The following is a 55276-nucleotide window of genomic DNA, read 5'->3' on the forward strand; positions in this document are numbered from 1 at the left end:
GGGAATCACGATCGCCCTGTCGGTGCAGGTCGTCGGGGCCCTCCTGGTCCTCAGTCTGGTCGTCACCCCTGCCGCTGCGGCCGGCCGGGTCACCGCCTCCCCCGTGCTCCTGCCGTTGCTGAGCGTGCTCTTCGCCGTCCTCGCCGTCGAGAGCGGCATCCTCCTCGCCCTCGGCAGCAGCATCCCCATCAGCCCCTACGTCACGACCATCTCGTTCCTCGTCTACGCCACGTGCCGGACCGTCGGAACACGACGCGCTCGACACGGGCGGACGACCCGCACGGTGAGGGCGGTTGCCGGCGGACCCGTACGCAGCTGAAATCCACCCGGTGACGGCAAGCTTCCTGCTGTCGAGTCAGGTCGACCGGCGATCGGACGATCCGCGGGCACCGGCCTGGCCCTACGGCCGGACGTGACGGTCGGCGTCCTCGGCCGCGGGCACGTTCCAGCTGGCCAGGATGCGCAGCTTCTCCTCCGACGGCGAGCCCCGGTCGGCCCTGAAGACGATGACGCTCTGGCCCTTGCCGCCGGGCAGGGCCATCGTCTCGTAGTGCAGGCTCATCTCGCCCACGGTCTCGTTGAAGAACCGCTTCACGCCGTACGAGTGCTCGTACAGCCGGTACTCCGCCCAGTACCGCGCGAACTCCGGCGAGGCCACCGCGATCTCCCCCACGAGCTGCTCCAGCACAGGGTCCGCAGCCCGGTCCGCGGCGACCTGGCGCAGCGCCGCCGCGACCTGGGGCGCGATCCTGTTCCACTCGGGGTAGACGGTCCTGGCCCGGGGGTTGAGGAACGTCCAGCGGGCGAGGTTGCGCTCCTTGACGGGCATGGCGTCGAAGTCGTCGATGAGGAGCCTGGCGGTGTGGTTGACCGCCAGCACCTCCAGTCGCGGCCCGTGCACCATGGCGGGCAGGTCGAGCGCGTGCACCAGGGCGACGACGCCCGGCCTGGCCTTCGCCGGGGGCGGCGTCGAGGGGGTGGGCCGGCTTCCCGCGTTCCGCACCAGCGTGCGGAAGTGCGCGCACTCCAGCTGGTCGAGCTGGAGCGCCTTCTCCACCGCTGCGAGGACCTCCTCGGAGATGCGGCCGATCCGCCCCTGTTCCAGCTTCGTGTAGTAGGCCACGCTCACGCCGGCGAGGGCCGCGACCTCCTCGCGCCGGAGTCCCGGCACCCGTCGGCTGCCGTAGCCGACCGGCAGTCCCGTCCGCCCGGGGTCGATCGCCGCCCGCCGGGAGACGAGGAAGTCCCGCAAGGCCCTCTCAGCGTCCATACCCCAGGTATAGCCGAGCCCCGCCTCCGTGGGGCCCCGAAGGTGGCTCTGCGAGTAGCACCCTCAGCACGGTCACGCTCCCTCTTCGCCGGGGGCCCCGCACCTGGTGCAGTCGAAGACGGAAGTTCTCCCCGTCCGACGTCGCCCCACCAGGAGACAGGCATGCCTTTCATCGTTCCCGCCCTCGCCGCAGCCGGCCCCGACGCGCCGGTCGAGCTCACGACCATCGAGCGCCGTGACCCGGGCCCTCACGACGTCGTCATCGACATCGCGTACACCGGCATCTGCCACACCGACATCGCCCTCCTGCGCAACCACTGGATGGAGGGCCTGTTCCCCATGGTCCCAGGCCACGAGATCACCGGGACCGTCGTCGCGACCGGCCCGGACGTCACCCGGTACGCCGTCGGGGACCCGGTGGGCGTCGGCTGCTACGTCGACTCCTGCCGCACGTGCGTGAACTGCCTCGCGGGCGAGGAGCAGCACTGCCTCAAGGGTGAGGTCCTCACCTACGGCGCGCTCGGCTACGACGAGCGGCCCACCTTCGGCGGTTACAGCAGGAGGATCGTCGTGGACGAGCACTACGTCCTCCGCATCCCCGACGGACTCGCCCTGGACGTCGCCGCCCCGCTGCTCTGCGCGGGGGTCACGATGTACGCGCCGCTGCGCCGCTGGGGCGCGGCGGCGGGCAGGAAGGTCGCCGTCGTCGGCATGGGCGGCCTCGGGCACATCGGGGTGAAGATGGCGCACGCGATGGGCGCGGAGGTCACCGTGCTCAGCCGGAGCCTGTCCAAGCGCGAGGACGGTCTGCGGTTCGGAGCGGACGACTACGTGTCCACCGAGGACGGCTCCTACGTCCGGGATCACGGGCAGGGCTTCGACCTGATCGTCAACACGGTGTCGGGCGGCATCGACACCAACGCCTACCTCGCACTGCTGCGCCTGGACGGCGTGCTGGTCAACGCGGGCGTCACCGCCGAGGCCGCCACCTTCCAGGGCATGCTGCTCGGCAGCCCGCGCCGGATCATCACCTCGACGAAGAACGGCAGCATCCGCGAGAACCAGGAGATGCTCGACTTCTGCGCGAGCCACGGCATCGCCGCGGACATCGAGACCGTGCCCGCGGACCAGGTCAACACCGCTCTGGAGCGTCTGGACCGCGGCGACGTGCGCTACCGCTTCGTCATCGACGTCTCCACCCTCGGGGCGTCGGAGTAGGTGACGGGCGAGTGGGGGGGGACGGGATCACTCGGCGGGGCCCGGGTGCGGCGTGATCCGGGTGTTGGTGATGTGCTCGTAGACGATCGAGGAACGCACGTCCGCGATCTCGGGGCGTTGGGTGAGCCGGTCGATGACGAACGCGTAGAGCGCGTTGTTGTCGGGGACGGCGACGTGGATGAGGAAGTCCTCCGTGCCCGAGGTCACGTAGACGCCGAGCGTGTCGGGCAGCGCGCTGACCCAGGTGCGGAAGCTCTCGATGACCGTGCGGGACGGGGGCCGGACCCGCACCGCGATGAGGGCCTGGACCGGGCGGCCGATCGCCGCGAGGTCGACGTCGAGGATCGCGCCCCGGATGATGCCGCGCCGGCGCAGTGCCCGGGTGCGGTCGAGGGCGGTGGTGGGAGAGACCCCGACCGCCGCGGCCACCTCCCTGTTGGTCTTCCGTGCATCCGACTGCAGTTCCCGCAGGATCGCCGTATCAATCTCGTCCAGCGCCACCGAAATCCGCCCTTCTCCGATACATGTACGGATGCTTTGCATCAGCTTCGTACGAGTGCCTAGCATTTCAGCAGTCCACCCGTACTTGATACCCCGAGGAGTCCGCAGATGGGTGAGTTGCACGAGGCCCGCCAGGACATGCCCGGCCCGGCGGTCGGCTTCGCACCGGAGGAGGTGGACCTGGACCTGTCGACCCGCGACGCGCGACTGAAGTGGGTGGTGGTGGTCGACGAGGCACTGCCGGCGGGCAGGGCGTCGAACGCCGCAGTCTGCGTGGCGGCCCCGACGGCGGCCCGGGTTCCCGGACTGCTCGGCGTGGACGTCACCGACGCCGAGGGCAACGTCCATCCGGCCCTGCCCTGGGTGGGCTGCACGGTGCTGACCGCCGACGCTGCCGCACTGCGCGCGATCCGCGCCAAGGCCGGCGCCTCCGCGGACGTGTTCGTCGCCGACATGCCGGCCGCCGCCCAGCGCACGCTGGTCTACACCGACTACCGCGACGCCGTGGGCAGGACGTCGGCCGAGGCGATGGAGTACTGCGCGGTGAGCATCGTCGGCCCGCGCAACCGCGTCAACAAGATCGTCGGCAGGCTCCCGTTGATGTCCTGACGTCACGCGCGCGGAAGCGACCCCTTGGGCCCGGGGGCACTGGGCGCCGGCGGCATGCGGCGCGCCCGGGTGAGGGGGCGCCGCCGCGCGCCCTTCGCGGTTGCTGTTGCAGGCTGGGGTTATGCGCACCGAGGGGCCGCCGGTGATCGTGGAACCGCCGGTCGACGGACGAAGGGTCGCGATCCGGGGCGAGTACTTCGGGACCGCGCACTCCCTGGCGGACCTGTTGCGGTTCCTGTGGCTCGCCGGGTACGACGCGGGGACGGTCAGCTTGACCGACCCCGGTCAGGTGGAGTGGCGTGGGGGTGGCCCGGAGGCATGGTGATGCCGCCCGGCGCATCCGTGGGGTGGGAGCGGGGTCAGCGCGGCGAGGTGTAGCGGGAGCCCGGCCGTAGCCGTACCGCCCTGACGCGCTGCTGTTCGGTGAGCCTGTCGTCCTGGCAGTCCCCGCAGAGTTCGTGCCGGCCTTGGTCGGTGATGACGGTTCCCCAGCCGAAGCAGGCTCCGCATTCGCGGGCCAGGTCGACGTTCGCGCGGGGAGTGGGGTAGGGCAACCCCTCTGCTCCTCGGGTCATGAGACACCCCTCTGCACTGCTCCCGGAGATTTTGCGTGGTTATTACCCATTCGCCAGGACATACACCCATTCCGGGGCATTTCTGAGTCAGCGGCCCCTCCTCCCCCGCTACCGGGCTCGGCGCAAACGGCGTGCACTCCACTGCGCGAGGGGCTGCAGGGCCGCGATGAGCGCCTGGCCGTCGGGGGCGAGGGCGTAGCGGACCTGCACCGGGGTGCTCGGGATGACGGAGCGCTCGATGAGGCCCTCGGCCTCGAGTTCCTTCAGGCGCTGGGCGAGCAGTCGGTCGGAGATCCCGGCGATGACGGCGCGGTACTCGCCGAAGCGGCGCGCGCCCTGGGCCGCCGCGGCCAGGATCGCGCCCGTCCAGCGGCGTCCGACGAGCTCGACGGCGCCTTGGAAGCTCGGGCACGCCTCATCGTGGACCGAGCCGCGCTCCAGGCGCAGCGGCTGGGGGCTGATCATCTCGTGGGATCCCGTGGTCATCCTTCGGAGCGTAGCCCCGCTCTGCCGACCGGGCGGGCCTCGTGCCTGGTAAGGCCGGTACCAGGAAGGGCCTTCCCTGGCGGGCGGCCTCCGAGGACCAGGCGTGCGGACGCCCCCCGAGCACGACGCGCACGCCGGTTCCGGGAGCTGTCGCAGGCACCGCGGCGAGCAGTGGTCACGGACGCATGATGAGTGCTGTCGCCGGCTTCCGAGGTGGCAGCATGCGGTGTCATGGCGGATGACAGCAGCGGTGGATTTCAGGCAGGCCGGACAGGACTCATCGTCAGGATCCCGGACGCCGAGCCGGCCGTCCGCGCATGGCGTGAACGGTTCGATCCGTCAGCCCAAGCAGGAGTACCAGCACATGTCACGGTGCTCTTCCCGTTCCTCGACGAGAACCGAATAGATGCGCGTGTCCACTCGGCTCTCACTGATGTTCTCGGCAGCCGTCACGCCTTTGACCTGCGGTTTGACAGCTGTGGGCGGTTTCCGGGAGTGCTGTATCTCGCTCCTGAGCCCGACGCGCAGTTGCGGCTGCTCACTGAGGTGATCGCCGAGCGGTGGCCCGAAGCCCCTCCCTACGGAGGCCAGTTCAGCGAGATCGTGCCGCACCTGACCGTCGCTGACGGTCAGGACGATGAAGTTCTGGATCAGATTGAGGCCGAACTGCTCAGCAAGCTCCCCTTCACGTCCCGGGTCTCATCAGTCGACCTCATCGTGCATGACGGTGCGAATTGGCAAGAACGGGCGTCGTTCGCGCTCCTTGAATGAACGGGCCGTAAGCTGGCCGGCCCGCAACGAGCGGCGGACCAGAGACTCGTGCGGCCGCCGACCTGGAGTCACGTCCGCGCGTCGAGGCGGTGCTGCAAGCGACCGTTCGGGCCGAAGACGTCCATCAGGTACCCCTTGTTCAAGGAGACCCCTTCCTCACGCCGCAGGAAATCGGTGATCGATCCCTTGAGCTCCTCGAAGGGCTCGGGATCATCGTCCGAGTTGTGCGTCCACACCGTCACCAGGGGAACCCCGCCAGGGCCGGAACCGCACAGAAGCCCGTACACGTCCGTCACTCCGCCGGAATGGCGGTAGTGCTCGGCCAACTGGACCGCGGGATCAGGCGCGACCGTGGAGGTGACCGTCGGGCCAGGGGTGTAGCCATCGGTGGCGGAAGCACTGTGCTCGGTACAGCCGGCAGCAGGGTGACAGATCCAGCACAGGCCAGGGCCACGCGGGCGATTCTCTTCATCGCATGATATTCACCCGGTCACGAGGGGGCGCACCGGCATTCCGCGGGTCTCGAACGCGGGATTGGCTGGGAGTGATCGACACCAAGCGGACGTTGGCGCGATCTTTGGCCGCCGCCCGGCGGGGGAAGGTGGAGGTTCAGCCGGTGCAGCCGGGGACGGGAACGGGCCCGCCGCAGTTGTCCGGGCGGTTGTTGCGCACCGTGGAGCCGGTCAGCGTCACCGTGCCGTCCTTGTTGTAGACGCCACCGCCTTCGGTTCCGGCGGTGTTGTCGCCCACCGTGGAACCGATCAGCGTCACCGTGCTGTTGATGTCGTTCCAGATGCCGCCGCCGACGGTTCCCGTGGTGTTGTCGCCCACCGTGGAACTGGTCAGCGTCACCCTGCTGTTGAAGATGTTGTAGATGCCGCCCCCGGCCCTTGCCGCCGTGTTGTCGCGCACCGTGGAGCCGGTCAGCGCCGCCGTGCCGTTGAAGTTGTTGTAGATGCCGCCGCCGTCGATGGTCGACGTGTTGTGCTCCACGGTGGAGCCGGTCAGCCGCACGGTGCCGAAGTTGATGATGCCGCCACCGGAGTGCGAGGTGTTGTCGCGCACCGTGGAGCCGGTCAGCGTCACCGTGCTGTTGACGTCGTTGTAGATGCCGCCACCCGGGCCTGCCGTGTTGTGCTCCACCGTGGAGCCGGTCAGGTCCAGCGTGCCCCCGTTGTTGCGGATGCCGCTGCCGGTGCCGTTGGTGATGGTCAACGTGTCCAGTCGCACCCGGACGGCTCCGGTCACGGTCACGGTGGAGCCGGCTTTGTTGCCGTCGAGGACGGCGGGTTTGAGGCCGATCAGGGTCAGGTCCTTGGTGATGGTGAAGGGGCCGGTGCAGGTCCCGCTCACCAGGAGCGCCGCGCCCGGGGCGGCGCTGTCGATGGCCGGCTGCAGGGCTATGGGGTTGCCGCGGCAGTCCACCACGGTGAGTTGGCCGGCCGCGGCCGGGATCGCCCCGACCAGGCCGCCCGCGCCCGACGCCGCCGCCAGCACCGTCGACGACAGCGCAGCACGAACTGATCCCTTGAGCATGCAGCTTCTCCTGTCTCCGCGCGGGGCACGCCCGGGCTCCTGCACGGCCATCGCACCCACACCCGAAGACCACCGGTGCCCCGGTGGTGTGGGAGGCACGCCGACGTCAGGCCTCACACCCCCCGAACGGCCCGGGACAATGACCCGTGCGGCCGAAGGGCGGCCCCAGGCGACTTCGGTCCGGCGCCGGCGCTGGTTTCGAGCACCTCAGAAGCCGTCGTGGTGGGCCGTCGGCTGGACGCGGGGGCGTAGGCGCTCGCCTTGGGGCCCGTACATGATCAGGTATTCGACCGGCGCGCCGAGACCCGCGTTGGCGAATCCATGAGGGGTGCGGGTGTCGAACTCGGCGACCTCCCCTGAGGTCAGGACGAGGTCATGGTCGCCGAGTGCCAGCCACAGCCGCCCGGACAGCACGCAGAGCCATTCGTATCCTTCGTGCGACGACTGGCGCGGCCGTAGGGGCTGTTCGCCGGTGGCCGGCAGGACGTGCTTGTGCGCGTGCAGGCCTCCGACATAGCGGGTCAGCGGCAGTACGGCCTTGTCGTCCACCGCGCGCTGCACCGGGCGGGACGGCCGCTGCGCGGGGGCCTCGGCCGTGCCGGCCAGAGCGTCCAGGGAGACGCCATACGCCTTCGCCAGGCGCAGCAACAGTTCCAGATTCGGTCTGCGCAGGCCGTTCTCGACCCGTGACAGCGTGCTGGAGGCGATCCCGGTTGCCCGGCTGACCTCGGAGAGCGTGTCCCCGCGCTTCTCGCGCGCGTCCCGCAGCCGCGGCCCCATGGCGGCCAGGACCGCGGCGACGTCGTCCGCCATTCCACTTCGCCTCCCTCGTGTGTCCGTCCTGACCTGCCATTTTGCCAGTTTGTCAACGCGGCTCGCATCCCCGCCCGTCGACAGCGCATGATCGACGCGTACCGCGGCCACCGGGGAACCCGAGGAGAAGCCATGCACCAGCCCACGCCGTCCGGCGACCTGCGCCACCACACCGTCGACGCACCTGCCGGACGGCTGCACCTGGTCGAGCAAGGCAGCGGGCCGCTGGTCCTGCTCGTCCACGGCTTCCCCGAGTCCTGGTACTCCTGGCGCCACCAGCTCCCGGCCCTGGCGGCGGCGGGATACCGGGCGGTGGCAATGGACGTGCGCGGCTACGGTCGCTCCTCCAGGCCGACCGAGACGAGCGAGTACCGCATGCGCGCCCTGGTGGACGACAACGTCGCCCTGGTGCACGCGCTGGGCGAGGAGACAGCGGTGGTCATCGGCCACGACTGGGGCGCGAACATCGCCGCCGCTTCCGCCCTGCTGCACCCCGACGTCTTCCGCGCCGTGGGCCTGCTCAGCGTCCCCTACACCCCGCCCGGCGGTCCGCGCCCCAGCGACGTCTTCGCGCGGATGGGTGGAGACCAGGAGTTCTACGTCTCCTACTTCCAGCAGCCGGGCCGGGCCGAGGCCGAGATCGAGCCCGACGTCCGGGGCTGGCTCGCGGGCTTCTACGCCGCCCTGTCCGCCGGCACCATGCCGGCCCCGGGACAGCCCGACCCGCACTTCGTCAGCGCAGGCGGAACCCTGCGCGACCGCTTCCCCGCCGACCGGCTCCCCTCGTGGCTCACCGAGGCCGACCTCGACCACTACGCCGGGGAATTCGAGCGCACCGGCCTCACGGGAGCACTCAACCGCTACCGCAACATGGACCGCGACTGGGAGGACCTCGTCCAGTTCAACGGCGTCCCCCTGACCCAGCCGTCCCTGTTCATCGGCGGCACCCTGGACGCCTCCACCACCTGGTTGTCCGACGCGATCGACGCCTACCCGACCACTTTGCCCGGCCTGGTCTCCTCCCACCTCCTGGACGACTGCGGCCACTGGCTCCAGCAGGAACGGCCCCAGGAGGTCAACCACCTGCTGACCAACTGGCTCGCGGCACTGCCTCAGCCGGCACTCCTGCGATAGCGGATCAGCGCGCCGGCGAGGCCGAAGCGGGCGAGGAAATGCTGCACCCAGCTTGGCTGCCGCTACTCGCCGACGGGATACGAAGCCCCGTTCAGTGGCCGCCGCTGGACCCGACGTGGAACCTGGTCAGGGTGAACACGATGATGAGGTCGAGAACCATCACAGGAATCGCCCATGCGGGGTAATACGGAACGAACATGAACTGGGTGATCAAACTGATCCCCGCCACCGCTGCGCCGGCCCCGCGACCCCAGCTCTTGTTCATCAGGACACCGAAACCGGCGACGACGAGCGCCACTCCGATGACGAGGTGGATGACTCCCCAGGCGGTCAGGTCGAACTGGTAGGCGTAGTGGGACGACGTGACGAACAGCGTGTCCTTCGCAATGGCGGTCGCACCCATGAGGATGCTGAGCGGCCCGCTCAGCATCAGCAGGGACGCGGCGGCCACGGACACGCCACTGAGCATTTCGCCGCCGCCGGGGCCCCCGTTTCCTTGCCGCGCTGTGGGCATCGCTGTCATGACCGCCGCCTTTCCTGTACGGCGCGGTCACCGGCGCACACTGCTTGTACGAGAGCGGCCACGCTGTCTCTGACAGCATCACCACAAACGTTCGCCACCGCGACCGGATGGGTCGGGCGAAGCCGACCGGATTCGAACCGATGTCCTCACGATTTTGGAGACCGCGCGCGACTACCTCTGCGCTACGGCTTCGCCCGGCTGGGATCCTAGTCCCTCCGGCCATGCGCGCAGCGTACGGGCACTTCCCCGTCAGAACCCCGTACGTTCCGGGCCCGTTGGTGCGTGTCAGCGGCTTGTCCGTAGCCATCTGCGTCCGCGTCTGAGAACCGCGACGGACGGGGTCGTCGTCATCGACATGGAACGAGGTGTTCGAGCCCGCCGAATGAGCCTCAGGGAACCAGGTCAAGACGCCGGCATCAGGGCACGTAGGTAACGGCGCCGGAAGAACCGCTGTGCCAAGAGCAACGCCGGGAACAGCAGCCGCCATGGTCCGTGGGGAGCGGCACGGGTCAGGGAGCGAATCGTCAGTGCGACCGTACCGTCGGGTGAGCGGTGGACGACGAAGGACTCCTCGCCACGGACAGGATGCCCGGGCAGAGTGCCATAGGCGAAGCCGCAACGGTCCGGCATGTCGACCACCGCCACGACCCGCACGGGCTCCCGCACCACGAACGGGCCGAAGCCTGCGGTGATCCGGTACTCGGCTCCCTCGGCGACCTTCTCCCCGGCGTTGTCACGGCCCGTGACGGTGAAGCCGCTTCGCCGCTTCACACCCCAGCGCAGAACGGCGTCCGCCGCGGCGCGCCAGTCCGCGTCCCCACGTCCGATGACGACGGTGCGCGAGAAGGGCCGCAGACCCGTGCCCTCCCCCGACCACTGCTGCTCCGCGGGACGCGTCGCTCCGACAGCGCCGTAGTTGAGCGCACCACTCGAAGGGCGGCTCGTACTGCGCTCAGGCATGAGACTCCAACCGAACAGTGAACGGTGATGGGTCCAAGACGTGGCCCGCCCGCAAAATGACCTGTCCCGGGCCATGGGAGCACGGTACAGCTCGGTTTAGAGCTGCTCCCACGTGCTGTCCCCGACCGCGTGGCATCAGTCCTCGTCACCGAGTCCCATACGCCGCCTGAGGCGGCTGCGAAGGAGCCGGAGCCGTACCGAGCCGGGTTGCCCCGTCCTGCGGCAGCATCCGGAAGCGCGTCTCCTCTCGGAAGTGCACGGCTCGCCGCCCGGTTCGAGCTCGTCGCGCAGCCGCCGCAGGCTACGCCGCCGCCGATGTCACGGGGTGACGACGGCCAGCGACGGCAGGGCGTCGAGAGGACCGTCGGCGTCGGGACGGCTCATCGCCGCCACGGCTCCGACGACACCGAACAGGAGCGCTCCGGCCGCTGCCGCGCGCCCGTGACGGATGCCCGGCGGTCCGAGCGCGACGGCCAGTGCGCCCAGCACGAGGAGGGTGCCGAGCTGCAGCACGAGCTTGTCGTCGGTGACGAACGAGCGGATCGCCCAGTCCTTCACCGCGGCGGGAGTGCGGTCGATCGCCGCTCCTCCCACCGCCACCACCGGCCCGGCCTGCTGCCGCACCACCCCGGCGACGGCGGCCAGCAGACCGGAAAGCGCGGCCGGGCCGCCACGTGCCAGGTGCTGCTTGCTGTGGATCCTCACGCAAGTGATGCGCCACCCAGGCGGCCCCGCGATTGGTGCACCACCCAATCGAGTGAAGCGACGCGTCCCCGGAAGTGCGGAACAGGTGGGCCGCGCAGGCAGGTGCGGCCTCGACCGAGGCCGTGCCACGACGGGTTCGTCGCCGGGTCGCGCACCGGTCGAGGGCCGCAGGCGTGGGCGCCGGCACGTCGTCGTGTCGGCCGCGGTCGGGTTCCCCCAGGCGGGAGCATGGTGGCACGGTCGTCGTCCGCGGTGCCCCTGTCCGGGCAGACGCTCGTGGCGAGCCGCGGAGGCGATCAGGGAGGGTGCGGTGTCGGACGATGCTGACGAGGGACGGCGTTGGGCGTCGCAGCCGGGCTTCTGGCGGCAGGTCGTCGATCATCTGGGGGCATCGCTGGCCGTGGTCGACCCTGCGGGCCGGGTCGTCGCGGTCAACCCGGCCGCCGAACGGCTGCTGGCACGCGCCTCCGACGCGATGGTCGGCGAGGACTTCCACGACCTCGTGCACCGGCACACGGATCGTGAGCGCACCGGGGCCCGGTGCAGGCTGCTCGAAGCGCTGACCCTCAAGGGTGCGGGGCGTGCGGACGGCGACAGGTACCTGTGCGATGACGGCAAGTTGGTCGAGGTCTCCTGGTCCGCCGCTCCGGTGACGGACGGTACCTCGTTCAAGGGCACCGTGATGCTGTTCGCCGGCCTCACCAACCACGGCAGTGAACGTGCCGAGCAGATGCACGCCTTGGAGGACCTGACCGGCCGCCTGACGCTGGTCGCGCAGATCACCGCGGTGCTCGGCCAGACCCTCGAGACCGACGAGGCGCTCGCCCGCCTGGGGCGCCTGCTGGTCCCCGGACTCGCCGACTGGGTGGCGGTCGACCTGCTCGTCGACGACAGCGAGACGCACCGGGTGGCGGTCACCGGACCGGAGGGCCGGGACCGTGGGCAGGAAGGCTGGAGCGCCCGCCTCCCCTCGGCGGGCGAGTCCCGTTCCCCGCTGGTCCAGGCCGTGCGCGGGGCGGTGCCCGTCCTGCAGGACCCGGCCGGTGCGGCCGCACGGCCGGACTCGCCGCTGGCCGCCCTGCACAACGGCTTCCTCCAGTCGGTGGGCGCCGCATCGGCACTCACCGTGCCGCTGGGCTCGGGGAGGAATTCCACCGGTGCCCTGACCCTGGTCCGCACCGACCCCGCCGCCCCCTTCGGCAACGACGACCTGCAGCTCGTCGTGGACATCGGCCGCCGGGTCGGCCAGATCCTGGAGAACACGCGCCGGTTCGGCCGTCAACGAGACGTCGCCGAAGCCATGCAACGCAACCTGCTCACGCCCCTGCCCCAGCCCGGACGCCTGCTCATGTCCGCGCGCTACGAGCCCGCACCCGCCGCGTCCCAGGTCGGCGGCGACTGGTACGACGCGTTCCAGCTCAAAGACGGCGCGACCGCATTGGTCATCGGCGACGTCGTCGGCCACGACCTGACCGCCGCCGCCGGGATGGCTCAACTGCGGGGCATGCTGCGGTCCTTGGCGTGGGATCGCACCGAACCCCCCGGTGCCGTCGTCGACCGCCTCGACGACGCCATGCCCGTGATCACGACCGTCCCCATGGCCACGCTCGTCCTCGCCCGCGTCGAGGGCCCCCAGAACGGCCCCTGGACCCTGCGCTGGACCAACGCCGGACATCCCCCGCCACTGCTGCTCACCCCGGACGGCCCGGGCCGCTACCTCGATGACGCGCGAAGTCCGCTGCTGGGCGCGCACATCGGCGTCCGCGAGCCCCGGCCCGACGCCACCACACCCCTGCCGCCGGGGTCCACGCTCCTGCTCTACACCGACGGCCTCATCGAACTCCCCGGCGCCGACCTCGACACCGGCCTCAGCCGGCTCCGCCGCAACGCCCTCGCACTGGCCGACGAGCCGCTGGACGACTTCTGCGACCAGCTCCTGAGCCGCATGCCCCCCGGCAACGTCGACGACATCGCCCTCCTCGCCCTACGGCTGCCCCCGTCATGAGAGACGACCGCGTCACGCCACCCCTTCGGCTACACGACGTGCGCAAGTGAGTATGAACAGTGATCCTTGCTGTGGGTTCGACGTCCTGCGTGACGGTCCCCGCTGCGTGCGCAGCCGCATCTAGCAGGAGGACGCCATGACGAACCGCAGACTTCTGGTGATCGGAGCCACCGGCCAGACCGGCAGGTACACCACCGAAACGCTGCTGCAGCGCGGCCACCGCGTCCGTGCCCTGGTCCGCCGCGTCGACGGACGTTCCGAGGCACTCGCCACGCTGGGCGCGGAGGTCGTGGTCGGCGACGTCCACGACCTCGACTCCCTGGCCCACGCGACCGAGGGCATCGACGCCGCCTACTTCACGTACCCCATCCTCCCCGGCCTGATGGACGCCACGGCGAACCTCGCCCAGGCGGCCGAGGAGAACGAGGTGGGAGCGATGGTGAACATGTCGCAGATCTCCGCCCGCCGGGAGGCCGCCAGCAACGCGGCGCGCCAGCACTGGGTCGCCGAACGCCTGTTGGACCGTTCCCCTGTCGCGGTCACCCACCTGCGTCCCACCTTCTTCGCCGAATGGCTGACCAACATGTGGACCGGGACCGGCGAACTGCGCTTCCCCTTCGCCGACGGGCGGCACGCCCCGATCGCCGCCGTCGACCAGGCGAAGGTGATCGCGGCCATCCTCGAGGACCCCGCCCCGCACGTCGGCAAGATCTACCCGCTCTACGGAGCCGTCGAACTCGACCACTACGAGATCGCCGAGGCCATGTCACGCGCCCTGGGCCGTCACGTCACCTACGTGCCGATTGACCTCGACGAATTCGCCGCCATCCTGGAGAAGCGCGGCGCCTCCCCCCACCTCATCCAGCACCTCCTCGCCGTCGCCGTCGACTACCGTCACGGCGTCTTCTCCGGCATGAACGACCTGGTGAAGCGGATCGGCGGCGACGACCCCCTGGACGTCGAGAGCTTCGTCCTCCGGCACCGGGCCCGCTTCGACGACCACTCCGCCTGAGCCGGTCGAGCCGTCCGCCGCTCCGGGGACGCGCGGCAGCGCGCGGCCGTACGGCATCCGGCCCGACCCGCACCGCCGGGCCCGGCGCGGCGCATCAGCTGCGCACGATGCCGTGGAGCAGCAGGTCGATGAGCCGGGTGGCCAGGTCGCGGTGTTCCTCGCTGGCGGCCATGAGGCTGATCCCGCCGAGGGCCATGAGGACGTCCTGGGGGTCGACGTCCGGGCGGGCCATCCGCTGCCCGTCCCCCCCGTCCCTGGGAGCGAGCAGGTGGGTGATGGCCTCGGCGAGCAGGGCCCGGGTGTGCATCTTCTCGCTGTCGTCGGTCAGCACCACGCGCAGCGCGTCGGCCATGCCGTGCTTGGCGGCCATGAAGTCGATGAAGGACTCCATCCAGGTGCGCAGGGCCTCCTCGGGCGGGCGCGTGGCCGCCAGGTGGGGCGCCGCCTCGCACAGGCGCTGCACTTCGTGCCGGTAGGCCGCCTCGACCAGCAGTTCCTTGGAGGGGAACCGGCGGTACAGCGTTCCTACGCCGACGCCGGCGTCGCGGGCGATGTCCTTGACGGAGGCGCCGATGCCGTCCCGCGCGAAAGCCGCGGCCGCCGCCTCCAGCACCCGGTCCTCGTTGCGCCGCGCGTCGGCACGCAGGGGTCTGCCGCGCCGCGCCGGGGCCTCGTCGTCGCCGGTCAATCCCGTCTCCCTTCCCGCCGCCACTTGCAAGCGGAACCAGTTCCGCTTACAGTCCTGAAGCGAACCGGAACCAGTTCCGGATACGAGACTACGGCCGCACCGTGCCCGTGCGCCACCGGCCGCACGCCCGTGCCCCGCATCACCGCCTTCCTGGAGAACGTCATGACCGACCAGCTCATCACCACGCCCTTCGGAGCGCAGACCACCGCCGCCGACGTGCTCGCCGGCGTCGACCTCGCGGGCCGGCGCGCCATCGTCACCGGGGCGGCCTCCGGCATCGGCCGCGAGACCGCGCGCGCCCTCGCGGCCGCCGGTGCCGAGGTCACCATCGGCGTCCGCGATCTGGCCGCGGGCACCCAGGTCGCCCGGGAGATCACCCCCGCGAGCGGCCCGGGAAGCGTGCGCGCCGCCCTGCTCGACCTCGCCGACCAGGGATCCGTGCGAGCCTTCGTGGCCTCCTGGTCGGGACCGCTGCACGTCCTGGTCCTCAACGCCGGGGTGATGGCCTCGCCACTGGAGCGCACCGAGGAAGGCTGGGAGCTGCAGTTCGCCACCAACCACCTCGGCCACTTCACCCTCGCCACCGGCCTGCACGACGCCCTCGCCGCGGCGCGCGGGGCACGCGTGGTCGCGGTCAGCTCGGTCGGCCACGTCAACGGCGACGTGCTGTTCGACGACGTCCACTTCGAGCGCCACCCGTACGACCCCTGGGCGGCCTACAGCCAGTCCAAGACCGCCAACGTCCTGTTCACCGTCGAGGCGGCCCGCCGGTGGGCAGCGGACCTGATCGCCGTCAACGCCCTCAACCCCGGCCGCATCACCACCACCCGCCTCGGCCGCCACATCGGTGACATCTCCAACAGCCCCACCACCTTCGACGCCACCAGCACCGACGTGTCCTGGAAGGACATCGAGCAGGGAGCCGCCACCTCCGTGCTGCTCGCCACATCACCGCTGGTCGAAGGCGTCTCCGGCCGCTACTTCGAGGACTGCAACGAGGCCGCCCCGCACACCCCCGGGATACGCCGCGGCGTCGCCGCCCACGCCATGGACCCCGACCGGGCGGCGCTGCTGTGGCAGGTCTCCCTCGACATGATCGCGTCCTCCGTGACCAGCGCCTGACACCACCCCCGCACGCGAGCGGCGGGCCGCCCGCCTACCTCGCGGACGCGACGGGCCGGCACCGCCCGATGGCGTTGTCGAGCCCGAGCAGGGTCGCGCGTCCGTCGTCGGTCCGGCCTCGCGCTCGCCGTCGGCCCTGACCGATGAGCGGCCTCGCCGGCCAGGGCGGAAGGCGGCGAGGCCGCACGTCCAGGATGCGGCGCCATCGGCGCTCGGGCACGCTGGAGAGGCGAGCCGGGGCATAGGCTCGCACCGGTCGGCGCGTCGACGGCGACCCCTTGGAGCCCTTCGAGGTCCCGGCGGCGCGCCGACCTCGCCTGTCAACCTCGCGCTACCGGCGCCGGTTGAGCACACCGATGAGCGTGGCCAGGTCGGCGGCGCCCACCGGGTCGTCCGCGTACCGGGTCGTCTGGAGCGGGCCGACCTCCGGGAGGACGATGTCCTCGCGGGCCAGGACGTGGACCAGGGTCAGCAGGGCCGCGCGGGCATTGCCGTCGGTGAAGGGGTGGAAGAACGCCACGTCGAGGTACGCGCGGGCCGCACGTGCCGCCGGCGGGATCGGGTGCGGCCCGTGCGCGACGGGTTCCGCGCGTGGTGCGAAGGGCCGGTACGCCGGCGCGACCCCGTCCGGCGACCCAGCTCTGGAACCGGCCGCCGATCGCGGCCTCGACCGCCCGTCCGGCGTCTGCCTGGCTCATGCCACTGGTGGTCAGGTACCAGCGCAGGAGCAGACCTGCCTGCCTGTGCCAGCCGCCCTCCGCGTCGGAGTCGAGCGCGTACGTCACGAGCCGGACGCAGGCGCGCTCGAGATGCCAGCTGAGATCCTCCGGAGCGGCGTCCGGCGGCGGTGCCAACTCGACGAATCGCCGAGCCGTCGTCTCCAACCACTCCCGCCACTCAAGCAGCGCGGCGACGACGCGGGCGGCGGTCTCGTCGGGGGTCGTCACCGAGCCGGCTCCGGTCACCCAACTGCCGACGACCCCGCCGTACCGGTAGCACCAGTTCCATCCCTGCGCCCAGGTCCCGTACCGCTCCCGGATGATCGCGTCCACCTGGCGTTCGCACCACTCCTCGCCCTGCCACCAACCCGCCATGCCGGAGAGCACGGGTGGCACCCATTCACGCACCAGCGCGCGAAGACGGGCCTCCTCGTCCTCGTCCCAGGCGAACGGGTGGCGACCCGGGTCGAGATCGGCCCAGTCGTGCATGCCCGTGAAGGAGGCGGGAGGCACGCGGTTCTCGGGGAAGGGAAGTGTGTCCCGGTTGTACGTCAGTTCCGGCCCCGCTCTGTCCGTCCGGTGTGATGAGCCCCTCAGTCTCGGCCCTCGGTCACCAGGTTGACCAGCGGTTTTCGCCGGGCTCAGGCGAAGTCTTCCCTGTCGACCGCCGCTTCCTCCATCGCCTTGCGGAGGGCGTCCCCGACGGTGCCCTGCTCACGGTGCGAGGAGTCGCGGCCCCCTTCGTCCTGGGATTCCTGGCGGGGTCGCCGGGTGATGTCGTCGGTCCCGGCGCTCTTCCGGCGGTCTTGTTCTGACGTGGCCATGAGTCCTCCTCGATGCGTGGCCGGTGGCGGCCATGACCTGCCCCTTTCCGGCCCTTCGGGTTCCATGCGGAAAACGGCGGGCCCGTTCGCACGCCATCCGGTGCCCTGTGGTTCACGCATGGCGATCGCGCCTCGGGGCAGACGCGTGGTCAGGAGGTTGACGACATGGTTCCTTTGCTTCTTGTCCTGCTGCTCGCCCTGATCCTCTTCGGGGCCGGGTTCGCCCTCAAGGCCCTGTGGTGGATCGCGATCATCGTGCTGGTGGTGTGGCTGCTCGGCTTCGTGTTCCGGGCCGCCGAGGGCGGTGGGCGCCGCCGTTGGTACCGATGGTGACCTGACGCCTCTCCCCCGTGCCAGGGTGGGGTTCGCGCTGCCGGAAGGGCCGCGAACCTCACCCTTTGCACTGCCCGGACGCATCACGGTGGGCGCACCAGGGATGGCTCGCCGGCGCCGCGTTCGCCATCAGCGCGGAACCTCCCCGGCGGCCACACCGCCGTTGGAGTGACAACCGCTCAACGCCCCGCCACGCCGCCCGGTTTCGCACCTTCTCATCAGGTTGACTCGGAATGCCGCATCGGTGGTGATGACCACCGATGCACACGGCCCTGTGAGCGGTGGGTTGCAACTGCCGGCCACCCACCGCCGCAGGCGGCCATCCGAAGGGCCCCTTGCCCGGCGCGCGTTGGGCGCGCGGCTGCCGAGCCAGGCCCTCCCGTTCCAACGGCCGTGGCCCCCCCTCCTTCGGGAAACGCGTGCGACCCGTTCCGGGACCCGTCGCTCACCGCCGGGCCCGGCCTGCGCCCTGACCAGCGGTAACACACGCTCACCTCTATGCATCCTTGATCAAGTGTGATTTTCTCGTCGCTCGTGACCAAGGACTCGGTCGGGCGTTCGACCTGAGGGGCAACTCGCCCCCAGCACAGGCCTGCCCAGGCCGTCTCCCGGGTGGCCGGCGACCGCCGGGCACTCTCTGTCCGCCGCCCGCGTCCCAGGTCTCCCCGGGCGGCCAAAAGGTACTCATACATGCGTATACGAGCCGGATGGGCCCTGGCGTTGGCCGGGCTGGTCGCCGGCGCCGTACCAGGCGCCGCGCAGGCATCCCCGAACTCCGCACCGCCCGTACCCGCCCTGGGCTCCGCCTCGCCCGGCGCGAAGGCGGTCCGCACCCTGACCCTGATCACCGGTGACAAGGTCACCGTCACCCGAGGTGCCGGCGGCGTCCCCGCGGTCAGCGTCACACGCGGCCCGGGCCGCGACCGCATCGGCTTCGACATGTCCCACCAGTGGAAGGGCACGGACCACCACATCCTCGTGGTCCCGTCCGACGCACAGCCGCTGTTGACCGATGGGAAGCTCGACCCGCGTCTCTTCGACGTCACCGAGCAGCTCGACGCCGGCTACGACGACGCCTCGAGCGACTCGCTGCGGCTCATCTACTCCAGCCGCAGCGCCTCTTCCTCCGCCGCTCGCGGAGCGATCCAGCGGCACGGCGCCAGGATCACCCGGACCCTGGACGTCCTCCACGGAGGCAGCCTCGCCCCGGCCAAGCGCGACGCCACCGCGTTCTGGGCGTTCGTCAGCGGGACGCAGGGCCTCCGCGGCCCGCTGGACAAGCTGTGGCTCAACGGCCGCAGCCGCGTTGCCCTCGCCGAGAGCACCGCCATCATCGGCGCCCCGAAGGTCTGGGACAGCGTCGACTCCACCGGTGCGCACATCACCGGGCAGGGCGTCACCGTCGCCGACCTCGACACCGGCTACGACCCCACCCACACCGACCTCTCGGACAAGGCCTCCACCGGCGGGACCAGGGACTTCACGGGCACCGGTACGGTGGTGGACGGCAACGGCCACGGCACGCACACCGCTTCCACCATCGCGGGCACCGGCGCGGCCTCCGCCGGCAAGTACAAGGGCGTCGCGCCCGACGCCAAGCTGCTGATCGGCAAGGTCTGCACCGACGACGGCTTCTGCCCCGACGACGCCGTCATCAACGGCATGACGTGGGCGGCCGAGGCGGGCGCCAAGGCCGTCAACCTCAGCCTGGGGCAGGCCCCGTACGCGAAGACCGACCCGCTCACCGAGGCGGTCGACACGCTGACCGCCGAGCACGGCACCCTGTTCGTGATCGCGGCCGGCAACGAAGGCGCCCCAGCGGCCGACTACTTCGGCGGCACCGTGGGCTCCCCCGGCATCGCCGACTCCGCGCTCACCGTGGGCAGCACCACCAAGCAGGACACGCTCAGCACCTTCTCCAGCCGCGGCCCGCGGATCGAGGACTTCGCCGTCAAGCCGGACATCGTCGCGCCCGGCCAGGACATCACCGCGGCCCGCGCGGCGGGCACCACCATGGGCGACCCGGTCGGCTCCTCCTACGTCACCGCCTCCGGCACCTCGATGGCGACCCCGCATGTCACGGGAGCGGTGGCGCTGCTCGCCCAGCAGCACCCGTCCTGGAAGGCCGCCGACTTCAAGGCCGCCCTCACCAGTGCCGCCAAGGGCCTGCCCGGCCTGACCGCGTACGACCAGGGCACCGGCCGGCTGGACGTCGCCCGCGCCAGCGCGCAGAACGTACGCGCCACCTCGGGCAGCATCAGCCTGGGCAAGGCCGACTACCCGCACCAGGACGTCACCCGGACCGGCACCGTCACCTACACCAACGACGGCGCGGCCGACGTCACGCTCCACCTCTCCGTCGACGCGTACGGGCCCAGAGGCACAGCCGCCCCCGCGGGGGCCTTCGCCCTGTCGGCCGACACGGTGACCGTCCCGGCCGGCGGCACCGCCTCCGCCACCCTCACCGCCTCCGTCGACGACACGATGGCGGGCGCCTACGGCGGTTCCATCGTCGCCACCACGGAGGACGGCACCACCACGGTCCGCGACGCCTTCGGTGTCTACGCCGAGCCGCTCACCCGCGCCCTGTCGCTGACCGTCCTCGGCCTCGACGGCAAGCCCGGGGGCCCGGACATCAACGTCGCCGCCTTCGACAGCCGGACCGGTCTGCAGTACAACGCCTCCACCGACGCCGACGGCAAGGTCGCGATGCAGCTGCCCGAGAGCGAGTACGACGTCTCGGCGAGCAAGTTCGACCCCGTCGCGCAGACCTCGGTCCTCTTCTCCCGGCCCGGCGTCGACCTCACCGCCGACACCACGCTCGTCCTCGACGGCCGCACCGCGAAGCCGGTCGACCTCACCGTCGACAAGGGCACGGCGCAGAACGACGGCATCTTCGCCAGTACGACGTCGATCAGCGCGGACGGCCGTTACGGCACCCAGAAGTTCGTGCTGGGCTTCCCGGGCAGCCGCGTCTACGCCACCCCGACCACGACGAAGGTCACCAGCCACCCGTTCTGGTTCCTCGCCACCCAGCGGTGGAGCGGCACGGTCCCCAGGACCGCCACCAAGCCGGCCTGGAGCTACGCCTACAACCTGGCCGTCAACACCAAGGGCGGCATCCCGGCCACCCTCACCCGCCCGATGCACGACAGGTCCCTCGCCCGGGTCGAGGAGACCTACGCCGACCAGGGCGGCAAGCCGCTCGGGGTCCGGATCGACACCCCGGTCCCGACCTACGGTGCCATCACGTTCGTGGACGGCAACCAGGTCCCGGTCCCCGGCAGGCAGACCCGCTACTACACCGACGACTCCGCGATCGTCTGGGACCGCACCCTCGGCATGCGCGCCCAGGGCACCGCGGGCTACGACGAGATCCAGTTCGCGGGCACCACACGGTTCACCCCGGGCAAGGCCTACACCCGAGGGTGGAACCAGGGACCGCTGCGCGCACGGTCGGTGGAGGCCCTGCGGCTCGAGGACGGGCTGTACCTCACCCCCGGCCTGTTCTCCACGGCCGCCGAGAACACCGCGACGCACTCGGGCGAGGCCAGGGACACCACGGGCTCGTCGACCCTGTACCGCGACGGCGTGAAGATCGCGTCCCTGGACTCCCTGGGCCGGCTGCAGGCGGCGGTTCCCTACGAGAAGGCGACCTACACCCTGACGTCGTCCGGCACCCGCAAGGTCGGCTGGTCGAGTCTGGGCAGCAAGGCCTCCGCCACCTGGACCTTCGCCTCCGGACGCCCGACGGACCCGGAACCGGCCGAGCTGCCGCTGATGAACGTCCGGCTGGGCGGCCCGCTGAACGCCTCCGGCACCGTCACGGGCGGCCGCACGTACCTCTTCACCGTCGCCGCCGAACGCGGCAGCAAGGCCGTCACCACCTCGCTGGGCCTGCGGGTCTCCTTCGACGACGGCAGGAGCTGGAAGGCCCTCAAGGTCTGGCGCGCAGGCGACCGCGGCTTCGTGAAGCTGACCGCCCCCTCGGCCGGCGGTTACGCCTCGATCCGCCTCACCGCCAAGGACACGGCGGGCGACGCCGTCGACCAGACGGTCATCCGTTCCTTCCGGATAGCCCCCCGACGGTAGGGGGACTCCCGCACGAGGCGGCCTCGCCGACGGCCGGAAACCGTGGGCGAGGCCGCTTCGTGTCCGTGCTGCTTCGGCAGCACCAAGGTCAGCCGCGGACGATGTTCTCCGCCTGCGGGCCCTTCTGCCCCTGCGTCACGTCGAACGTGACACGCTCACCCTCCACGAGCTCGCGGTATCCGGTGCTCTGGATGTTGGAGTAATGGGCGAACACGTCCGGCCCACCGTCCTGTGCGATGAAGCCGAAGCCCTTCTCCGAGTTGAACCACTTCACAACGCCAGATGCCACTGAGTTCGTCCTTTTCATGCTGCTGAGGCGCGCCCTTGGTGCGCCGGCGGACCCCCGTAGTCGGGCCACCAGGGCACTAATTACCGCATGTCCCTGCCACAGCGCTACCGAATACGCCGATGCAGGACCAAGTGGTCGCTCGAGTGGCCTGCCACCGTGCACCAGGAACGTACCGTCCCGGGAGGGGCGCAATCGGGATGATCGGGGCACGGGTCAAAGAGCCGCTTCGGCCAGTTCCATCAGCGAGGCGTCGACGGATTCGGCGCTGCGGCGCGCGGCGGTGACCCCGGGCAGGATGTCGGCCGCGAAGAACTCCGCGGCCGCGATCTTGCCGGTGTAGAACGCCTTGTCCTTGGCGGACGCGTGCGCCAGCTTCGCCTGCGCCACGGCCGCGCCGCGGAGCAGCAGGTAGCCGACGAGCACGTCACCGGACGCCATCAGCAGGCGGGTGGTGTTCAGGCCCACCTTGTAGATGGACTTCACGTCCTGCTCGGTGGCGGCGAGGTCGGTCGGCATGACGCCGACGATGGCCTCCAGATCGGCCGCGGCCTGGGCGAGCTGCTCGCGGGCGGCGGCCAGCTCGTCACCGCCGGTCCCGGCCGCCAGGAACCGCTTGATCTCCTCGGTGAGGGTGGTCAGCGCGGCGCCCTGGTTGCGGACGATCTTCCGGAAGAAGTAGTCCTGGCCCTGGATCGCCGTGGTGCCCTCACAGAGGGTGTCGATCTTGGCGGCTGCTCGTAGCCCTTCTCGGAGCCGTAGCCCTTGACGATCGGCAGCAGCAGGTCGTTGACGCTGTGCAGGGCCGAGGCGTCCTCGCCGGCCGCTTCCTCGACCTCGATCCCGTCCTGCACGGTGGCGGTGTGGAGGACCAGCGCGCGCATACCCCTGACGTAGGGGGCTCAAGAGACAGGCCCCCGGCGCTTCACAGCGGCGGGGGCCCGGCTCTCGGCCGAGGGGACGTCTGGGGGAGGTCGACGGACCCTCATGCACGAGACGATCCTTGTCCCTGCCGGCCACGGCTGCCAGGCGGGAGGCCCAGTCGGGTGAGGGGCCGGGAGGTGCGAGCCTCCCGCTTCGGCGCCGTGCCGAACCACCCGCTCCCTCCACGACGGTGCCGATCAGCGAGAGCGACCACTGGTGGTGCGGTCGGGGCGGCGGGATGTACGGCGGGCCTCTTTCATCTGGGCCTCGTAGAGATGGTCGCACCCCTCGGCGAGGTCGTCGACCAGGCGGCGTTCCAGATCTGCGAAGGGTCGGTAGTAGGTGCGGTTGTAGGCCTCGATGATCTCGAAGGTCCAATGCCCGGGGAGGACGTCGCGTCCCAGGAGCTCGCGCTCGACGGCGTCGGCTTGCGCCTCATGACCGGCCTCTCGCAGCAAACGGACAGCACGGTCCAGTTCAAGGTCCGCAGTGCCCGTCAATTGATGGAAGCCGTAAAGGTGACCGCGGGCGCGCTCGGTGGTCTCCAACGCCTTCGACAAGGACCCGAGGGCCTCGACCGTGAGGTCGCTCATCCCCGTCGGACGCCGGTGCGCCGCGTCCTGCGGCTCCCGCTCCACCTCTGGTTGTTTGCTCACCCCTGCCGTATGCCACGCGAGAGGGCAGATGTATCCCTCGCCTCACCCGCAGGGCGGTGTCGCCATGCCCTCCCCCATGCAGTTCGCGTGACAGCGGCGCGCAGAAGCCTGGCGGGGCCGCTCGGCCGTGTGGCAACCGCCAGACGCATCGGTCCACCGCCACCTCATAGACTCGGAGCCGGTCAAAACCGCGCCGGCACCTGGCGGTCGCCGACTGCGGCGGGACCGCAACCGGCACGGGAAACGGCTGTCCGGCCGTGCCCCGGATCGTGGGCACGCCTGCGGACACTCCACAGCCGGCGCAAGAGGTCCGACACCATTTTCGGAGGAGTTGCGATGCAGGTGGCCGTGGTCACGTTCGACGGGTTCAACGAGCTCGACAGCTTCATCGCCGCCTCGTTGATCAACAGGTGCCGCAAGGACGGCCTGGAGGCCTTCATCACGACACCGACGCCGGTGGTCACCTCGATGAACGGCGTCGAGGTGACCGGGCAGCGCCCGATGGAATTCGTGCGCGAGGCCGACGTCGTACTCATCGGAAGCGGCGTGAGGACGCGCGACGTGGTCGCCGACGACCGGTTGCCCTCGATGCTGCCGCTCGACCCTTCGCGACAGCTGATCGGTTCGCAGTGCTCCGGCGCGCTGGTGCTGGCACGCCTGGGGTTGCTGGGTGACATGCCGGCGTGCACCGACAACAAGAGCCGGCCTTTCGTCGAGGCCTGCGGCGTCACCGTGCTGGACGCGCCGTTCCACGCCGAGGGGAACATCGCCACGGCAGGCGGCTGCCTGGCGTCCCAGTACCTCGCCGCATGGGTGATCACCCGGGCGCTCGGGGAGGACGCGGCGCGCGGCGTCATCGACTACGTGGCTCCGGTCGGTGAGAACCAGGAGACCATCGAACGCGCCATGCGGGCCGTCCGCGCGGGCGAGGTCGCACTGCACTGACACCCCACGGGTCCGCGGGCTTCGCGCCTGAGGGCCCGAGGGCGCGCGGCCGCTCAGGCCATGCCCGCCGCGTCCAGCATGGCCGCGGCGGTGGCGACGGCCAGCCCGCCCAGACCTTGGGCCTGCGCTACGGCGCGGGAGCTTGATCCGTCGAAGGCGATGGTGAGCTGGCGGGCCAGCACATCCGGATCGTGCGCGTCACCGCGGCTCGCCTCCTCACGGAAGAAGTCGGTGAGCGCGTCCTTGTAGCGTCGCGCGACCACCCTGGCGGGGTGGACGGGGTCCTTGAGTTCGAACGCGGTCGCCAGGAAGGGGCAGCCCAGGTACTCCGGGGACGCGGACAGCGACTCGAGCCGTTCGAAGACGTGCATGATGCGGTCGCGCGGTGGCAGTTCGGCCCCGGGAGCGGGCAGCAGCTGGGCCAGGTAGCCGGACCCCGCACGCTCCAGGCTGGCCGCGAGGACGTCGTCCTTGCTCGTGAAGAGCTGGTACATCGACCGCTTGGAGACTCCGGCCGCCCGGCACAGCGCCTCGACGCCGATGTTCACGCCCTCCCGGTAGAAGAGCGCGGCTGCGGCGTCGAGGAGCCGCTCACGGCTCGGGCTCGTCGCAGTCGCAGTCGTACCTGCGGTCGCAGCCGCCGTCGCGGACCCGGACGAGGCCGATGCGGTCGAAGTCATACGCCACAGGCTACGCCCGCCGCTTGCCAGGAAGAAACCGATCGGTTTACGGTACGGAAAACCGATCGGTTTCCGCCGTCGGCCGCAACGCAACTGGGAGCAGCTCATGACCGCAATCGCAGGTTCGACCGTCCTCGTCACCGGGGGCAGCCGGGGCATCGGCAAGGCCCTGGTCGAGTCCCTGTACGCCCGGGGCGCCAAGAAGGTCTACGCCACCGCCCGCGACCCCCGCAGCGTCACCCATCCCGGCGCGGTCGCGCTGCCCCTGGAGGTCACCGATCCCGCGTCGGTCGCCGCCGTGGCGGCACAGGCACAGGACGTCACCATCCTGGTCAACAACGCCGCGGCGGCCGTCGCGGCGTCCTTCCTGACCTCCCCGGTGGACGACGTCCGCCGCGAGTTCGAGACGAACTTCTACGGCCCCCTGGAGATGACCCGGGCCTTCGTCCCGATCATCGAGGCCAACGGTGGCGGCCATCTGCTCAACGTGCACTCCGTCCTGTCGTGGGTCGCTCTCGCCGGTTCCTACAGCGCCTCCAAGGCAGCGCTGTGGTCCCAGACCGACTCGCTGCGTCTGGAGCTGAAGCCACGCGGCGTCAACGTGACCGGGCTGCACGTCGGTTACGTCGACACCGACCTGGCGGCGCACATCGACGCCCCGAAGTCGTCGCCGGAGAGCGTCGCCGAGCAGGCGCTGGACGGCATCGAATCCGACGCCTACGAAGTGCTGGCCGACGAGCTGTCCCACCAGGTCAGGGCGGGCCTGGCGGCCGGCCCCGCCGCCCTGTACCCGCAACTGGCTTCCTGAGCGAACGCCCCGGCGGCGTCGTATCGTCAACGTGTAGGAGCTTCCTCACCGAACGAGGTCGGTGAGATGGACACCTTGGATGGGGCGTTCCCCGCCCGCACCCCGGCCCTCGACGGAGGCCCGGCGGCCTTCGTGGTGGACGCGGCGGGCCTGGTGTGCGGATGGAGTCCGGCGGCCGAGCGTCTTCTGGGGTACGAGACTCCCGAGGTGGTGGGCAGACCGGTCGGCGAGCTGTGCCCGGTGCTTCCGTGGGGCTCCCTCCGCCGGCTGGTGCCGGCCGCGGAGGCCAGCAGTACCCCCTGGCTCCCGGTCGTCCTCATGCACCGGCTCGGCCGTGCTGTGCCCGTCGCGCTCATGGCCTGTTCCGTGACCTCCGCCCTTCCGGGCAGCGAGCGAACGGTGATCCTGGCGACCGCCGGTCCGCTGCCCCAGATCTCGGAGGACGATGCGGCGCGCAGCCTGCTCGACCACCACGAGCACCTTGCGGCGGTCGGCCTGAGATGGCGCATGGAGGCCGCTCACGCGCCGGACCACAGCGCGGCCGAGATCACCCGCTCGTACGTGCCCGCCCGCAGTGGCACGGGGGTCAGCGGCTCGTGGAGCGACGCCGTCCCGTTGTCCGGTATGCGGGTCGCCTTCAGCGTCGGTGACGTCCTGGTCTCCGGGGTACAGGCCACCGTCTGCATCGGGTTGATCGGCGCCGCGGTCCGGGCCCTGTCGGAACTCGATCTCGCACCCGAGGAAGTCCTCGCCCGGCTGGACGACATCGTGTCGCGCTATGCCACGGGCGAGCCCGACCGGTGGTCCACGTGGTTCGTGGAACGACTGGTCGGCGCGACGTTCCTCTACGCGGTGTGGGACCCGGTCGGGCGCCGCTGCGTCCTGGCCAGCGCGGGCCATCCCCCGCCCGCCGTGGCCGGTCCGGACGCATCCGTCCACGTCCTCGAACTGCCGGGCAACCGGCCCTTGGGCATGGGCGAGCCGGTCTTCGAACCCCTGGACCTGGAGCTCGCCGAAGGCAGCACCCTGCTCTTCCACACGGGCAGCCTGGTGCGCGCGTGCGGCAGCGACCACGCTGTCCCCCGGCTGCTGCGGACCGCCATGCGGCGCAGCGGCCGGTCGGTCGAGGACGTCTGCCGGGCCACCGCAGACATCGCGGCGCCGCTCCTGGCGGCCGAGGACGACCTGTCGCTCCTCGTGGTCCGCACGCACGGACTCAGCGTCGACCACGTCGTCACCTGGGAGCTGCCGCGCGACCCTGCCGGTGTCGCGGGCGCCCGCTCCCTGGTGGTGCGGCAACTCGACCAGTGGGACATCGGTGACCTCGGCTTCACCACGCAGCTGATCGCGAGCGAGTTGGTCACCAACGCCATCCGCTACGGCCGTGAGCCGATCCGGCTGCGGCTGATCCACGACCGGACCCTGATCTGCGAGGTGTCCGACGGCAGCAGCACCTCCCCGCACATCCGCCGGGCGAACACCGACGACGAGGGAGGGCGCGGCCTGTTCCTCGTGGCCGAATGCTCGCGGTGCTGGGGGGTGCGGTACACCGGCCAGGGCAAGACCATCTGGGCCGAACAGGCGCTCCCCGGCCGCGCGGCCTGGACGTGAAGCGGTTCGGCGAAGAGCTCCCGGGCGGCCTCGTCGAGTTCGCCGAGATCGCCGGCGTCAGCACGGTCGCGCCGACATTGCGACGGGCCGGATGAGGCAGCGTCCTCTTGCAGGGTCAGGGCAGTTCGATCAGGACCTTGCCGACGGCGCCCCGTTCGACGGCCGTGTGGGCCTCGGCGACCCGCTCCACCGGGAAGCGGTGCAGCGGCAGACCCGACTGCTCGCCGACGCGCAGCGCACCGTCCGCGACCGCGGCGGAGACGGCCGCCACCGCGTGGTCCTTGGCCGCCGCCGGGACGGTGTAGATCATCACGGCCTGCCAGCGCAGGTTGCCGAACATCATCGGCAGGACCGGGACCGCGAGCTCGTTCCCGCCGTCGTTGGCGTAGAGGGCCACCGTGCCGCCTGCGGCGAGCACGGCGACGTCCAGGTCGGCGTTGGGGGCCGGGGCGACCTCGACGACCGTGTCGACGCCGTCCGGGGCCACCGCGCGGATGGCGGCCGCGGCGTCGCCGGTGCGGTAGTTCACGACGTGCTGCGCGCCGGCGGCCCGGGCCAGGGCCTCCTTCTCGGGACTGCTGACGGTGGTGACCACGGTGGCCCCGGCCCAGCGCGCCAGCTGGATCGCCGCGTTGCCCACCGCTCCGGCGCCGCCGGCCACCAGCACGGTGCGGCCGGCCAGGGCGCCGGGGCCGAGGCGGTCCGGGCCTCCCTCGGCGACGGTGAGGCAGCGGTGCGCGGTCAGCGCCGGGATGCCGAGGCTGGCTCCAAGCTCGAACGAGGCGTCGTCGGGCAGCGGCACCGCCTGCCGCAGGGGCAGGACCACGTACTCCTGCGCGGTGCCGTCGGCGCGCTGCCAGGCGGCCTCCCAGATCCAGACCCGCCGCCCGGCCCAGGCCGGATCGACGCCCTCGCCCACGGCGTCCACCACGCCGGCACCGTCCTGGTTGGGCACCTGCTCGACACCGTCGGTGTGCCCCCGCGAACCGCGTCGTGCCTTCCAGTCGGTGGGGTTGACCCCTGACATCCGCACCCTGACGCGAACCTCTCCCGGCCCCGGCTCGGGCATCGGACGCTCGACCAGCTGCATCACTTCGGGGCCGCCGGTGCTCCGGTACACGATCGCCTTCATTTCCAGCCTCCTTTGTCGCGGGTGTCCCGACCAGCCCGGATGCGGTCCCGGACGGCTTCCAATCTGGATGATGTCCATCATACACATATCGGACACATCGTCGGTGAGCTGGACGTTTACCGCGCCAGGCGCGGCAGTTGATGATCGGCTCAGCGCGTTCGGCGCTGCGATCCCCGCCATCTCGCGGCGAGCCGCGAGGGGCGAGGGGCGCATGATCATCCGTGCAACCGGCGCAGAGCGGGTTCATCGGCGCCGTTTTAGACTGTGATCTCGGGCATCACGGCGTTTCCCACGTCGCGTATTCGGGTCGCAAGCCGGGTGCGCCGTGCCACCACGCTCGCGCTGTGCCCACTCCATCGCGACGCACCAAGCGAAGAGCCCCGTCCCCAGGCAAGGGAGTGCACTTCAACCTCATCGGTCACATTGGTGCGCAGGTGCCGGCATCTGCGACGAGACAGGAGCGAGGAAACGATGGACGTCCAAGCGAACACCTACGCGCCGGACGAGACAGCCCTGCTGATCATCGACCCGTACAACGACTTCCTGTCCGAGGGCGGGAAGCTGTGGCCGGCCGCCAAAGAGGTGGCGGAAGGCATCGGCCTGCTCGACAACATGCGCGCCATGCTCGGTGCGGCACGTGACCTGGGCTTCCACGTCTTCATCGTGCCTCACCACCAGACGACGCCCGACGACTACCGCACGTGGGACCACCTCTCCCCCACCCAGCAGCGCGTCGTGCAGGGGCAGACCTTCGCCGCCGGCAGCTGGGGAGCGGAGTGGCACCCCGACTTCGTGCCGCGCGAGGACGAGCTGGTCATGCGCCAGCACTGGGCCTCGAGCGGCTTCGCCAACACCGACTTGGACATGCTGCTCAAGCAACACCGCATCCAGAAGGTCATCTTCATCGGCATGAAGGCCAACACCTGCGTCGACACCACCGCGCGCTTCGGCCAGGAACTCGGCTACCACGTCACGCTCATCCGCGACGCCATAGGAGCCTTCAACTGGGACGAGATGAAGGCGACGTTCGACATCAACGGTCCCGCGTACGCGCACGCCATCCTCACGACCGACGAATTCCTGACGATCGTGGGCAAGCAGCCCCAGGCGATGGCCATGTGACCTCGCTGGGGAGACAGACCGGGCGACCGCCACGCGCCCGCCTGCGCACAACGGCGGTCAACTGCCGTTCGGAGCAGGACGGCTGCGCAGACGGAAGGTGCGGCGGTAGGTGTCGGGAGGTACGCCGACCGTGCGGTGGAAGTGCCGGCGCAGCGTCGTGGCGGTCCCCATGCCGGTGGCCGCCGCGATGGAGTCGACGCTGTCGTCGGTGGTCTCCAGCAGCACCTGGGCGTGGCGGATCCGCTGGGTGAGCAGCCACTTCAGTGGCGTGGTGCCGGTCACCGACCGGAAATGGCGTCCCAGGTTCCGTGAGCTCATCCGTGCCCGGCGGGCCAGGTCCTCCACGGTCAGGGGCTGGTCGAGCCGTTCGATCACCCAGGGGAACAGTTCGGCGAGCGGGTGGTTGTCGGGGGCGGGCGCCGGGGCCGTGACGAACTGGGCCTGTCCGCCGTCCCGGTGCGGTGGCACGACCAGGCGGCGGGCGACGGCGTTGGTGACCGACGAACCGTGGTCCAGGCGGACGATGTGCAGGCACAGGTCCATGGCGGCGGCCTTGCCCGCGGAGGTGAGCACGCTGCCGTTGTCCACGTAGAGGACGTCCGGGTCCACCGTCACTTTCGGGTAGCGGGCGGCCATGACCTCGGTGTGCGCCCAGTGCGTGGTCGCGCGTCTCCCGTCGAGCAGGCCCGCGGCCGCCAGTACGAACGCGCCGGTGCACAGGGAGGCCACACGCGCGCCGGCCTCGTGGGCCGCGCGCACCGCGTCGACCAGGTCGGCGGGCGGGTCCTCGTCGACGTCGGCCCAACCCGGGACGATCACGGTGTCGGCGCCCGGGAGCCGGTCGAGGCCGTGATCCGGCTCCAGCGCGAACCGGCCGGCCCGCACGGCGCCCGGCCCGCAGACGACCAGGTCGTACCAAGGACCTGCCAGGCAGTCCGGGGCGGAGCCGAAGACCTCGTACGCGAGGGAGAGTTCGAAGTGCAGCATCCCGTCGGTAACGGCCAGCGCCACAGTGCCCATGTCCGGAATTGTACGGGGCATGGCGTTCCGGACACTCCCGTTCCGGTGCCCGCCCCGGACAGGATGTTCCTCGGCCGATCGCAACGGATCATCCAATACGGGGGAGGAACCCATGAGTTCAGGGCTCGAGGTGGCGGTGTTCGGCGCGTACGGACACACCGGGCGCTTCGTGGTGGCGCATCTGCGGGATCGCGGGTTCGTCCCGGTGCTTTCCGGGCGCGACGCCGACAAGTTGAAGGAGCTCGCGACATCCGGACCCGGGCTGGAGGCCCACCAGGCGTCGGTCGACGACCCGGCCTCCCTCGACCGCGCACTTGCCGGTACGGCTGCCGTGGTCAACTGCGCCGGGCCCTTCGCGACGACCGCCGCCCCCGTGATCGAGGCGGCACTGCGGGCCGGAATCCCGTACGTGGACGTGGCCGCCGAGATCGAGGCCAACGCTGATACGTTCGCGCACTTCAACGACCGCGCCCGCGCGGCGGGGACTGTGATCGTCCCCGCCATGGCCTTCTACGGCGGCCTCGGCGACCTGCTGACGACCGCCGCCATGGGCGACTGGACGACGGCGGACGAGGCACACGTCGCCTACGGACTGGACAGCTGGCACCCCACCGCCGGCACGCGTGCCGCGGGCGCGGTCTCCCGGCAGCGGCGGGGCGGGCGACGCGTCCGCTTCACGAACGGGCAGCTGGAGTACCGCGACGACGCCCCGCCGACCCTGATGTGGCCCTTCCCCGAGCCGATGGGCCCCCGTACCGTCATCGGGGAGTTCACCATGGCTGACGTCGTCACCGTTCCCAGCCACCTGTCCATCCCCGAAGTGCGCACCTACATGACGACCGAGGCGGCCACGGACCTGGCATCCCCGGACACACCGTCGCCGGCCCCCGTCGACGAGCGCGGGCGGTCCGCGCAGACCTTCCTCGTCGACGTCGTCGTACGCTCCAAGGACGGCGAACGGCGCGCCACGGCCAAGGGCCAGGACATCTACGCCGTCACCGCGCCGCTGGTCGTGGAAGCGGTCGACCGCATCCTCTCGGGACGGACCACGACGGTCGGTGTCGTCTCCGCCGGAGCGATCTTCGACGCACCCGACTTCCTCCGCGCGCTGTCCCGGTACATGTCCGTGGACCTGGACGCGTAGCAGTCTGAACCGGTGGCTCCCTGCGCTGCGCCCCCGTTCGGGGGCGTGACGTGCACCCCTAAGCTCGACCCCATGACCGCGTTCGACGACCTCACCCGCCTCGTCCCTCCGCCGTCGCAACCGCTGTGGGCGAACGGAGACTGGAATGAGGTGGAGGCAGCACTCGGCAGGGAACTCCCCTCGGACTTCAAGCAGTTGGTCGAAGCCTACGGGGCCTACCACTTCGCCGAGTTCTTGACGCCGCTGACGCCCTTCGGCGGGCGGGACCTGCTCGTCGGCCCGGCGAAGCGGCTGCTGGACCAGGAACGCAACTTCCGGGACAGCCACCCCGAAGACTGCCCCTACCCCTTCTACCCCGAGCCGGGCGGACTCCTGCCGTGGGCAGGAACCGACAACGGGGACCGCGTGTGCTGGCTCACCGACGGGAAGCCGGACGAGTGGACGGTCGTCTGCTGGAATCCGCGAGGCTGGTATTACGACGCCCACCCCGTGGGTGCGGTCGAGTTCCTGGTCGGCTGGCTGTCGGGACGCATCAGCACCCACGTCTTTCCTGACGCCGCCAAGTTCGGCGAGGAGGACTGATGCGCTGCCGCGTTGGCCGTGAGCGCCACCGCGTCGGACGAGCCGGCCGTTGAAGCGGCCTCCAGCAGTTGGGACGTCCATGCCTGGATACGCGCCCTAGGGGGCGTGGCCTGCCGTGGGGCGCTGAACCTCCAGTACGACCGCTGTCCCGGCCACTGTTCGGTCCTCGTGCATGGTGAGCACTTGCCCGGGCTGAACGCGTTGCCACTGCGACGGGTCGAGAGGGGCGAGCCGGATCGTGGCGCGCCCCCCAGGCGCCAGCAAGGGGGCGAATTCCACCCATATGGCCGCGATATTGAGGGCTGGTTGGCCGGAGGGGCTTCGATTGCCGACGTCCCACATCGGTTTCAGGACCCCGGCTCCGGAGAAGGACGTCTGCCGGCGTGCCTCACTGGCCGGTCGGAGGGTGAGGTCAGCGCGGATGATCCCGTTGCTCGTTTCATAGCAGCGCCAATGGCACCAGGCAGTGCTCCTCTCCAGGTGCATCTGTTCGGCAGCACTCGCCAAGGTCTCCCAGAAGCTGAGCGGAAGGGGGCCCACGTCGCCAAGCTGTTCCAGTAGGTGAAGGGCCATTTCCCACTCATCGTGGATGAGGTAGTCCCAGACGTCATCCACCGTGATGTCGTTTTCGGTGGCGCTTTAGGTACCAGCAGTGAAGCGGCTTCCAGCAGCTCGGGGACGTCCATGCCTAGATTCTGGCCGCCCGGTCGTAGCCCGGGCTACGCACCTCCGCCTCAAGTGGTCCCGGCCGGTGGCGGCCTCCTGGACGTGATGGCGGAGCCGACGCAACTGCCGGGCCGGCTCACCGAAGCCGACGTTGCGGTCACATCCACAGCACGCCGTCGTCCTCGTGCTCGCGGACGCGGTGAGCGATCATGCGGCGGAGGAGGTCGGTCGGCACCGGGCTCCCGTACGGGAGCCTGACAGTGCCCTTGCCGGTTCCGAAATCCGTGAGTTCGGCGTCGAAGGCTTCGCGGGTACTGGGGGTGAACGCGAAGTTCGCGTGCTTCGCGTGGCCGCTGATCACGAACAGGATCGTTCCCGACGGGTGCACCCACGCGGGGTGGCCCCATTTGATCGCCTCGTTCGCCTCCGGCACGGTCTCACGCGCCAGCACATGCAGCTGCTCCAGCAGCTCACGGGCCTGGCCGCCGAAGCCCTCGATGTACTCGTCGATCGTCTGGGGCCTGCTCATGACATCAGTCTGGCAGGCGGCGCGCCCGGCTGGTCCCCGCCATTGCGGGTGGACGGACGAGGGGCGCCGCACCGCTCCTTCTCTCTCCGGCAGGGTCCGGATCCCGTCGCCGGAAGGCTTTCGAGGCTACCGGCCGCGGCGCGGCTGCTGAGCGGCCCTCGCGCAAAATCGCTGTCACAGGCGGGAAAGCGGTCTTGTCGTCTTTGTGGACAGTCCCCGCTCGGAGGAACGCATGAGCCCAAACCGCCCACACCTGCCCCCGGGCGTCGAAGGGTCCTCGCGCGAGGACACCGTGATCATCCGCTCGTCGCCATGAAAGGCCTTCTGTGAACCGTCCCTCTCAGTACCGGAACGTCAGGACCCCCCTCTCCCCCATGGCCGCGGTGTCCGCTACCGGCGGTCTCCTCTCGGTGGCCGTGGATCCCGCGGAAGCCGTGAAGGAAAAGGAGGGTGGTTCGCTGCAGGACGGCAAGCCGACGGTCGTCCTCGTCCACGGCGCGTTCGCCGACTCCTCGAGCTGGAACGACGTGATCAAACAGCTCAAGCGGCACGGCTACCCGGTGGTGGCCGCGGCCAATCCGCTGCGCGGACTGGCCGGTGACGCCGCCCACATCAGGAGCCTCTTGGCGAGCATCGCCGGTCCCGTGGTCCTCGTCGGCCATTCCTACGGCGGTGCCGTCATCACCAATGCCGCCCGCGGCTCCGACCAGGTCAAGGCGCTGGTGTACATCGCCGCCTTCATCCCGGACGAGGACGAGAGCACCGACGACCTGGCGAGGAGGTTCCCGGGCAGCTCGCTCGCCGACGCGCTGCGTCCCGTCCCGTGCACCCTGCCCGACGGCTCCCCGGGTGTCGACCTCTACATCGACCAGGACAAGTTCCACCATCAATTCGCCGCGGACGTCCACCCGTACACCACGAACCTCATGGCGTCCACCCAGCGCCCCGTGACCGTCGCCGCGCTCGAGGAGCCTTCGGGCGAACCCGCGTGGAAGACGATCCCCTCCTGGACGCTGGTGGCCGGCGAGGACCTCAACATCCCGCGTGAGGCCCAGATGTTCATGGCCAGGCGCGCCGAGTCCCACATGGTCGTGATCCACTCGTCCCACGCCCCGAGCGTGTCCCACCCGGGTGACGTCGCCGACATCATCGAGCGGGCGGCGCGCTCGGTCCGCTGAGCGAGCGGCTCCACGGGCGGGGCGCTGACGTGACTCCCCTCTCGTCGCCGCACGAGCCATCGCCATCGCCAACCGCACGTCCATCCTGGCCCCACCCGTCATCGACGAAGAGGAAGAACTCCCGTGCCGTACACCCCCAACGCCGGCCCCTACGACAGTCTCACCCCGGACAACGCGATCGTCCTGCTGATCGACCACCAGATCGGCCTGATGCAGCTCATCGACGACATGCCCCCGGAGACGGCGAAGAACAACGTCGTCGGGCTCGCCCGGGCAGCGAAGACCCTGGGCCTGCCCGTCATCCTCACCACCAGCCGCGACTGGGGTCCGAACGGGGCCTTGCTGCCCGAGCTGGCCTCGCTCTTCCCCGACGAGGAGGTCATCCGCCGACCCGGCGTGATCAATGCCTACCGGTGGCCCGCCTTCCGCGAAGCACTGGAGGCCACCGGCCGGAAGAAGGTCATCATCGCGGGGGTCACCGACGCCACCTGCCTGTCGTTCCCCGCTTTGGACATGGTCCTGGACGGCTACGAGGTGCATGCCGTCATCGACGCCTCCGGCGCCGAGGCTCCCGGCGAGATCGTCCGCGACGCGGTCGTGGCGAACCTCTCGCGGGCCGGAGTGCACATCAAGTCGTGGTTCGGCGTGGTCGCCGAACTCATCGCCGACTGGCGCCGCGACGAGGCGAAGGGCTGGCCGCTCGCCGTGGGTGCGGTCCACGACCACCTGCCCAGCTGGGGATACCTCCTGGACACCGACATGGCCTACGGGACCGGCCGGATGACGCCTCCGGAGTGGTTCGTGACGGGCCGGTCCGAGCCGACCGGCCGCACTCCGGCGGTCGGCACCGCGGAGCGTGGCGACTGACCGGGTCCGCCGGCCACGGGTCGGAGCGGCCGCCCTTGGCCGTCTCCTTACTGCTGCGCCGGACGCACCGGCGCGCGCACATCGTGGACGAGCCGGGTGCGCAGAGGACGGGCCGTGCGCAGGCCCATCCCTGGTGACCGTCGGCGGGCCGTGGAGGTCACGCCGCAAGGAGCCGGGGCTGCCGACGCGGTGCATGCGGCCGTCGAGCAACCGGCCGGGCGCATGGTCACCGAACTGAGCCCGGGCGAGCGCGCGCCGTTCGTCGATCTGCCCATGCGCGTCGCCCGGCCCACGAGCGGCACGACGTAAGCACGCCGGATCGCCTTGCAGGTGTGCGCACATCCCTCACCCCAGTAAAAAAACGAATGTTCGGCCTGACGGGAGACCGCTTGTGCCACAGGATGGGCACCGCAAAACGGAATGGTTGTTCTCGGAAAGGGTGGAGGTGCCGTGGAAACCGTGCACACCTTGGAATCGGCACTGACCGCATGCCGGGTTGCGCGGGATGGCGGGGCTCCCGCCTCACCTTTGCCAACCGGACCCACCCCGCCCGGCACCGTGGCCTTCGTGCTCCAGGGCGGTGGCAGCCTCTGTGCTTCGCAGGTCGGTGCCTTGCGGGCGCTCACACAGGCGGGCATCACGCCCGACGGTGAGCGTGCCGCACAGGGAGCGACGAGGACGGGACCGAGGCCGACGACCCGGCGACCGGGCCGGGCGACCGGCCGGGCCACGCCCACCACCTGTGCGGCACGCTCACCGCGCTACCCCGCCTGCGGCGACGTGCCGCGCTGATCGTGGGCGCCATCGCGGTGTTGCTGGGCGCGGACGGGGACCTGGTCCTCACCCTTCACGACGGCGGGGTGCCCGCCGGAGACACCACGACGGTCCGGAAGACGTAGCCGAGCAGGTCCCGCCCGGTGCGGCACCTTCTTGACAAAAAGAAAACGAATGTTCGGCTTGACGTTTTCCCGCGGCAACCCCACACTGGAGCAGTAAATAAAATGATCATTCGTCTTTGTGGAGGCATGGCGTGAAAAAGCCATCGACGGGGCTGCAGTCATGGCACCGGACCGTCATCGCGACCGTGGCGTTGCCCTTGGTGATCTCTCTGGCCGTGATGGCGTTCGCGTGGCCCGCGTCGCGGATCGCGCCCCGCGATCTACCCGTAGGGGTCGTCGGCACCAGCGCGGCCAGCCAGAAGGCGGTCGAGGGACTGACGCACGGCAAGCCGGACGGATTCGACTTCCACCTCTACACGGACCAGGCATCGGCGCGCTCAGCGATCAAGCACCGGGAGATCTACGGTGCCTTCGTCATCACTCCGGGCCACGTCACCGTGCTGGAGGCCACCGCCGCGAGCATGCCCGTCGCCCAGCTGTTGACCACGTCCGGCCAGCACCTGGCGGACCAGGCGGCGAAGGCGGCGAAGGCGGCGGCGAAGGACCCGACGCCGCCGAGCGACGCGTCCGTCCGGTCCACCGTCTCGAAGAAGGCCGCCGCGAAGAAGGCTGCCGCGAAGAAGATCACCAAGGTGAAGGTGAAGACGGTCGACATCGTCCCGATCTCCGCGAGCGACCCGCGCGGCGTCGTCTTCGTTTCGGCCCTTCTCCCGCTCACCGTGTGCAGCATCATCATCGCAGCGCTCATCGCGCTGACACCCGGTCGCGTCTCGGTACGCCGCAGGCTGGTCGACCTGGTCGCCGCGTGCGCCGTGACGGGATTCGCCGCCTACCTCATCGCCCAAGGCCTTCTCGGTGCCCTGCCGCACCAGCACGTGGCCACCTGGGCGGCCCTGTCCTTCACCCTGCTCGCCATCAGCGCGACCAGCTTCGGCCTGGTCACCCTCATCGGTCCCCCCGGGCTCGGACTCAGCGTCGCACTCATGGTCTTCGTGGGGAACCCCTTCTCCGGCAGCACGTCCGCACCGGAACTGCTGCCCAAGGCCGTGGACGAAATCGGCCAGTGGCTCCCGCCGGGTGCCAGCGCGGGCCTTCTGCGCAGCACGGCGTACTTCGACGGGAACGCATCCGCGGGACACATCGTCGTCCTCGCCCTGTGGAGCGCCCTGGGCCTGGCCGCAGCCCTCCTCGGGGGCCGACGACGCTCCGCGGTTGCGAACGGCACCTCGGGGGACGACCGTCTCGGCGCCGACGACACGAGTGCGGCCGCCCCGGACACGGCCGGAACCACGACGACCGTGACGCCCGCACCGGTGTTCCGCACGCACTCGCACGCCCGGCACGCCGCCCACGGATGAGGAAGGCGGCTCGTCCTCGCCTCCGCGCGGGAGACGGCGACAGCCGGCCAACGCACCGAACGCAAGGAAAAGAACCATGTCGTCGAAGTCCGCGGAGCGCGCCGAGGACCTGATGGACGCACAAACGGCGTTCCACGACGTCCGCAACATCACGTTCGGGATCGCCTACCGGATGCTCGGCAACATCGGCGACGCCGAAGACGTCCTCCAGGAAGCCTGGATCCGCTGGCAGACCTACGACCGCTCCAAGGTGCAGAACCCCGATGCCTTCCTCACCACGATGGTGACCAGGCTGACGATCAACGTGCTGCAATCCGCGAGGGTCCGCCGGGAGAACTACGTCGGCCACCGGCCGCCGGAGTCGATCGACCCCATGAGCGATCCCGCACTGGACACCGAGAAGGCGGAAGCGCTGAAGGTCGCGGTGCTGATGCTCATGGAGAGGCTCACGCCCGCGGAACGGGCGGCGTACGTGCTCCGCGAGGCGTTCGAGTACCCCTACGGGCAGATCGCAGAGGTCATCGGGCAGTCCCAGGTCAACGTGCGCCAACTGGTGAGCCGCGCCCGCAAGCGACTGGCCGCGCAGAAACGGGCCAGCGTCTCGGCCGCCGACCACCAACGGTTCCTCGTCACCTTCCTGGTGGCGGCCCGGGCGGGGAACGTCGCCCCACTCGAAAGGCTGTTCGCGGAGGACGTCGCCTGCCCAGGCGGAGGGGTGGTGCGGGCCGAGGGGCAACCTCGCCTGCGAATAGGTCTTTTGACGAGGCGTCACGCATCCGCGTGACCGTAGGGGGTGGGCAGTCCCCTGGCTCCGATGACCGGCCGGTCGTCGGAGCCAGGGGACTGCCCACTCGCCGCCGGGGCGTGCCGGCACAGCCGGATGCGGACGGGGGGCGTGGCCCCGTCGGGCCACCGATGCCGGGCAGCAGATGACACGGGGCCATGGGCGAGGGGGATGTGCGGTGGCGCGTCCGGATCGTGGTCCGGACGCGGAGCGGCCGCGAGGCCTGCGGCGGGCCCGTGCGTCAGGACGTCGCCGGAGCCGGCCAGAGCGCTCGCAGGGCGCCCGGCACTCCGTCCAGCGCGGAGTCGTCCATCGCCAACTGGAGGATGTAGCCGGGAAGCATGCACATGAACGCGGCGGCCATCGCCTCGGGCGCGACCTCGCGCGGAAGGGTGCCGCTCTGCTGGTGCTCACGGATGACGTCGGCCAGCGCCGTGCGCATCTGGGCCATCAGATCGTCGAGTTGCCTGGCCAGCGAAGGGTTCCGCAGCGCCTCGGACCAGGCCAGCACGGAGAGCCCGGCGATGCTCTGCTCGGCGGTCTTGACCTTCACGACTTCCAGGACGTCGGCCATGAGGTCCCCGAAGGAACCGCCGGGCCGATTCCTCGCGACGCTCTGGACCATGGCGAGGACGTCGCGCACGCTCTCCTCGACGATCGCCGTGATCATCTCGTTCTTGCTGGCGAAGTGCCGGTACACGGCGCCGGCCGACAGGCCCGACTCGGCGAACAGGTCTTGCATGGACGTCGAATGGAACCCATCGCGCAGGAAGCAGCGGCGCGCCGCGTCCAGGATCTGCTGACGGCGGGCTTCCATGTACTCCGGCGTGACCTTGGGCATGGAACCATCCTCCGAACAAAAACGAACCTTCGTATTAACCTATCACACCGGGCTTGACCCGGGCCGGTACCGCGGAGGGCAGCCGCCGCGGTACCGGGCTCCGCGCACGACGAGGACGCCACCCATGTGTCACATTTCGCCTGCTTTAACTGTCAATCATGCGGTTAAAGCTCTTGGAGGTGGTTGGTCATGGATGTCTACGAGGCGGTCACGAGCCGACGGGCAGTCCGCGCTTTTGCCGACCGGCAGGTCCCAGGCGAGGTGCTGGAGCGCGTGCTGGCTGCCGCCGCCTGGTCCCCCTCCGCGTCGAACCTGCAGCCGTGGCACGTCTACGTGGTGACCGGCGGGCCGCTGGCCGAGCTCAAGAAGCGCGCCGGCGAACGGGTGATCGCGGGCGACGCTTGGGACGATCCGGAGTACGAGCAGTACCCGCCGGCACTGCAGTCCCCGTATCGCGAACGCCGGGCCGCCTTCGGGGAGCAGCGCTACAGCGCCCTCGGGATCCAGCGCCAGGACCTGGAGGCGCGCCAGAGGGCCGCCGCCGCCAATTGGGACTGCTTCGGCGCACCCGCCGCCCTGTTCTGCTACGTCGACCGCGACATGGGCAAGCCCCAGTGGTCCGACGTCGGCATGTACCTGCAATCCGTCATGCTGCTGCTCCGCACCGAAGGACTGCACAGCTGCGCGCAGATGGCATGGGCGAAGTACCACAAGACCGTCGCAGAGGTCCTCGCTCCCCCGGGGGAGCTCATCCTCTTCTGCGGCATGTCCATAGGGTTCGAGGACGTCACCGCACGTCACCCCCGCCCGGCACGGGCGTCACTCACCGAGACGGTGGAGTTCGTCGGCGATTAGACCGCGGCGCACCCCCACGCGGCCTTCCGCCGGTCATGTCGAACCGCCGGCCGCGGGCGGTCCGTGTCACAAGACGACGCGCTACCCGGTCTCTACGTGTGCAGGCCGGCCCGGGGGCAGGGAGTCCGTGGGGCCTTCAGGCCGGCCTGCACCTCGCGTCCGCGGGCACGCGGAAGGACGGGGAAGGCACGCGATCGAGGGTCGGCGCCATCCCGCTCGTGGGCTTCACGAGGTCCGGCCGTGCCGCGACGCCCGGGCGGCCACGAACCGGCCGGCCCTTCGGACGAACCGCACGACGGCTCGCCGCCGTGCGGGAACTCGTACAAGGAGTCGGGGACAGCACGCCCAGATCAACGTCCAGCAGAACGCCGACATGCGGCGCATCAGCGCCTGGGCGGCCCTCGTCGCCCTCCCCACCTTGGTCGTCGGCATCTACGGCATGAACTTCGACTACATGCCCGAGCTGAGATCCCCCTACGGCTATCCGGCGGTTCTCGCCGTCATCGCCCTCATCTGCACCTTCATCTACCGGGCCCTGCGCCGCAACAGATGGCTCTGACCGTGCCGCGCAGCCGTCGCTGCTGATCAAGCGGGCGGGGCGAGCTGTTCGCGCACCCAATCAGGGTCAGGGTTCGTATGCGGCCGGCCGGCCACGACGACGGTCGGCACGGTCTCGTTGCCGTCGTTGGCCGCCCTGACCGCCGCGGCACCAGCCGGGTCGCGCCAGATGTCGACCCAGTGCAGCTCACGGGCCCTCCGCCCCAGGCGAACGCGCAAGCGCAGGCAGTACTTGCAGCCGGGCCGCCAGAAGACCACCGGGCGGCCGTCGACCGCGCTCCGGCGTTGCGCCTCCGACGCACCGATCCCCCTGGGGAAGACCAGCGGCGAGTTCACGCCCGCGAGCAGTACGAACCCCACGAAGAATGCCCCGGCCTCACCGGGGCTACCCCCGCGAACCAGCCCCGTGGCGACAACCGAGCCGCAGACCAGGAGCAGCATTGGCAAGAGCCACGCACGCGTCATGTTGACGCAGCCTATCCGTGAGCCGAAAGCGCGCCCGACCGGGCTGCCGCGCCTGGGTCTTCGCCGTACCCACGGCAGCTCACGGCCGTAGTGTCAGCCCGCGCTGCCGGCCTTCCAGGCGCTCCAGTTCATGTGCCGGCCGTTGGTTCAGAGGCCGTTGCCGCAGTGGTGTCGGCCGTGGCACCTCGGGGGACAGCATCATGTACGACTGCGGGACGGCGGCGACGCCAGGTCGCCGACGGCGGCCGCCCCGTCGATGCCGGGCACCGCCCCATCGGCGTTCTCCCGGTCGGCGGTGAAGTAGCGGGGCGCGCAGCCGGCGGAACCCGACTGGGCGGGGACGTAGAAAAGCCCAGCCGGGTCGGTTTCGGCGGGTTCGGGGTCTTCCCCGTACACGTACAGGCACACGGTGTTCCTCCTGGAGCGAGGGAGATACGCGACTCGGGCACGGGCCCGCGTCCGGCAATGAGGCTATGCCCGCAGGTCAGGCCGCCATCGCGCTCAGCGGCAAACCCTGACGCCGCCCTGACGGTGGGGAGCGGCGCCCGGGCCTCCGGGGGTCCCTGCCGAAGGCCAGGCACGGCGGAAGGGTCGGCGGCCTGCGGCAGGGTGCGCGGCAGATCGTGTGCACGGGGGACCGAGGGAGTGTGGAAACCGGTCCGGGGAGATCGGGAACCCGGCGGACGGGGCCGACAGGTAACAGGGGACCGCGACCAGTGCCCGGCCCGTATGGGGAGGAACCGATGAGAGCAGATCACCCCCGGCAGAGCCCGGCCGCATGGGCAGGCTGACTCCCGCGGTCTTCGCCCTTTTCACATGACACCGGCCGCTTCGCCGTGCCCGGTAAGAAAGGCATGCCTTGACACACAAGAGACGAGCACCGGTTGCGGCGTTCGCCCCCTTCACCGCCATCACCATCGCCGCGGCCCTGCTGGGCGGAACGGTCGGAGTGGTCCAGGCCGCGCCGCCCGATGGCGCGTCCCGTACCGGATCGCGTCCCGGGGCCGCGTTCGGCACGGGTTCCGACGCCACACGGCGGACGGTCACCCTCGTCACCGGCGACAAGGTGACGCTGGACGCCACCGGCAAGGTCGTCGGCGTCACGGCCGCCGAGGGCCGGGAGGGCATGGCGTTCCGCATATCCCGCGCGGCCGGCGGTGACACCTACGCCGTACCGCGCGACGCCGAACGGCTGATCGCGGACGGCACGGCCGACCGGCAACTGTTCGACGTGACGCGGCTGGTGGGTTTCGGGTACGACGACTCCTCACGGCCCGACCTGCCGCTCATCGTCACCTACGCCAAGGGCGGTCCCGTCGCGGCGCGTACGCTGTCGGACTCCGGCGCCCGCGTCACCCGCGACCTGCCCAGTATCAACGGCGACGCCCTGCGGGCACGCAAGTCCGAGGCCGCGGCGCTCTGGCGGACCCTCACCGGCAGTGGCGCGAGCGCCCGTTCGTCGGCCACCGCCACCTCGGCCAGGGTCGAGAAGATCTGGCTTGACGGCAAGGTCACGGCGAGCCTGGACCGCAGCACGGCGCAGATCGGCGCCCCCGCTGCCTGGGCGGCCGGTTACGACGGCGCCGGCGTCACCGTCGCCGTGCTGGACACCGGTGTGGACGCAACGCACCCGGACCTGAGGGACCGCGTCGACGCGCAGGTGAACTTCTCCGAGTCCCCGGACACCGTCGACCGCGTGGGCCACGGCACGCATGTGGCCTCGACCGTCGCGGGCTCCGGGGCCCGGTCGGACGGGAAGTACAAGGGCGTCGCGCCCGGCGCCCGCATCATCAGCGGCAAGGTCCTCGGCGACGACGGATCGGGCAGCGCCTCCGGCATCATCGCCGGCATGCAGTGGGCCGTCGCCCAGGGCGCGAAGGTGGTCAACCTCAGCCTCGGCAGCGACGACACCCCGGAGACCGACCCGGTCGAGCAGGCGGTGAACGAGCTGTCGGCGGACTCCGGCACCCTCTTCGTCATCGCCGCGGGCAACGCCGGCCCCGCCGCGGGCACGATCGGTTCCCCGGGCAGCGCCGCCGCCGCGCTCACCGTGGGCGCGGTGGACCGGGCGGACGCCATCGCGGAATTCTCCAGCCGGGGCCCGACCGCCGACGGCTCCCTCAAGCCCGACCTCACCGCCCCCGGCGTGGACATCGTCGCCGCGAAGGCCGCGGAGGGCGTGGAGGGCGACCCGGCAGCCGACGGCTACGTGTCGATGAGCGGTACGTCGATGGCCACCCCGCATGTGGCGGGCGCCGCCGCGATCCTGGCCCAGCAGCACCCGGACTGGACCGGCGGGCGGATCAAGGCCGTCCTCACCGGTTCCGCCGCACCGGCCCCCGACCTGGCCGCGTTCGCGCAGGGCACCGGCCGCACCGACATCGCGCGGGCGATACGTCAGCACGTGACCAGCAGCCCCACCTCGCTGGACTTCGGCACCGCCCGGTGGCCGCACGCGGACGACGAGCCTGTCACCGAGAAGGTCACCTACCGCAACGACGGTGACAGCCCGCTCACCGTCGACCTGGCGACCGAGGCGTTCGGCGAGGACGGGAAGCCGGCCGCCGAGGGCATGTTCGACGTCTCGCCGAAGCGGCTCACGATCCCGGCGGCCGGCACCGCGACCGCCACGGTGACCTCCGACAGCCGCGCGGGCACGGCCGACGGCACGTTCGGCGGCTCCGTGACCGCGACGGCCGGGGAGACCGCCGTGCGGACCGCCATCGGCGTGAACCGCGAGCAGGAGTCGTACAACCTGACGGTCAGGCACCTCGATCTGGGGGGCAAGCCCACCGGCGATTCCGAGACGGGCGTGTACGGCCTGGGCAACGACATCTGGCGGGACTACTCCGACCCCACGGACGGAGAGTTCACGGTGCGGCTACCCAAGGGCCGCTACGCCCTCGAGGGCCGCGTCTCCACCGGGGCGGACCCCGACGACGGGAAGCTGGCGCTGCTGCTGCACCCGAAGTTCTCGCTGACCCGGGACACCACCCTGGTCATGGACGCCCGCAAGGCCAGGCCCGTCCGGATCACCGTGCCCGACCGCGCGGCCGAGAACACCGACGCCACACTCAACTTCGGTGTCAACGACAACGGGTCCGGCTACACCTCCACCTACGACATGGGCAGCTTCGGCAACCTGCGCGTCGGGCAGCTCGGGGCACCGCTTCCCGCAGGCGAGGCGTTCGCGCAGTACAACGGGACGTGGACCCACGGCACGGTGAACTACCGACCGGCCTCGAACCGCACCGGCGACCTCTCCGGATTCACCGCGAAGCTGCGCCGCCAGGACTTCGCCAAGCTCGTGCTCACCCTCGGCGCACCCGCCGCGGGCAAGACCGGCAGCCTCGTCGCCGCACCCCTGACGCCGGGCGGCAGCTGGTTCGACTTCCACCCGGAGGAGGGCACCCTGCCGCGCACCGTCACCGACTACGTCCTGCCGGGCGTGAAGTGGCGGTACGCCACCGGCCAGTACGGCGCTCCGGGCGCGGACGGCGAACCCGTGTGGGACGGCGGCCAGACCGTCACCCGGGCCAGGGCCTACGCCGCGGGCAGGACGTACGCGCAGCGCTTCAACATCGGCGTCTTCGGCCCGCACCTGTACAGCTCGGGTGGGGAGGCGTCGGGCGCGGTCCGTCTCGGCGACGACTTCAGCGCCTACGTGCCGCTGTTCTCCGACGGCGCGGGCCATGTCGGCGTCTCCGACTACACCAGGGCCACGAGCGCGCTGTACGTGGACGGCACGCCGGTGTTCACCTCGGACACGCCCCTGGACGGCGACACGCACACCCTGCCCGCCGAGGCGCGGGCCTACCGGCTCACCACGGACGTATCCCGCGCCGCGTCGCTCTCCGCGGTCAGCACCCGGGTGACCGCCGAGTGGACCTTCCGCTCCGCCCACGTCTCGGGCGACACCATGACGTGGCTGCCGCTGTCGGCGGTGCGCTTCTCGCCCAAGCTCCAGGCGGCCAGCACGGCCAGGGCGGGCAGGGCCTTCACCGTCCCGTTCACGATCGAGGGCGCGGCCACCGCCCGCACCGCCCGCAAGCTGGCGTTCTCGGTGTCCTACGACGGCGGCACGAGCTGGAAGCCGGCCAAGGTGACCGACCGTGAGCGGCTCGAACTGCGCCACCCCGCCCGCCCGGGCACCGTCTCCCTGCGCGTCGTGCTCACCGACGCCGACGGCAACACCGTGAAGCAGACGATCTACCGCGCCTACCGCACCACCGCGTAGGCACTGCGCTCCACACGCGGGCCCCGGGCCGTCGGCCCGGGGCCCGTCCGCTCCCGACGTCCGGGGTCACGCGTCGACCGCGCGCGTCGTGCCGGCCCAGCTGTCCAGGTCGGCCAGGCGTGCGGTGAGGGCGGCGCGCATCGCGTCCGCGCCGAAGACGCCGAGGGCCAGTCGCAGGGGCGGGGCGTCGCTGTCCGCGGCTGCTCGGATGCCCGCTGCGATGCGCGCCGGTGACGCGTACGCGGACGCGGGCTGTGCGCCGATGGCCTTCTGGACCTCACGGACGGTCTGGTCGTAGTCGTCGATGGCGGCCGCGACGTCGAGGTTGTCGAGGAAGGCCGTGGCGGTGGGACCGGGCTGGACCATGGTGACCTTGATGCCGAGCGGGGCGAGCTCGTCGGCGAGGGCGTCCGACAGACCTTCGACGGCGTACTGCGCGCACGGCGCTCCGGCCACATCACAGCGGCGGGGCGTCCGGGTGGGTGCCCGAGGGCTCCAGCCGGACGACGATGCCCTTCGAGGTCGGCTGGTTGCTGGTCTCGGCCACGCTCTCCAGCGGCACCAGGACCTGGGTCTCGGGGTAGTACGCGGCGGCGCAGCCCAGCGCGGTCGGGTAGGGGACCACCTCGAAGCCCTCCGCACGGCGCTCCACGTCATCGTTCCACACGCTCACCAGGTCCACCGACTGTCCTTCGCGAAGCCCGAGTTCGGTCAGGTCCGCGGGGTTGACCAGCACGACGCGGCGGCTGCCGTGGATGCCCCGGTAACGGTCGTTGTTGGTGTACGGGATGGTGTTCCACTGGTCGTGGGAGCGCAGGGTCTGCAGCAGCAGGTGCCTGTCCGGGGCCTGCGGCATGGCCCAGGCGTTGCTGGTGAACATGGCCTTGCCGGTGGCGGTGGCGAAGACGCCCTCGTTGACGGGGTTCGGCAGCCTGATGCCGCCCGGCCGGACGACTCGCCGGTTGAAGTCGTGCAGCCCCGGCAGGATGTGCGCGATGCGGTGGCGGATCGTTCCGTAGTCGGTCTCGAACTGCTTCCACGGGATGCCGGTCCTGCCGTCGAGGGTGTGCCGGGCGAGCCGGCACAGGATGGCGATCTCGCTGAGCAGCAGTTTGGAGGCCGGTTCGAGACGTCCGCGGGAGGTGTGCACCTCGCTCATCGAGTTCTCGACGGTGACGAACTGCTCGCTGCAGGGCTGCACGTCCCGTTCGGTGCGGCCCAGGGTCGGCAGGATGAGTGCCGTCCGTCCGCAGACCGCGTGCGACCTGTTGAGCTTGGTGGAGATGTGGGCGGTCAGGCGGCATCGCCGCATGGCCTCCTCGGTGACCGCGCTGTCGGGCGCGGCCCGGACGAAGTTGCCCGCGAGGCCGAGGAAGACCTTGATGCGGCCCTCCCGCATGGCCTTGATCGAGTTCACGGAGTCCAGACCGTGGGCGCGTGGCGGGTCGAAGCCGAACTCCCGCTGCAGCGCGTCCAGGAAGGAGTCCGGCATCTGTTCCCAGATGCCCATCGTGCGGTCGCCCTGGACGTTACTGTGTCCGCGCACCGGGCAGGCGCCGGCCCCGGCCCTGCCGAGGTTGCCGCGCAGCATCAGGAAGTTGACGATCTCCCGGATGGTGGGGACGGCGTGCTGGTGCTGCGTCACGCCCATGGCCCAGCAGACGATGACGCGCTCGCTGCGCAGGACGTCGTCCCGTACGTCCTCGATCTCCTCGCGGGTCAGTCCCGTCGCGGGGAGGATCTGTTCCCAGCCGATGCCGTGGGCGTGCTGCGCGAACTCCTCGAAACCGCTGGTGCTGGAGCGGATGAAGTCATGGTCGAGCACGGTGCCCGGCCGGGCGTCCTCGGCCTCCAGCAGCAGCCTGTTGAGGCCCTGGAACAGCGCGAGGTCGCCGCCGCTGCGGATGTGCAGGAACCGGTCGGCGATCTGGGTGCCGTGTCCGATGATCCCGCGCGGCTTCTGCGGGTTCTTGAACCGCAGCAACCCGGCTTCCGGGAGCGTGTTCACCGCGATGACGCGGGCGCCGTTGCGCTTGGCCTCCTCCAGGGCGGAGAGCTGCCGCGGATGGTTCGTACCCGGATTCTGGCCCACCAGGAAGATCAGGTCGGCGTGGTGGAGGTCGTCCAGGCTGACGGTTCCCTTGCCGGTGCCTAGGGTCTCGTGCAGGGCGGTGCCGCTGGACTCGTGGCACATGTTGCTGCAGTCGGGCAGGTTGTTGGTGCCGAACGCCCTGGCGAAGAGCTGCAGGACGAAGGCGGCCTCGTTGCTGGCCCGGCCCGAGGTGTAGAAGACCGCCTCGTCGGGTGAGTCGAGCGAGTTCAGCTCCGCGGCGATCAGCTCGAAGGCGTCGCGCCAGCTGATCGGTTCGTAGTGGTCGGAGTCGGGCCGCTTGACCATCGGTTCGGTGAGCCGGCCCTGCTGGTTCAGCCACAGGTCCGACCCCCGTCCCAGCTCGGAGACCGAGTGCCGCCGGAAGAACTCGGCGGGGATGCGCCGCGTCGTGGCCTCGTCGTTGATGTGCTTGGCACCGTTCTCGCAGTACTCGTTGCGGTGCCGGTGGCCGGGCGCGGGATCCGCCCAGGCGCAGCCGGGGCAGTCGATGCCGTCCACCTGGTTCATGGTCAGCAGCGTCACTCCGGTGCGCGCGACCGAGGTCTCCTCGAGGGAGTACTCCAGCGCGTGCCGTACGGCGGGCACTCCCGCGGCCCATTCCTTGGGCGGGGTCACGCCGAGCGCTTCCTCCGGTTCTTCTCGGGGGGCCTTCTTCATGACGTGCGTCCCTCGTTCCCTCGTCCGCGGATCGCTCAGCCGACCGGCCACCGCGGGACCCGGCTCCGTGGCGGTTCCGGCTCCACCGGCCGCACGTGTCCGTTGTGGATGGACGCCCGCCAGGCTCCGCTCTCCTCGCCGATGCCCTCGATGTACTCCTTGAAGTTGCGCAGCTCCGCCCGGACGACGCGGCGCGCGACCCCGAGGGCACTCGTGACGGTGTCCGCGATGCCGCGGCGTGTGGTCTCCATCCGCACGGTCACTTCGGTGCGGTCCGCTGCCACGGAGCGGAAGGAGACCGTGCCCCGGTGGTAGGGGCTGCGTCGCAGGCTCTGCCAGACGAGGTGCGAGTCCGGTTGCTGCTCGACGATCTCCGCCTTGAACTCCCGGTGCAACGGGCCGATCCCGATGACCCAGTGGGTGACCGAGGGGTTGATCTGCTCGACCCTCCTCACCGCGGACATGAACCGCGGAAAGCTCTTGAACTGGGTCCATTGGTTGTACGCGGTACGTACCGGGACCGCGATCTCGACCACTTCTTCGACGGTCGTCATGGCCCACCTTCTTCAGGCGCCGCTCTCTCCAGTGTCACCGCCCGGCAGGGAGGTCGCATGTGGGTGAGCGCGGCGAGGGGACGCTGCGCCCGGCTCCCGTCACGTTCGGTGGCGACCGCGTCCGCGGCGCTGCCCCACAAGGCGCAGCTGCCTCCGGTCCGGCACGGTGGGCGTGCCGGACCGGGGGCAGTTGGCGTTGTCTCCCCTTCGACGCTAGGCGGTTCGGTTCCGCCGGACGAGCCCGACCGCCGTGTCGACGACGAGGAATCCGAGCAGCGTGATGCCCAGGAGCGGCAGCGCCCAGCCGAGCGCGGCGACGGCCGGGACGCCGATGATCAGCACCGGCAGGGGCAGCTGCCGCCACGTCCCCCGTACGGGGGCCTTGCCGAGTGCCGCCGTGCGGTCGCCACGCGTGGGCCGGCGCTGCCACCACATCCGGTAGCCCCACACGATCACGGCGATCAGGCCGAGCGCGATCAGCGCCAGCAGGATCTGGTTGACGATGCCGAACAGCAGGCCCATGTGGCCCTGGACGCCGAGCTTGCTGAGCTTGGCCAGGACCGGGTAGTCGGCCCACCTGCTCTCCGAGGTGACCTCGCCCCTGGCGGCGTCGACGGCGACCTGGTCGTAGTGGACCGGCCACAGGTCGTCGTCCTGGGCCACCGTCCAGGCGGCCGCGTCGTCCGTGGGCGGCGTCAGCTCCACCCGGCCGCCCAGCCCGGCGTCGCGGGCCACCCCGAGGACCGCGTCGAAGTCGGCGGGGTCCGCCGACGCCGCGCCCTGGTCTGTGCCGTGTCCGGCGTGCCCCACGTGCTCGCCGTCCGTCGCCCCGGCTCCGCCTGGCAGCGAGGTGACCAGTTCGGGTGCGTTTCCCTTGGCCGCGTCGAGCAGCTGCCCGAACCGGTCACCGGCGTAGTGGGACCAGGTCAGACCGGTGGCGCTGAGAGCGAGCAGGCCGACGGCGATCCAGACGCCCGTGGCCGCGTGCCGACTGCGGGTACGCCGTACACCCCGGGCGGAGCGGTCGGGCAGCAACACACCGCGCACCGACGTGGCACGCTGCCCGCGGGCACGCCCCAGCCACAGGACGAGGCCCCCTGCCACGATCACCCACAGCCAGCTCGCGGCGACCTCCGAGTACAGACGCCCGGTCTCACCGAGGTGCAGGTTGCGGTGCAGGTCGTCCAGCCAGGTGGTCAGCGGCGTCGAGCCGTACCACGTGGTCAGCTCACCCTTGACCTCGGCCGTGTACGGGTCCACGAACACCGTGCGCTGGTTCTCGCCCAGTTCCGGCAGCGACAGCACCACCCGCGTGGTCTCCTCCGGGCCGGACGGAGTGATCACCGAGGACAGCGTGCCCTCCGGGTGGGCCGCCCGGGCGGTGGCGATCTGCTCCGCCAGGGGGCGCGGTTCGTCACCCACCTCCGCCACGCCGAGCTGGTCGCCGTAGACGAGCTGGTCGAGCTGGGGTGTGAAGGTGTAGGCCAGCCCCGTCAGGGCGGCCACGAGCACGAAGGGGGCGACGAACACCCCCGCGTAGAAGTGCAGCCGTACGAGCAGCGCCCGAACGCCCTTCCACGAACGGCCGGGTCGTACGGGACCGGTCCCCGAGGTGGCCGGCGGTACGGCGGGGCCGTCGGCCTCCGCGACAGCCACCGCGGCTGCGTCGCGGTCGTCCCTTGGCGTCTGTTCCTGTGTCGAAGTCATGCGTGCATCCCCAATCGGCGCCCGGCGCACTGGGCGCGGGCGCTCGTGAAGCCGACGATTCGGTCCGCCTTCACGGCGGTACGGCGTGACGGGCCTGCCGTTCCGGCACCGGGCGCGCGTGGATGCGCCGGGCGGACGGTGTGCGTGGGCACGCCGGACTGCGCCCGTCACCGCGACGGGGCGTGACGGACGGTCAGGAGCAGATCGCCGGCTGCGGGGGGCCGCGCCGTGTGACGCTGTGCCACAGGGTCGCCTGGTGGTCCAGGCGTGGGGGGACGTGGGAGGACGCGGGCGTCGCAGGGGCGGGTGACGTGACGACGGCTCGGACGCGCGAAGCCCGGCGCAGTGGAGCGAAGACGAAAGCGGCCAGGGAGCGGCCGAGTTGGAAGGCCGCGGCCTCACCGCGCCACAGCCACAGCCCGCACAGGACCGCGGCCAGGGCGTGGGCGGAGACCATGCCGGTGGACCAGCCGCCCATGGCAGCGGTGCTCATGGGCATCGCTGCCACGGCGGCCGAAGACCGGTGGCCGGCCGTCATGTCGGTGGGGGCGGCGGCGAAAGCCTGTGCGAGGCTGAACCAGCCGTGCAGGGCGAACTGGGCCGCCGCGGTCGCCGCCATGACCGCCGGGGCACCGCGCTCACGGCGACCCGCCAGCCACCACGCTCCGGCGGTGGTGGCGGCGAACCCGTACCCCACCGCCCAGCCGGGAACCGCCCGCGACATCAGGGCGTGTCCGAGACCCGTCACCGCCACGCACACGGCCGCGAACACCGCGGCACGCGCGAGGCGGAAGGCGGGCCCGGATGTCATGGGCAGCAATGATGCCATCGACCACCCGAATGAGGGACGGGGCACGCGGAGCACCGACGGCGCACGATGGCCTGTGCTGGCTACGCGCCGTCAAACCCGTGGGCCCTCCACTTAGTCCATCGCGGCCCGCCACAGGGCGCGGCCGTAGCCCGACCGCGGCGCCCGGGCAGGACCGACCCCGACGTACCGGGGCATGAGCCGGCGGGCGCCGACGCACCCGCGACGCGCCCCTCGTGGACGACGACGAGGACCCGTCCCACGGAGCCATGAGCACCGGCCGCAGCCATTCCCAGCGGAAGGGCACGCGCCGCAGCCCGCTTCGCGGGGACGGGAGGTGGGCCCCGGCGCGACTCGCTCCGGCGCGGCCAGGAGAGATGCGGGCGGCCCGCCGGTGCCGGCGGGCCGCTCCATCCCCACAGCCTGGCGGCTGGCGCTTTCCGCCCGATCGCGCCCATGACCTCCCCGCAGGTTGATGCAACAACCCTGCATATTGCTTGACGCGGCAAGCAAGTCGCGAGGAGGGATCGCAAGGACGTGCCCTGCGGACAAACCGCAGTCTTTATCTCGATTCGGCCCATACCCGGATGAATCGATTTAGCATGCCCCTGTTGGAGCTGGCGGCGGCCTCGGGCACGCCACAGAGAGGGCCCGGGCCGTCATCAGATTTTGCTTTCGCTGACGCGGTGACATCGTGAACCAGGCATTTCGCACGAACATCCTTCCACCCCACGAGAAGGCGGAGTACTGGACGGACGCAGTCCACCAGGCAGTCACCAGACTTGAGATCCGGCCTCCGAAGGATGGCACGTTGTGCGGATCCCTCTGGCTGGCCTCGGTCGGTGCCATCCATGTGGGCCACGTCGAGGCAAGCCCTCAACGGATGGCCCGGACCAGAGGGATCATCGCCAACGACGCCGGCAACGCGCTCATCGTGAGCCTGCAGGAAGCAGGCAGCAGCGTCGTGGCGCAGGACGGACGCGAGACGCTCCTCACCCCCGGGGAACTGGTCCTGCTCGACTCCCGGCGACCCTTCTTCAGGGACTTTCCCGGCAGCTTCCGTCAGAACATTGCCTCCATCCCACTCGAGATGCTGGACCTTCCCGATGCGTACCTGGCCCGCGCCATCGGCCGGCCGTATCGCCCCACCCACTACATCGGCGGAATCCTCGCCGCGTACGTGACCAGGCTCGCCGCGGCGGCGGCGTCGGAGACCTGCCTGGCAGGAGCACAGCAGTACCTGGAGCGGGGGATGCTCGACGTGCTGACCGCGCTCGTGGCACACGACGGCAGGCTCGACGCCGACGTCACGCCCACCGCCGAGGAGACGATGCGGCTGCTCGTGCGCGACTACATCAAGGCCCACCTCGGCCGACCGGAACTCTCCCCGGCCGTGATCGCGGCTGCGCACCACATCTCCGTGCGCTATCTGCACAAGTTGTTCCAGGGCGAGGACATGACGGTCAGCCGATGGATCCACCACCAGCGGCTGGAAGCCTGCCGTGAGGATCTCGCACGTCCTGACCTGGCCGGGTTGACCGTGGCGACGATCGCGCAGCGATGGGGTTTCGTCAGTCCCGCGCACTTCAGCCGGACCTTCCGTGCCGCCTACGGCATCTCCCCGGCCGCGTGGCGCCGAATGGCCCTCGCCGATCTTCCCGGGCACCCTTGACCGGCGGCTACGACGAGGCGCCGTTCATGATCAGCGCCAGCGCATGGGCCTGACGCCTTCCGACGGGTCGGGGTCCGCCGGGCAGGGAAGGACCGCCCCACCCCCCTCTCCGTGGCGGGCCAGCGCGATCATCGCGAGATCGTCGGCCGGCAGGGCACCACAGTGGGCGACGATGTCCTCGAGGATCTCCGCCAGGACGTTGTGCAGGCGCTCGTGACAGAAACGGTGCCGGTCATGCCACGTCCACGAGGTGGCGCGTTCCAGGAGCGGGAAGGAGGTCCCGCTGCGGTCGCGGGCCTCGATGAGGCCGTCGGTGTACAGCAACAGCGTGTCGTGGGGGCCGAGTTCGAAGGCGTTCTCATGGGCGCGGATGTCGCACAGCGGGCTGAGCCCGAGCGGCGGGCAGGGCGTGCCGGGCAGCAGGACCAGTTCTCCCGAGCGTGCCCGCACCGGGGGCGGATGGCCGAAGTTGACCATGCGGGCGTCGGGCTCACCGTCCGGCACCTCCAGGATCAGCGCCGTCGCGAAGCGTTCGTCCGCGTCGCAGCGTGCGTCGTCGTCCGCGTCGGCCAGGTACCGCAGGAAGCTCTCCTCCAGGTGGGTGGACAGCTCGACCAGGGAGACGGGCTGCGGCGCCCATTCACGGAAGGCTCCGAGGATGGCGATGACGTCGAGGAACGAGGGCAGCCCTCTCCCCCGGACGTCGCCGATGATGATGCGGGTCGCCGCGTCGGCCCGGGCGACCGCGTAGAGGTCCCCGCCCACCCGGGCCTGCCCGCCGCAGGCGTGGTAGACGGAAGCGAGGTCGAGGCCGCCGACACGCGAGGGAAGCGGTCGCAGCAGCACATCTTGCACGGCGTCGGAGACGGCGAGGGCACTCGCCGCCCGACGGCGGTACAGCCGGAGCAGCCTGCCGCATGCCACGGCCGCCGCCGGTGCCGCAACCAGCTACAGGAGACGGCAGGCGCTCTTCACCCGACCGCGCAGGGGAACGGCCGCGCAGATCGTGAGTACCCCCAGCAAGGCCCCCGCGATGGGCACGAGCCGTACCACCCGCATGTCGTCGAATTGCTTGAGACCAGTCATGCCGCACCTCTCCTTTCCCACGCACCCGCCCTGTCGGTGGGAGGCTGCGGCGGCCGCCGGGGCGGACGCTCATCGGGGATCCGGTAGTCGTCGCGCCACGACCGTAGGCGAGGCGGAGCAACGAAGCTTGCGCAGCGGCGCATGAGATCTTGACCATGCACGCAGCATCCCGAACGGGGTCCCAAGAACGACCGGACGGGATGACGGGATCCACCTCATGTGGCCCGCCCAAGGGCCTGCGGATAGGGATCGTGGACGGGGCTGCACTACGGCCGACGGCACCCGGAACCGTTGACGTCTCCCGGCGCATCATGGTGCGGGCCTGCATGAGACCGGCTGTTCGGGGCACACGGTGACTGACACGGCGGACAACTCAAGGGTGATGACGTGACGGTATCCACGCAGCAGTCCACGGACGTCATCGAGCACCCTGCGGGATCGGTGCCCACACGGGCCCTCCAGGACGCGGGTCTGCCGTGGATCGAGGACGCCGGCACCATCGCGCCGAAGGATGCCCGCCAGTTGTCGAAGCTGTTCTTCGACCGGCTGCAGAGCATCGAAGAGGGCACAGCCGAGTACAGCTACGCGCGCAACACGCTGATCGAGATGAACGTGTCTCTGGTCCACTTCGCCGCC

General features: G+C 70.8%; 53 protein-coding genes, 1 tRNA gene and 5 pseudogenes (2 of these 59 running past the window's edge). 27 read left to right on the plus strand and 32 right to left on the minus strand.

The window, feature by feature from the left end; all coding sequences use genetic code 11:
• Positions 1 to 319, plus strand: partial view of a metal ABC transporter permease gene (locus tag ACFYYN_RS32395; protein ID WP_500548566.1) — the 3' portion only. The gene continues 578 nt to the left of window position 1, outside the view; only the last 319 of its 897 coding nucleotides appear in the window; its start codon lies off the left edge, out of view; its stop codon occupies positions 317 to 319.
• An 81-nt stretch (positions 320 to 400) separates the two neighbouring features.
• On the opposite strand, the gene ACFYYN_RS32400 is transcribed toward ACFYYN_RS32395, so the two are convergent.
• Positions 401 to 1270, minus strand: a complete 870-nt coding sequence (locus ACFYYN_RS32400) for a helix-turn-helix domain-containing protein (RefSeq protein WP_500548567.1) — start codon at positions 1268 to 1270, stop codon at positions 401 to 403.
• 162 nt (positions 1271 to 1432) lie between these two features.
• On the opposite strand from ACFYYN_RS32400, the gene ACFYYN_RS32405 reads away from it, so the two are divergent.
• Positions 1433 to 2488 (plus strand): NAD(P)-dependent alcohol dehydrogenase, encoded by a 1056-nt coding sequence (locus ACFYYN_RS32405; RefSeq protein ID WP_500548568.1) that lies wholly within the window; start codon positions 1433 to 1435, stop codon positions 2486 to 2488.
• A 27-nt stretch (positions 2489 to 2515) separates the two neighbouring features.
• Here ACFYYN_RS32405 and ACFYYN_RS32410 read toward each other — a convergent pair whose 3' ends face one another.
• Complete coding sequence (locus ACFYYN_RS32410; protein WP_500329111.1) at positions 2516 to 2989, minus strand: Lrp/AsnC family transcriptional regulator; 474 nt, start codon at positions 2987 to 2989, stop codon at positions 2516 to 2518.
• Between the two features lie 108 nt (positions 2990 to 3097).
• On the opposite strand from ACFYYN_RS32410, the gene ACFYYN_RS32415 reads away from it, so the two are divergent.
• Positions 3098 to 3598, plus strand: a complete 501-nt coding sequence (locus tag ACFYYN_RS32415) for a DUF2000 domain-containing protein (protein ID WP_500548569.1) — start codon at positions 3098 to 3100, stop codon at positions 3596 to 3598.
• A gap of 121 nt (positions 3599 to 3719) precedes the next feature.
• Complete coding sequence (locus tag ACFYYN_RS32420) at positions 3720 to 3923, plus strand: hypothetical protein (RefSeq protein WP_500548570.1); 204 nt, start codon at positions 3720 to 3722, stop codon at positions 3921 to 3923.
• A gap of 34 nt (positions 3924 to 3957) precedes the next feature.
• Here ACFYYN_RS32420 and ACFYYN_RS32425 read toward each other — a convergent pair whose 3' ends face one another.
• Together ACFYYN_RS32425 and ACFYYN_RS32430 are read right to left on the minus strand one after the other, a co-directional pair.
• Entirely contained in the window at positions 3958 to 4173 is a 216-nt protein-coding gene (locus ACFYYN_RS32425) for a hypothetical protein (RefSeq protein ID WP_500329114.1), read from the minus strand.
• Between the two features lie 108 nt (positions 4174 to 4281).
• The gene (locus ACFYYN_RS32430) at positions 4282 to 4659 is read right to left on the minus strand and encodes a winged helix-turn-helix transcriptional regulator (protein WP_500548571.1); all 378 of its coding nucleotides are present in this window, start codon (positions 4657 to 4659) and stop codon (positions 4282 to 4284) included.
• A 231-nt stretch (positions 4660 to 4890) separates the two neighbouring features.
• Between ACFYYN_RS32430 and ACFYYN_RS32435 the strand changes: the two genes are divergently transcribed.
• Complete coding sequence (locus ACFYYN_RS32435; RefSeq protein WP_500548572.1) at positions 4891 to 5430, plus strand: 2'-5' RNA ligase family protein; 540 nt, start codon at positions 4891 to 4893, stop codon at positions 5428 to 5430.
• Between the two features lie 68 nt (positions 5431 to 5498).
• Here the strand turns inward: ACFYYN_RS32435 and ACFYYN_RS32440 are convergent, their stop codons facing one another.
• The 3 genes from ACFYYN_RS32440 to ACFYYN_RS32450 all read right to left on the minus strand — a co-directional run bounded on the left by ACFYYN_RS32440 (position 5499) and on the right by ACFYYN_RS32450 (position 7779).
• Entirely contained in the window at positions 5499 to 5756 is a 258-nt protein-coding gene (locus tag ACFYYN_RS32440; protein ID WP_500548573.1) for a hypothetical protein, read from the minus strand.
• A gap of 283 nt (positions 5757 to 6039) precedes the next feature.
• A complete protein-coding gene (locus ACFYYN_RS32445) occupies positions 6040 to 6966 on the minus strand; it encodes a right-handed parallel beta-helix repeat-containing protein (protein ID WP_500548574.1) in 927 nt (308 codons plus the stop codon).
• Positions 6967 to 7173: 207 nt separating this feature from the next.
• Positions 7174 to 7779, minus strand: a complete 606-nt coding sequence (locus tag ACFYYN_RS32450) for a helix-turn-helix domain-containing protein (RefSeq protein WP_500548575.1) — start codon at positions 7777 to 7779, stop codon at positions 7174 to 7176.
• Positions 7780 to 7911: 132 nt separating this feature from the next.
• On the opposite strand from ACFYYN_RS32450, the gene ACFYYN_RS32455 reads away from it, so the two are divergent.
• Complete coding sequence (locus tag ACFYYN_RS32455; RefSeq protein WP_500548576.1) at positions 7912 to 8913, plus strand: alpha/beta fold hydrolase; 1002 nt, start codon at positions 7912 to 7914, stop codon at positions 8911 to 8913.
• Positions 8914 to 9004: 91 nt separating this feature from the next.
• On the opposite strand, the gene ACFYYN_RS32460 is transcribed toward ACFYYN_RS32455, so the two are convergent.
• From ACFYYN_RS32460 to ACFYYN_RS32475, 4 genes and pseudogenes are all read right to left on the minus strand, one after another.
• A complete protein-coding gene (locus ACFYYN_RS32460) occupies positions 9005 to 9436 on the minus strand; it encodes a DUF7144 family membrane protein (protein ID WP_500548577.1) in 432 nt (143 codons plus the stop codon).
• A 117-nt stretch (positions 9437 to 9553) separates the two neighbouring features.
• A tRNA-Trp gene (locus tag ACFYYN_RS32465) sits at positions 9554 to 9628 on the minus strand.
• Positions 9629 to 9838: 210 nt separating this feature from the next.
• Positions 9839 to 10396: a DUF1990 domain-containing protein gene (locus ACFYYN_RS32470; RefSeq protein ID WP_500548578.1), complete on the minus strand. Its 558-nt coding sequence runs from the start codon at positions 10394 to 10396 to the stop codon at positions 9839 to 9841.
• Between the two features lie 336 nt (positions 10397 to 10732).
• Positions 10733 to 11101, minus strand: a pseudogene (locus tag ACFYYN_RS32475) (molybdopterin-binding oxidoreductase); the annotation flags it as partial.
• Positions 11102 to 11411: 310 nt separating this feature from the next.
• Between ACFYYN_RS32475 and ACFYYN_RS32480 the strand changes: the two are divergent.
• Positions 11412 to 13106, plus strand: a complete 1695-nt coding sequence (locus tag ACFYYN_RS32480; protein WP_500548579.1) for a SpoIIE family protein phosphatase — start codon at positions 11412 to 11414, stop codon at positions 13104 to 13106.
• A 136-nt stretch (positions 13107 to 13242) separates the two neighbouring features.
• Positions 13243 to 14118 (plus strand): NmrA family NAD(P)-binding protein, encoded by an 876-nt coding sequence (locus tag ACFYYN_RS32485; RefSeq protein ID WP_500548580.1) that lies wholly within the window; start codon positions 13243 to 13245, stop codon positions 14116 to 14118.
• A 94-nt stretch (positions 14119 to 14212) separates the two neighbouring features.
• Here the strand turns inward: ACFYYN_RS32485 and ACFYYN_RS32490 are convergent, their stop codons facing one another.
• Positions 14213 to 14806, minus strand: a complete 594-nt coding sequence (locus ACFYYN_RS32490; protein WP_500329128.1) for a TetR/AcrR family transcriptional regulator — start codon at positions 14804 to 14806, stop codon at positions 14213 to 14215.
• A 162-nt stretch (positions 14807 to 14968) separates the two neighbouring features.
• Here ACFYYN_RS32490 and ACFYYN_RS32495 point away from each other — a divergent pair, with 162 nt between their 5' ends.
• On the plus strand, positions 14969 to 15928 hold the full coding sequence (locus tag ACFYYN_RS32495; RefSeq protein WP_500548581.1) for an SDR family NAD(P)-dependent oxidoreductase: 960 nt from the start codon (positions 14969 to 14971) through the stop codon (positions 15926 to 15928).
• Positions 15929 to 16259: 331 nt separating this feature from the next.
• Here the strand turns inward: ACFYYN_RS32495 and ACFYYN_RS32500 are convergent.
• Both ACFYYN_RS32500 and ACFYYN_RS32505 read right to left on the minus strand, forming a co-directional pair.
• Positions 16260 to 16523 (minus strand): annotated as a pseudogene (locus tag ACFYYN_RS32500) (Fic family protein); the annotation flags it as partial.
• Positions 16524 to 17288: 765 nt separating this feature from the next.
• Positions 17289 to 17471 (minus strand): hypothetical protein, encoded by a 183-nt coding sequence (locus ACFYYN_RS32505; RefSeq protein ID WP_500329131.1) that lies wholly within the window; start codon positions 17469 to 17471, stop codon positions 17289 to 17291.
• A gap of 165 nt (positions 17472 to 17636) precedes the next feature.
• Between ACFYYN_RS32505 and ACFYYN_RS32510 the strand changes: the two genes are divergently transcribed.
• Both ACFYYN_RS32510 and ACFYYN_RS32515 read left to right on the plus strand, forming a co-directional pair.
• Positions 17637 to 17804: a DUF5670 family protein gene (locus tag ACFYYN_RS32510; RefSeq protein WP_018561957.1), complete on the plus strand. Its 168-nt coding sequence runs from the start codon at positions 17637 to 17639 to the stop codon at positions 17802 to 17804.
• 690 nt (positions 17805 to 18494) lie between these two features.
• Positions 18495 to 21896: a S8 family serine peptidase gene (locus ACFYYN_RS32515; protein WP_500548582.1), complete on the plus strand. Its 3402-nt coding sequence runs from the start codon at positions 18495 to 18497 to the stop codon at positions 21894 to 21896.
• 88 nt (positions 21897 to 21984) lie between these two features.
• On the opposite strand, the gene ACFYYN_RS32520 is transcribed toward ACFYYN_RS32515, so the two are convergent.
• From ACFYYN_RS32520 to ACFYYN_RS32530, 3 genes and pseudogenes are all read right to left on the minus strand, one after another.
• Positions 21985 to 22185 carry a cold-shock protein gene (locus ACFYYN_RS32520; protein ID WP_499509724.1) on the minus strand — a complete coding sequence of 67 codons (201 nt, stop codon included), beginning with the start codon at positions 22183 to 22185 and terminating at the stop codon, positions 21985 to 21987.
• Between the two features lie 213 nt (positions 22186 to 22398).
• Positions 22399 to 23078 (minus strand): annotated as a pseudogene (locus ACFYYN_RS32525) (acyl-CoA dehydrogenase C-terminal domain-containing protein); the annotation flags it as partial.
• Between the two features lie 225 nt (positions 23079 to 23303).
• Positions 23304 to 23699, minus strand: coding sequence for a hypothetical protein (locus tag ACFYYN_RS32530; RefSeq protein ID WP_500548648.1), 396 nt, complete (start codon positions 23697 to 23699; stop codon positions 23304 to 23306).
• A gap of 399 nt (positions 23700 to 24098) precedes the next feature.
• On the opposite strand from ACFYYN_RS32530, the gene ACFYYN_RS32535 reads away from it, so the two are divergent.
• Positions 24099 to 24707, plus strand: a complete 609-nt coding sequence (locus ACFYYN_RS32535) for a type 1 glutamine amidotransferase family protein (protein ID WP_500548583.1) — start codon at positions 24099 to 24101, stop codon at positions 24705 to 24707.
• A 53-nt stretch (positions 24708 to 24760) separates the two neighbouring features.
• Here ACFYYN_RS32535 and ACFYYN_RS32540 read toward each other — a convergent pair whose 3' ends face one another.
• A complete protein-coding gene (locus ACFYYN_RS32540) occupies positions 24761 to 25387 on the minus strand; it encodes a TetR/AcrR family transcriptional regulator (RefSeq protein WP_500548584.1) in 627 nt (208 codons plus the stop codon).
• A 106-nt stretch (positions 25388 to 25493) separates the two neighbouring features.
• On the opposite strand from ACFYYN_RS32540, the gene ACFYYN_RS32545 reads away from it, so the two are divergent.
• Entirely contained in the window at positions 25494 to 26195 is a 702-nt protein-coding gene (locus ACFYYN_RS32545) for an SDR family oxidoreductase (protein ID WP_500548585.1), read from the plus strand.
• Between the two features lie 66 nt (positions 26196 to 26261).
• On the plus strand, positions 26262 to 27806 hold the full coding sequence (locus ACFYYN_RS32550; RefSeq protein ID WP_500548586.1) for a SpoIIE family protein phosphatase: 1545 nt from the start codon (positions 26262 to 26264) through the stop codon (positions 27804 to 27806).
• Between the two features lie 115 nt (positions 27807 to 27921).
• Here the strand turns inward: ACFYYN_RS32550 and ACFYYN_RS32555 are convergent, their stop codons facing one another.
• Positions 27922 to 28938, minus strand: coding sequence for an NADPH:quinone reductase (locus tag ACFYYN_RS32555; protein WP_500548587.1), 1017 nt, complete (start codon positions 28936 to 28938; stop codon positions 27922 to 27924).
• A gap of 471 nt (positions 28939 to 29409) precedes the next feature.
• Between ACFYYN_RS32555 and ACFYYN_RS32560 the strand changes: the two genes are divergently transcribed.
• On the plus strand, positions 29410 to 30060 hold the full coding sequence (locus ACFYYN_RS32560) for a cysteine hydrolase family protein (protein ID WP_500548588.1): 651 nt from the start codon (positions 29410 to 29412) through the stop codon (positions 30058 to 30060).
• A gap of 57 nt (positions 30061 to 30117) precedes the next feature.
• On the opposite strand, the gene ACFYYN_RS32565 is transcribed toward ACFYYN_RS32560, so the two are convergent.
• Positions 30118 to 31080 (minus strand): helix-turn-helix domain-containing protein, encoded by a 963-nt coding sequence (locus ACFYYN_RS32565; RefSeq protein WP_500548589.1) that lies wholly within the window; start codon positions 31078 to 31080, stop codon positions 30118 to 30120.
• Between the two features lie 112 nt (positions 31081 to 31192).
• On the opposite strand from ACFYYN_RS32565, the gene ACFYYN_RS32570 reads away from it, so the two are divergent.
• On the plus strand, positions 31193 to 32224 hold the full coding sequence (locus ACFYYN_RS32570; RefSeq protein WP_500548590.1) for a saccharopine dehydrogenase family protein: 1032 nt from the start codon (positions 31193 to 31195) through the stop codon (positions 32222 to 32224).
• 72 nt (positions 32225 to 32296) lie between these two features.
• Positions 32297 to 32806 (plus strand): SMI1/KNR4 family protein, encoded by a 510-nt coding sequence (locus ACFYYN_RS32575; RefSeq protein ID WP_500548591.1) that lies wholly within the window; start codon positions 32297 to 32299, stop codon positions 32804 to 32806.
• 96 nt (positions 32807 to 32902) lie between these two features.
• Here the strand turns inward: ACFYYN_RS32575 and ACFYYN_RS32580 are convergent.
• Positions 32903 to 33492: pseudogene (locus ACFYYN_RS32580) on the minus strand (hypothetical protein).
• A 137-nt stretch (positions 33493 to 33629) separates the two neighbouring features.
• A complete protein-coding gene (locus ACFYYN_RS32585) occupies positions 33630 to 34001 on the minus strand; it encodes an iron chaperone (protein ID WP_500548592.1) in 372 nt (123 codons plus the stop codon).
• Between the two features lie 326 nt (positions 34002 to 34327).
• On the opposite strand from ACFYYN_RS32585, the gene ACFYYN_RS32590 reads away from it, so the two are divergent.
• The 5 genes from ACFYYN_RS32590 to ACFYYN_RS32610 all read left to right on the plus strand — a co-directional run bounded on the left by ACFYYN_RS32590 (position 34328) and on the right by ACFYYN_RS32610 (position 39087).
• Positions 34328 to 35179: an alpha/beta fold hydrolase gene (locus tag ACFYYN_RS32590; protein ID WP_500548593.1), complete on the plus strand. Its 852-nt coding sequence runs from the start codon at positions 34328 to 34330 to the stop codon at positions 35177 to 35179.
• Positions 35180 to 35302: 123 nt separating this feature from the next.
• The gene (locus ACFYYN_RS32595) at positions 35303 to 36046 is read left to right on the plus strand and encodes an isochorismatase family protein (protein ID WP_500548594.1); all 744 of its coding nucleotides are present in this window, start codon (positions 35303 to 35305) and stop codon (positions 36044 to 36046) included.
• 114 nt (positions 36047 to 36160) lie between these two features.
• A complete protein-coding gene (locus tag ACFYYN_RS32600) occupies positions 36161 to 36355 on the plus strand; it encodes a hypothetical protein (RefSeq protein ID WP_500548595.1) in 195 nt (64 codons plus the stop codon).
• A 721-nt stretch (positions 36356 to 37076) separates the two neighbouring features.
• Positions 37077 to 38303, plus strand: coding sequence for an ABC transporter permease (locus ACFYYN_RS32605; protein WP_500548596.1), 1227 nt, complete (start codon positions 37077 to 37079; stop codon positions 38301 to 38303).
• A gap of 76 nt (positions 38304 to 38379) precedes the next feature.
• Entirely contained in the window at positions 38380 to 39087 is a 708-nt protein-coding gene (locus ACFYYN_RS32610; protein ID WP_500548597.1) for a sigma-70 family RNA polymerase sigma factor, read from the plus strand.
• 241 nt (positions 39088 to 39328) lie between these two features.
• Here the strand turns inward: ACFYYN_RS32610 and ACFYYN_RS32615 are convergent, their stop codons facing one another.
• A complete protein-coding gene (locus ACFYYN_RS32615) occupies positions 39329 to 39928 on the minus strand; it encodes a TetR/AcrR family transcriptional regulator (RefSeq protein ID WP_500329152.1) in 600 nt (199 codons plus the stop codon).
• A 189-nt stretch (positions 39929 to 40117) separates the two neighbouring features.
• On the opposite strand from ACFYYN_RS32615, the gene ACFYYN_RS32620 reads away from it, so the two are divergent.
• A complete protein-coding gene (locus tag ACFYYN_RS32620) occupies positions 40118 to 40783 on the plus strand; it encodes a nitroreductase (protein WP_500548598.1) in 666 nt (221 codons plus the stop codon).
• A gap of 343 nt (positions 40784 to 41126) precedes the next feature.
• A pseudogene (locus ACFYYN_RS32625) lies at positions 41127 to 41342 on the plus strand (CorA family divalent cation transporter); the annotation flags it as partial.
• A 26-nt stretch (positions 41343 to 41368) separates the two neighbouring features.
• On the opposite strand, the gene ACFYYN_RS32630 reads toward ACFYYN_RS32625, so the two are convergent.
• Positions 41369 to 41806, minus strand: a complete 438-nt coding sequence (locus ACFYYN_RS32630; protein ID WP_500548599.1) for a glutaredoxin domain-containing protein — start codon at positions 41804 to 41806, stop codon at positions 41369 to 41371.
• Between the two features lie 198 nt (positions 41807 to 42004).
• Positions 42005 to 42214 carry a hypothetical protein gene (locus ACFYYN_RS32635; protein WP_500329156.1) on the minus strand — a complete coding sequence of 70 codons (210 nt, stop codon included), beginning with the start codon at positions 42212 to 42214 and terminating at the stop codon, positions 42005 to 42007.
• A 451-nt stretch (positions 42215 to 42665) separates the two neighbouring features.
• Between ACFYYN_RS32635 and ACFYYN_RS32640 the strand changes: the two genes are divergently transcribed.
• Complete coding sequence (locus ACFYYN_RS32640) at positions 42666 to 46043, plus strand: S8 family peptidase (RefSeq protein ID WP_500548600.1); 3378 nt, start codon at positions 42666 to 42668, stop codon at positions 46041 to 46043.
• Between the two features lie 66 nt (positions 46044 to 46109).
• Here ACFYYN_RS32640 and ACFYYN_RS32645 read toward each other — a convergent pair whose 3' ends face one another.
• The 5 genes from ACFYYN_RS32645 to ACFYYN_RS32665 all read right to left on the minus strand — a co-directional run bounded on the left by ACFYYN_RS32645 (position 46110) and on the right by ACFYYN_RS32665 (position 51885).
• Complete coding sequence (locus tag ACFYYN_RS32645) at positions 46110 to 46499, minus strand: Rossmann-fold NAD(P)-binding domain-containing protein (protein WP_500548601.1); 390 nt, start codon at positions 46497 to 46499, stop codon at positions 46110 to 46112.
• Between the two features lies 1 nt (position 46500).
• The gene (locus ACFYYN_RS32650) at positions 46501 to 48813 is read right to left on the minus strand and encodes an FdhF/YdeP family oxidoreductase (protein WP_500548602.1); all 2313 of its coding nucleotides are present in this window, start codon (positions 48811 to 48813) and stop codon (positions 46501 to 46503) included.
• A gap of 35 nt (positions 48814 to 48848) precedes the next feature.
• A complete protein-coding gene (locus ACFYYN_RS32655) occupies positions 48849 to 49367 on the minus strand; it encodes an SRPBCC family protein (RefSeq protein WP_500548603.1) in 519 nt (172 codons plus the stop codon).
• A 213-nt stretch (positions 49368 to 49580) separates the two neighbouring features.
• Complete coding sequence (locus ACFYYN_RS32660; RefSeq protein ID WP_500548604.1) at positions 49581 to 51074, minus strand: PepSY-associated TM helix domain-containing protein; 1494 nt, start codon at positions 51072 to 51074, stop codon at positions 49581 to 49583.
• A 193-nt stretch (positions 51075 to 51267) separates the two neighbouring features.
• The gene (locus tag ACFYYN_RS32665) at positions 51268 to 51885 is read right to left on the minus strand and encodes a hypothetical protein (protein WP_500548605.1); all 618 of its coding nucleotides are present in this window, start codon (positions 51883 to 51885) and stop codon (positions 51268 to 51270) included.
• A gap of 691 nt (positions 51886 to 52576) precedes the next feature.
• Here ACFYYN_RS32665 and ACFYYN_RS32670 point away from each other — a divergent pair.
• A complete protein-coding gene (locus tag ACFYYN_RS32670; RefSeq protein WP_500548606.1) occupies positions 52577 to 53554 on the plus strand; it encodes a helix-turn-helix domain-containing protein in 978 nt (325 codons plus the stop codon).
• Positions 53555 to 53584: 30 nt separating this feature from the next.
• Here the strand turns inward: ACFYYN_RS32670 and ACFYYN_RS32675 are convergent, their stop codons facing one another.
• Both ACFYYN_RS32675 and ACFYYN_RS32680 read right to left on the minus strand, forming a co-directional pair.
• Positions 53585 to 54478 (minus strand): PP2C family protein-serine/threonine phosphatase, encoded by an 894-nt coding sequence (locus ACFYYN_RS32675; protein WP_500548607.1) that lies wholly within the window; start codon positions 54476 to 54478, stop codon positions 53585 to 53587.
• A 24-nt stretch (positions 54479 to 54502) separates the two neighbouring features.
• Positions 54503 to 54640, minus strand: coding sequence for a hypothetical protein (locus ACFYYN_RS32680; RefSeq protein ID WP_500548608.1), 138 nt, complete (start codon positions 54638 to 54640; stop codon positions 54503 to 54505).
• A gap of 387 nt (positions 54641 to 55027) precedes the next feature.
• On the opposite strand from ACFYYN_RS32680, the gene ACFYYN_RS32685 reads away from it, so the two are divergent.
• Positions 55028 to 55276: the 5' portion of a SigB/SigF/SigG family RNA polymerase sigma factor gene (locus tag ACFYYN_RS32685; RefSeq protein WP_500548609.1), read on the plus strand. It continues 639 nt past the right edge of the window; only the first 249 of its 888 coding nucleotides appear in the window; it begins with the start codon at positions 55028 to 55030; the stop codon falls past the right edge of the window.

Source organism: Streptomyces sp. NPDC001902, assembly GCF_042891295.1.
In the GTDB taxonomy this organism is placed as follows: domain Bacteria; phylum Actinomycetota; class Actinomycetes; order Streptomycetales; family Streptomycetaceae; genus Actinacidiphila.

Coding starts and splice junctions, on each gene's coding strand:
- ACFYYN_RS32510 (WP_018561957.1), top strand. CDS start 17,637: ATGGTTCCTTTGCTTCTTGTCCTGCTGCTCGCCCTGATCCTCTTCGGG.
- ACFYYN_RS32570 (WP_500548590.1), top strand. CDS start 31,193: ATGAGTTCAGGGCTCGAGGTGGCGGTGTTCGGCGCGTACGGACACACC.
- ACFYYN_RS32575 (WP_500548591.1), top strand. CDS start 32,297: ATGACCGCGTTCGACGACCTCACCCGCCTCGTCCCTCCGCCGTCGCAA.
- ACFYYN_RS32425 (WP_500329114.1), bottom strand. CDS start 4,173: ATGACCCGAGGAGCAGAGGGGTTGCCCTACCCCACTCCCCGCGCGAAC.
- ACFYYN_RS32620 (WP_500548598.1), top strand. CDS start 40,118: ATGGATGTCTACGAGGCGGTCACGAGCCGACGGGCAGTCCGCGCTTTT.
- ACFYYN_RS32405 (WP_500548568.1), top strand. CDS start 1,433: ATGCCTTTCATCGTTCCCGCCCTCGCCGCAGCCGGCCCCGACGCGCCG.
- ACFYYN_RS32435 (WP_500548572.1), top strand. CDS start 4,891: ATGGCGGATGACAGCAGCGGTGGATTTCAGGCAGGCCGGACAGGACTC.
- ACFYYN_RS32400 (WP_500548567.1), bottom strand. CDS start 1,270: ATGGACGCTGAGAGGGCCTTGCGGGACTTCCTCGTCTCCCGGCGGGCG.
- ACFYYN_RS32585 (WP_500548592.1), bottom strand. CDS start 34,001: ATGAGCAGGCCCCAGACGATCGACGAGTACATCGAGGGCTTCGGCGGC.
- ACFYYN_RS32505 (WP_500329131.1), bottom strand. CDS start 17,471: ATGGCCACGTCAGAACAAGACCGCCGGAAGAGCGCCGGGACCGACGAC.
- ACFYYN_RS32630 (WP_500548599.1), bottom strand. CDS start 41,806: ATGACGCGTGCGTGGCTCTTGCCAATGCTGCTCCTGGTCTGCGGCTCG.
- ACFYYN_RS32565 (WP_500548589.1), bottom strand. CDS start 31,080: ATGGGCACTGTGGCGCTGGCCGTTACCGACGGGATGCTGCACTTCGAA.
- ACFYYN_RS32545 (WP_500548585.1), top strand. CDS start 25,494: ATGACCGCAATCGCAGGTTCGACCGTCCTCGTCACCGGGGGCAGCCGG.
- ACFYYN_RS32650 (WP_500548602.1), bottom strand. CDS start 48,813: ATGAAGAAGGCCCCCCGAGAAGAACCGGAGGAAGCGCTCGGCGTGACC.
- ACFYYN_RS32560 (WP_500548588.1), top strand. CDS start 29,410: ATGGACGTCCAAGCGAACACCTACGCGCCGGACGAGACAGCCCTGCTG.
- ACFYYN_RS32615 (WP_500329152.1), bottom strand. CDS start 39,928: ATGCCCAAGGTCACGCCGGAGTACATGGAAGCCCGCCGTCAGCAGATC.
- ACFYYN_RS32680 (WP_500548608.1), bottom strand. CDS start 54,640: ATGACTGGTCTCAAGCAATTCGACGACATGCGGGTGGTACGGCTCGTG.
- ACFYYN_RS32660 (WP_500548604.1), bottom strand. CDS start 51,074: ATGACTTCGACACAGGAACAGACGCCAAGGGACGACCGCGACGCAGCC.
- ACFYYN_RS32470 (WP_500548578.1), bottom strand. CDS start 10,396: ATGCCTGAGCGCAGTACGAGCCGCCCTTCGAGTGGTGCGCTCAACTAC.
- ACFYYN_RS32555 (WP_500548587.1), bottom strand. CDS start 28,938: ATGAAGGCGATCGTGTACCGGAGCACCGGCGGCCCCGAAGTGATGCAG.
- ACFYYN_RS32420 (WP_500548570.1), top strand. CDS start 3,720: ATGCGCACCGAGGGGCCGCCGGTGATCGTGGAACCGCCGGTCGACGGA.
- ACFYYN_RS32445 (WP_500548574.1), bottom strand. CDS start 6,966: ATGCTCAAGGGATCAGTTCGTGCTGCGCTGTCGTCGACGGTGCTGGCG.
- ACFYYN_RS32455 (WP_500548576.1), top strand. CDS start 7,912: ATGCACCAGCCCACGCCGTCCGGCGACCTGCGCCACCACACCGTCGAC.
- ACFYYN_RS32535 (WP_500548583.1), top strand. CDS start 24,099: ATGCAGGTGGCCGTGGTCACGTTCGACGGGTTCAACGAGCTCGACAGC.
- ACFYYN_RS32450 (WP_500548575.1), bottom strand. CDS start 7,779: ATGGCGGACGACGTCGCCGCGGTCCTGGCCGCCATGGGGCCGCGGCTG.
- ACFYYN_RS32610 (WP_500548597.1), top strand. CDS start 38,380: ATGTCGTCGAAGTCCGCGGAGCGCGCCGAGGACCTGATGGACGCACAA.
- ACFYYN_RS32430 (WP_500548571.1), bottom strand. CDS start 4,659: ATGACCACGGGATCCCACGAGATGATCAGCCCCCAGCCGCTGCGCCTG.
- ACFYYN_RS32665 (WP_500548605.1), bottom strand. CDS start 51,885: ATGACATCCGGGCCCGCCTTCCGCCTCGCGCGTGCCGCGGTGTTCGCG.
- ACFYYN_RS32485 (WP_500548580.1), top strand. CDS start 13,243: ATGACGAACCGCAGACTTCTGGTGATCGGAGCCACCGGCCAGACCGGC.
- ACFYYN_RS32460 (WP_500548577.1), bottom strand. CDS start 9,436: ATGACAGCGATGCCCACAGCGCGGCAAGGAAACGGGGGCCCCGGCGGC.
- ACFYYN_RS32530 (WP_500548648.1), bottom strand. CDS start 23,699: ATGAGCGACCTCACGGTCGAGGCCCTCGGGTCCTTGTCGAAGGCGTTG.
- ACFYYN_RS32550 (WP_500548586.1), top strand. CDS start 26,262: ATGGACACCTTGGATGGGGCGTTCCCCGCCCGCACCCCGGCCCTCGAC.
- ACFYYN_RS32415 (WP_500548569.1), top strand. CDS start 3,098: ATGGGTGAGTTGCACGAGGCCCGCCAGGACATGCCCGGCCCGGCGGTC.
- ACFYYN_RS32495 (WP_500548581.1), top strand. CDS start 14,969: ATGACCGACCAGCTCATCACCACGCCCTTCGGAGCGCAGACCACCGCC.
- ACFYYN_RS32515 (WP_500548582.1), top strand. CDS start 18,495: ATGCGTATACGAGCCGGATGGGCCCTGGCGTTGGCCGGGCTGGTCGCC.
- ACFYYN_RS32540 (WP_500548584.1), bottom strand. CDS start 25,387: ATGACTTCGACCGCATCGGCCTCGTCCGGGTCCGCGACGGCGGCTGCG.
- ACFYYN_RS32655 (WP_500548603.1), bottom strand. CDS start 49,367: ATGACGACCGTCGAAGAAGTGGTCGAGATCGCGGTCCCGGTACGTACC.